The following is a 57,671-nucleotide window of genomic DNA, read 5'->3' on the forward strand; positions in this document are numbered from 1 at the left end:
CTTCCGGAAAGCTTGCAGCATCTGGTTTTTTGCGACCGTCGCAGAAGCCCGTAAGGCACTCCGCTGCGGTTCGACGTATTTAGGAGAGCGAATGTTATAGGTCAAGTGGCTATTTTGACCTGCGATTAAATTCGCTCCCGCATCAGCCACAGCGCCATCGTCTGCCCGTTAACCGTCGGCGCTGCCGGCCCGCGGTTTGCAGCGGCACTTGGACGGGACCGGCCTTGGGGACCCGTGCGCTATCCGGGGGCCGGACAGCCTTCCCGATTTATCCCTTCGTCATCTGGCGCACCGCGTGATCGGCGGCGCGGGCGGTCAGCGCCACGAAGGTCAGCGACGGGTTCACGCAGGAGATCGACGCCATCTGCGCACCGTCGGTAACGTAGAGATTCGAGGCTGCGTGAGCCTGGCTCCATTCGTTGAGCACCGAGGTGCGCGGGTCGCGGCCCATGCGGGCGCCGCCCATCTCGTGGATCGCGTCGCCCGGGACGTGCTCGCTTTCGCTACTTTTGACGTTGGTCAGCCCTGCCCCTTTCAGCATCGCCTCGCCCTGCGTTCGCGCGTCGGCCATCATCTTGAGCTCGTTGTCGCGGAAGCGGACGTCAAAGCGGACCAACGGGACGCCGAACCGGTCCACCTTGCTCGCGTGCAGCGACACGCGGTTGTCCGCATAAGGCAGGCATTCGCCGAACGCGCCCATGTGGAATTTCCACGGCGCATATTGGCGCATGCCGTGTTTCATCGACGCGCCGAACCCGACCGGTGCCGCCGGATCGCGGCGCGCGCTGCCCTGATAGCCATAGCCGCGCTTGAAGCCGACACCCTCGTCGCCACCGATATTGCGGAAGCGCGGGATGTAGACGCCGCCCGGACGTCGACCATATTCGATCAACGAATCCATGCCGGGAATGTCACCCTCGATCCCGACGCGGAAGATGTGGTCCATGACATAGCGGCCGAGCGTACCGCTGGCGTCGAAATAGCTGCGATCGCTGCCGGGTGCGCGCGAGTTCAGCATGATCTGGGTCGACGCGATCGCCGACGCGCAGAGGAAGACGAGATCGGCATTGACCGTTTCCGCCTGGCCGGTCTTGCTATCGATATAGCGGACGCCAGTGACCTTTTTCCGCGCCGCGTCGTACACCAGGTTGGTGACGACCGAGTCCGACTTGAGCGTCAGGCGACCAGTCGCGCGCGCCGCGGGCAAGGTCACCGCCTGCGTCGAGAAATAGGCGCCGAACGAGCAGCCGTTGCTGCACTGGTTACGGAACTGGCATTTCGTGCGGTTCTGGTCGGGCTTGTCCTCGGTCATGTTCGACAGCCGGGTGTGGATCAGTTTGCGACCCGGGAATTTGGTTTCGAGGTTCTGCTTCAGCCATTTCTCGGCGACGTTCATCGGCATCGGCGGCTGGAATTCGCTGTCGGGCAGATAGGGCAGGTTCTCGCGCGAGCCGGACACGCCGATGTATTTCTCGACATAGCTGTACCACGGCGCGACGTCGTCGTAGCGGATCGGCCAATCCCCATCGATGCCGTCGCGCTTGTTCGCCTCGAAATCCTCCGGGCTCCAGCGAAAGCACCAGCGGCCCCAGATGATCGACTTGCCGCCCACCGCCGCGGGTCGGATCCAGTAGAATTTGCTGCCTTCGTCATACGCGTACGGGTTCAGCCGGTCGTCATTGTAGAATTCCTGGTTGCCGGGTGACACATAGCCGTGCGTGGCGATGAAATAGTCGCTGTCGATCAGCGGCTTGGGCATGATGTTGCGCGCCGGGATCTCATAGGCGGGCTTGCCGTCATAAGTGTAGCCCTCGCCGTGCTCGACCATCTTGCCGCGGTCGAGCATCAGGACTCGCAGGCCCTTCTCGGTCAATTCCTTGGCGGCAAAGCCACCGCTCACACCAGACCCTATGACGATCGCGTCGAACCTGTTGGTCTCGGCCATGATCTTCGTCTCCTAATGCTCAGTTAGATATGCGCCCGGTTAGAAACGCCCGGTCAAAAACGCAGGGCGCGCAGCGTCCGGAAACTCGTGGTGATGTCGGGCAGATAGGGCGCGGGGGCCTGATCGTTCTCGACGTAGAAATGCCGGACGCCGGCGCTGCCCTTCAGCTTGAACAGCGCGGCGAAATCGACCGTGCCCGCGCCGACCGCAGCCATGCTGCGATCGGGCCGCATGTCCTTGACGTGGTACGCATAGATTCGCTGCGACAGCCGTTCGATCAGCGTCGTCAGGTTCTCGCCGGCATGCAACGCCCAGTAGAGATCGAGCTCGAGCTTCACGAGCGCGGGGTCGGTCTCCTTCAGCAGCCGCTCGTACAGGCTGACGCCACCCGGCTTGATCGTGAACTCGAAATCGTGATTGTGATACGCGAAGCCCAGCCCGGCCTTCGTCAGATCGGTCGCGAACCGGTTGAAGTTCGGCAGTGCCGCGGTCCAGCCCGCTTCGTTGCGATGCTCGTCGGTCATGTACGGCAGCACGACGGTGGTCGCGCCGAGCGTCTTGGCCATCGTCACCGACTGGTCGAACCGTTGGAGCAGCGCGTCATAGCCGATATGCACCGACGGCGCGGTCAGGCCGAGCTTGTCCATCGTCCGGCGCAGCATCGCGTGGTCCATGCCGTCATAGCCGCCACCACCGAACTCGACCTCGCGGTAGCCGATCTTCGCGACCTGCCCGAGCGTGCCGACTGGGTCCTTCGAGAAAATGTCACGGATCGTATAGAGTTGCAGGCCGATCGCCTTCAACTGTGCCGCGGAGGCGGTCGGCACGAATGCGAGCGCGGCGACCGCGCCGGAGCCGGCAAGCAGGTTTCTACGGCTGAGGATCATGCGGAATACACCTTGTTGACCTGAGAATAGGGGAATGCGCCATTATACTCGCCCGGCACCGGTAGATATTCGCGCTCCTGCGTCATGCCGATTTCCGACGTGTAGTAACCGGTGACGACGAGCTGTCGGAACGCCTCGAAGAAGACGCCGCCGGACGGGATCTGGTCGTTCATCGCCAGCGTGAGCAGCGCGTCTTGCTGCGCCGCGGTCGCCTTAGCGGCGGGGACCTTGTAGTCCTTGAGGCTGCGCGCCTCGATCGCGTCGAGCCCGGCAAGGATCGGGACGCGGTCGACGGGTGCGGCCCAGTCGGCGAGCAGCTTTTCGATATAGGCCGGCACGCCCGCGGCGATCGCACCGGGCGTATCGGTGGTCGGCAGCACGCGTTCGCTGAGCGCGGTCATCAGTGCGCGCTGGGGGGCGGTGAAGACCGCGACGCTGGGCGGGCCTTCGCTGATGACAGGGATGCCGGCGGCGGCGCCCGGTGTTGCCGCGATCCCGGCGGCGCGTGCGATCGGCGCATACAAAGCCGTGCCGAACATGGCGACGACGCCGGCGAGTGCCGTTCTGCGGTCGATCATTTACCGTCCTTTCCAAGGTCCTGCGCGATCGCCTCTTGGGTCAGCGGACGGACCCAGATGTTGCGGAACGACACCGGTGAATCGTGATCCTGGAGCTGGATCGGTGCGGCATCGGCATGCGCAGTGTAACTGGCCACCTTGCGCCAGATGGTGGTGCCGAGCATCGTCTGATGGTTCTGGACGAGCACGCCGTTGAGCAGCGCGGTAACGTACGCCGGGCGGAGCAGGCTGCCGTCGGCGGCGAAGCGGGGGCGTTCGAACACGATGTCGTAGGTCTGCCATTCGCCGGGACGGCGCGCGGCGTTCACCAGTGGCGGCTTCCAGCCATAGACCGCGCCGACGGTGCCATCGGCGTAGGTCGGATTCTGCGAGCCATCGAGAATCTGCAGTTCGTAGCGCTGCATGAACCAGATGCCGCTGTTGCCGCGATCCTGCGATGTCTTGGTCGGCGGGTTGGGCGAGCGGAATTCGAGGTGCATCTGCACGTCGCCGAAGCTCTGTTTCGAGACGAGGTTGTTCTCGCCGCCGCTTGCCGCGCGCGAGGGAATCGTCAGGATGCCGTTGTCGATCGGCCACGCGATGCGATCTGGCTTCCACGCATCAAGCGAGCGCCCGTCGAACAACACGACCGCGTCGGCGGGCGGACCGCCAGGGACTGCGGCTGGTGCGACAACGATCGGCGCGGGGCGGTCGGCATCATGGACGTGCCACTGGCCGCCCGGCAGCATCGGCGTGTCCTTGAAGCCGGGCTTGTCCTGCGCCGCAACCGGCCCCGCCAGCGCCACGACGACGCTCGCCATCAACACCGTCTTCATCCCCATCCCCTTCATGCTGCGTCGATCTCGCGGTAGGCGGCGATCAGGCGATCCTCGCCTGCGCGGCCTGCGATCGAATTGCCGTGTTCCATGCCGATCACGCCGGTGTAGCGTTGCGCCTTCAGCCACTTCACGATCGACTTGAAGTTGATCTCGCCGGTCGAGGGTTCGTTGCGGCCCGGATTGTCGCCGAACTGGATATAGCCGATCTCGTTCCAGCAGGTGTCTAGCGTCGGGATCAGGTTCCCCGACTGAATCTGCTCGTGATACAGGTCGGCGAGGATCTTAACCGCCGGGCTGTTGGCGCCGCGCGCGACCGCATAGCCCTGCGAAATCGACTGCATATAGACGCCGGGATGGTTGGTCCGCGTGTTGAGCGGCTCCATCACCATCGCTGCACCCGATGGCGCGACGATGTCGCCGGCGCGGCGCATCACGTCGATCACGCGCGCAGTCTGGATATCCACCGGAACCTTCGGGTCCATGAAGCCGGTGACGACGGTCATCCGCTTCGCGTTCAGGCGCTTGGCGACGTCGAGTGAGGCGCGGATATCGGCGAGGAACGCCTCGCGCTCGGCACCGTCAATCGCCCCGAGCAACGGCCTGGACTTCGACCATTTCGGCATACTGGCGACGAACACGCCCATCGTCATGCCGCGCTGCGCGAGCGCCTTGGCCATCTGCTCCTGCTCGGCCACCGACCGCGTCGCCGCCTCGTTGTCCTCCCAGGCGGTGAAGCCCTGATCGGCGGCGTAGGCGATCTGTTCGATTCGCCCGCCGCGGCTGGCGAAGCTGCCCTCGTGCGGCGCGTAGCCGAGCGAGAAGCGCGCGGCGTTCGAGCTGCGGCATTGCCCCCCGGCCATGCCCGGCACCAGCGACGCGGCGGCACCGGCCGCGAGCCCGGCCCCGAGCAGGTTTCGGCGGGAGAGCGTCATGCGACCATTACCGTCATTTCGAGCCCTCGGCCTTGAGATAGGCGATGATCGTCTCGCGCTTGGCGGCATCGGGCGTCGCGATCGGCATGCGCGTGCCCGGCACCTTCTTCTGCGGTGCGGCGAGATAGTCGTTGAGCGTCTTCTCGTCCCAGCGCAGCTTCGATGCCTTCATCGCCGGCGAGTAGTTGAAGCCGGGCGTCGCGGCGGCGGCACGGCCGACCACGCCGTACAGGTTGGGGCCGATGCCGTTCTTGCCGCCCTTCACGACGGTGTGGCAGGCGCGGCACGCGGCGAAGGCCGGCGGTGCAGCCGCGGTGGATTGCGCGGTGGTCGGCGCTGAGACCGTGACTGCCGCAACTGCCGCGATGCTTCCCGCGACCAGAGCCATGAGCAGCTTCATTCATTCTCTCCCGGATTTACTGAAGTCCATTTGTGGTCCGCGCCGGCGTTGGCGATCACCGCCTCGATGAAGCGCATCGTGCGCAGGCCATCGGTCACGCCCGGAAACCAGCGGCCGTCTTGATCGCCGCGGATCGCCGAGGCGAACGCGCGGTAAAGATTGCCGAAAGCCTCGATATAGCCCTCGGGATGACCGGCAGGTGTACGCACCAGCGAGGTGGTCGCGTCGAGCATCCCGGGGCCGCCGGTTCGAACGATCTCGGCGGGACGGCCGAGCCAGCGAAGCGTCAGCGTGTTGGGTTCCATCTGCGACCAGTCCAGGCCGCCGCGCTCGCCGTGGATGCGCAGCCGAAGCCCGTTCTCCTCGCCCGCCGCGACCTGCGTCGCCTTGAGCACGCCGCGGGCACCGCCCTCGAACCGGAGCAGCGCGCTGACATCGTCGTCGAGCCGACGACCGTCGACATGTGTCGTCAGGTCTGCGGAAACCGAGTATACCGACAGGCCGGAGACATGCTCGGCGAGCTGGAACGCATGCGTGCCGATGTCGCCGAGACAGCCACCGAGCCCGGCGCGGGCGGGATCGGTGCGCCATTCGGCCTGCTTGTTGCCGTCGGTGTCGATCGGTTGGCTGAGCCAGCCTTGCAGATATTCGACCTGGACCAGACGGATCGCGCCGAAATCGCCGCGCTCGACCCGCGCGCGTGCCTCTTCGACCATCGGATAGCCGCTGTACGTGAAAGCCAGCGCGAAGTGGCGGCCGCTAGCCCTGGCGGCTGCGGCGATCGCCTCCGCCTCGACGACGCTCATCGCCATCGGCTTTTCGCAGAACACGTGGAAGCCGGCGTTCAGCGCGGCGATCGCCATCGGGGCGTGGAGATGGTTCGGCGTTACGACCGCGAGCGCGTCGATACGCTGGTCCGCCGGTAGGTTTCGCTCGTTTCCGATCATCGCGTCGAGCGACGGATAGACGCGCTGTGGGTTCAGTCCGAGCACGTCGCCGGTGCGCGTGTTGCGCCCGGCGTCGGTGCTGAACGCACCCGCGACCAGATCCCAGTCGCCGTCGAGCGCCGCCGCCATCCGGTGGACCGCGCCGATAAAGGCCCCCTCCCCGCCGCCGACCATGCCGAGACGGAGGCGGCTCATGCCTGCTCCTCCGACAACCCGAGCAGCTTGCGGATTGCGGCGCGATCGATGCCGCTGGCGGCGAAGTCGTCGAACGGGCGCTCGGTCAGCCGAATTATGTGGTCGCGGATGAACGGTGCGCCTTCGCGCGCGCCGTCGTCGGAGCGTTTCAGCGCGCACTCCCATTCGAGCACCGCCCAACCGTCATAGCCGTATTGCGCCATTTTGCTGAAGATGCCGGAGAAATCGACCTGCCCATCGCCGAGCGAGCGGAACCGGCCGGCGCGGTCGACCCAGTTCTCGTAACCGCCGTACACGCCGGTTCGGCCGGTCGGGTTGAACTCGGCGTCCTTGACATGGAAGCACGAGATCCGGTCGTGATAGCGATCGATGAAGTCGAGATAGTCGAGCTGCTGCAACACGAAATGCGACGGATCGAACAGCAGGCGCGCGCGCGGATGGTTGTCGACCGCGGCGAGGAAACGTTCCCAGGTCGCGCCGTCATGGATGTCTTCGCCGGGATGGACCTCGAACGCGCAATCGACGCCGGCGCCCTCGAACACGTCGAGGATCGGGGTCCAGCGGCGGGCGAGTTCGGCAAAGGCCTCCTCGATCAACCCGGCGGGGCGTTGCGGCCAGGGGTAGACGTACGGCCATGCCAGCGCGCCCGAGAAAGTGGCGTGCGCGGACAGGCCGAGATTGGCGCTGGCGCGGGCGGCGAGCTTGACCTGTTCGACCGCCCAAAGCTGGCGCTCGGCGGGCTTGCCATGGACTTCGGGGGGCGCGAAGCCGTCGAACAGCGTGTCATATGCCGGGTGGACGGCGACGAGCTGGCCTTGCAGATGCGTCGACAGCTCGGTGACTTCGATGCCGTGGTTCGCCAGCCGGCCGCGAAGATCGTCGCAATAGGTTTTGCTCTCGGCGGCGAGCTTCAGGTCGATCAACTGCGCGTTGCAGGGGATCTGGACGCCGACATAGCCGAGCCCCGCCGCCCATTCGGTCAGCGCATCGAGCGTATCGAACGGAGCCTCGTCGCCGAGGAACTGGGCGAGGAATATCCCGGGGCCCTTCATGCCGGTCATGCTGCACTCTTTCTGGTGTCGTCGCGGAAGGTGAACTGGAACAGCAGCGCGATCACGGCCGCGGCGATCGCGGGATACCACCACATATGCTGCCAGTCGGCGATGGTCGGCGATGCGGGCAGCTGCGCATACAGAAGCGCGCCGATCTGCGATCCGAGCAGCATGCCCACGCCGTAGGTGAACAGCGTCAGCATGCCCTGGGCCTGCGCGTTGACGCCCTTGGGCGTGGCGATCGTGCCGGTGTAGATCGCGCCGGCGACGAAGAAGAAATCATAGCACACGCCGTGCAGCGCGACGCTGAGATACACCGCCCAGATCGACGAACCGCCATCGCCGATCGCGAACAAGGCGTAGCGCAACGCCCATGCGGCCATGCCGACCAGCAGCAGCGGCTTCACCCCGAAACGGCGGTACAGCCACGGCATCGAGAACATGAAGACCAGTTCGGACATCTGGCCGATCGCGAGCGTGCCGCCGACGTTGCTGATGCCGGTCGCGCCGACATAGGGCGAGGCATAGGCGTAATACATCGCCAGCGGGATCGAGATCAGCGTCGCGCAGGTCATGAAGATCAGGAACGAGCGCTGCTTGAGCATCCCGAACGCCTCGACGCAGAACACTTGGCGCAGGACGCTCTCGTCGCGCGGCGCGTCCGCCGTGACGTTCGGCAGCGTGAAGCTGTAGAGGCCGAGCGCGATCGACACGACCGCCGCAACGCGAAAAATCTCCGGACTCGCGGACAGGCCCGCCCAGCCGATGATCAGCCCCGCCGTGATCCAGCCGAGCGTACCGAACGCGCGGACGAACGGGAATTTGTCGGTCCGCTCGCCGAAGCTCTTCAGCGCGATGGTGTTCGCGAGGCCGACCGTCGGCATGTACAGGATCATGTAGCAGAGCAGCAGCCAGACGAAGGTCCCGCCATTCTCCGGTGTCACCAGCGACGGCAGCACAAACAACAGCACGCCGCCGACAAGATGCAGGATCACCATCAGCATCCGCGGGCTAACATAACGCGCCGCAGCCATGCCGAGCAGGAACGAGCCCACGATCGACGCGATCGGCCCGACCGAGAACGCGTTGCCGATGAGGTTGCCGATGCCGACGGTCTGCATGACGAGGCCGAGGGTTACGGTCCAGGCGCCCCATACGAAGAATTGCATGAACATCATGGCGCTGAGGCGGCCGGTGAGCAGGGAGCCGGTCAATACGGGACTCGTCGAGAGATCGCCGGTCGTGGCTGGGGATCCAGTATCTGCAAGCGCCATTCGCCACCTCTCCGATCGCAGTTTTCCTGCTTGTCGATCACAAAGCTACGGAGCTGTGAAACGAATGTAAAGGATTACATTGGATCGCTATCGACACTGCCGCCGAGCCGATCCATGACGAGGTCATGCCGACGATCATCGAAGTGGCCGCACTCGCGGGCGTCTCCACCGCCACCGTTTCGCGCGTGTTGAGCCGCCCGGAGCAGGTGTCCGAAGACACGCGGCGGCGTGTGCTCGAGGTCGTCCGCACGTCGGGGTACGCGCCCAACGTCGCCGCACGGAGCCTGCGCACGCTGCGCGCTGCCAAGATCCTGCTGACCGTCCCCGACATCTCGAACGCGTTCTTCGCCAGCGTCATCCGCGGTGCCGAAGAAGCCGCACGGGATGCAGGGTATTCGGTCGTCGTCGGCGACACGCGCCACGATCCCGAGGTCGAGGATCAATATGCGGAGATGCTCTCGCGTCGCGAGGTCGACGGGCTGATCTTCCTCGGCCATCGCCTGCCCGCCAGCCTCCAGCCGCTGCTGTCGCGCAAAGGCGCCGCCGCGCCGATCGTCAACGGCTGCGAATACAGCGCCGATCTGGGCGTCCCCAGCGTGCACATCGACAACGCCGCCGCGAGTGCCGAGGCGGTCGAGCACCTCGTCAGCCTCGGCCACCGCGAGATCGGCATCGTCACCGGCCCGCAAGCCAGCCCGATCAGCCGCGATCGCCTCGCCGGCGCGATTGACGCGGCGGACCGCGCGGGTCTCCGCGAAAGCCTGCACATTCGGGTAGGCGATTATGCCGCAGGATCGGCGTTCGTGCATGTTCGCAGCCTGCTGGCGGACGGCGTCACCGCGATATTCTGCTTCAGCGACGAGATGGCGATGGGTGCGCTCAGCGCGATCCGCGACGCCGGACTGTCGTGCCCGGAGGACGTCTCCGTGGCCGGTTTCGACGACCTGCCGCTGGCGCGCTATTTCCAGCCGCCGCTGACGACGATCGCCCAGCCCAAGGGGATGATCGGCCGCCGCGCCGTCGAGCTGCTGGTCAGCATCCTGCGCGGCGGCAGCCCCGTTCGACAGGTCACGCTGCGCCACGAACTCGTGGTACGACACAGTACCGCGATCCCCGGCGCCACGCACGGCGCGCACCCGCGGCAACCCGAGCCGAACCCGGCGAGAGGATTTCCATGATCAAGACCTTCGCGCTACCGATCGTCTTCGTGCTGCCCGCGATCGCCGCGGCACAGAGCCCCAAGGATCAGCCGCCGGTCACGGCCGGCGCACCGATCGTCGCCCGCCAGCGGCTCGCCTTGACCGACCTGCCGCCAGCGACAGGCAAACCGGTCATGCTGTTCGATGGCCGAAGCTTGAAGGACTGGCGCCCCTGGCTTGGCTACGTCGACCCCGCGGTGACCTATCGCGGCGATCCCGAAAATAAGCCGATCGGTATTGCTCGCGGCGGCGGTGGTGAAGACTTCGCCGTCCGTCAGGTCGATGGCGGTCCGGCGATCTGGATCAAGGGGCAAACCTGGGGCAGCCTCGTCCACCGCGCGGACCTCGCCAACTATCACCTTCGCCTCCAGTATAAATGGGGTGCGAAGACATGGGCGCCGCGAGATCGGCAGCCGCCGAACAACGGCCTGCTCTACCATACGCACGGCCTGCCGGGGGAGGTCTTCGGGACGTGGCAGCCGTCGATGGAATTCGAGATCATGAAGGGCTCGACCGGAATGGCAGTGGTCGTCGGCGGCAAGGTTCGCGCGCGGACGACCGTGGTCGACGATCCCTCGCTGATCGCGCCCCAGCTACGGTTCCGCGTCGGCGGCCGACCGATCGACATGGTCAACGGAACGCCGACCTGGAACGTCGAGGCCGCGACCGACGCCGAACGGCCGATCGGGGAGTGGAACACACTCGATCTCTATGTGCTGGGTAACCGCGCCGTGCATGTCGTGAACGGCATACCGGTGGCGGAGATCACGGATATCGCGACGATCGCGCCGGACGGAACCCGCCAGCCGCTGACGCACGGACGGATCCAGCTGCAATCGGAAGGCGCCGAGACCTGGTTTCGCAACATCACCGTCGAGCCGATCCGCAGGCTACCCAAGATCGTCGTCGTGAAAGGTGCCGCAGTGGCGAACGCCCCGTCCGGATCACCGAAATCCTAGCCGAGACGAGGCGACCATGTCCGGCACGGCGTTCGCCCCGATCGTGCCGGACATGAGCACAGGCAGCGTAGCATCCCGCGCCAGAGCGGGACTGGGCACGATCCGACCGTCACGAACCTGACGATAGGACTTAGCCGGCCCGTGCCGCCAGCACGATCCCGGACACGCCATCGAACTTCGCCCGCTCTCAGTCCGGTTCAGGCCATGACCTTGTCGAGCGCGACGCAGAACGCCTTCATCTCCGTCGCCGAGCCGACCGTCACGCGCGACACCGTAGGCCAGATCGCCCACGACCGCCCGATCTCGACGCTCTGCGCACGGAACGCCGCCTGCACGTCCTTTGCCGGGCGCGTCTTCCAGTCGATCATGATCATGTTCGCACTGGTCGGCTTGACGACGATGTTGCGCGCGCGGAGGTGATCGAGCGCGATGCCCCGCGCCTGGACCATCTCGGCGCGGCGCGCGGCGATCAGCGGCGCCGCGGTCAGGCTTGCCGTGGCGCACGCCAGCGACGGCAGCGGCAACGCACCCGACTGCATGCCGCCGTCGTAACGGATCATCTTCGCCAGGATATCCGGCCGCGCCATCGTGAAGCCCATCCGCATGCCGGCCATCCCGAAGATCTTCGAGAAGGTCCGCAGCACGATCACGTCGCGCCCTGCCGTCACCAGCGGCGATGCCACCGGCACGCCCGCGAAGTGCGTATAGGCCTCGTCCACCAGCACGATCGAGCCGGCGGGTTTGTTCGCGATCAGCCATTCGATGTCGGCGATCGGCGTGATCGTCCCGGTCGGGTTGTTGGGCGTGCAGATGTAGTACAGCCCCGCGTTCGGATCCGCCGCGAGCATCGCGCGGACGTCATGCGCATACTCGGCGGTCAGCGGCACGCGCTTGACCGGCGCACCGAGCCAGTCCGCGGTTCGCCCGGCAAGCTCGAACGTGGGGTCGGCGGTCACCAGACCCCGTTGCGGCGAACAGAAGCTGACGATCGCGCGCGACAGCGGATCGCTCGAGCCCGGCCACGGCGCGATGTGATCGTACGGCACCCCCTCCACCGCCATCACCGCCTTGAGGAAATCGTTGCGCTCGTCCTGCGGCGCGTACCGATTGCTGTTGGCGATGATCTTCTGCGCGGCGCGCTGGCCCGGCAGCAGCGGCCCGGTCCAGCATTCGTTCGCGCCGATCCGCACCTTCGCGGTGGGTGCCGGATCGGGCACGCCTCCCGACGCCCAGGCCGGGCGACCGAGCGACGCCGCCACCGCCCCTGCGCCGAAGATCCCCGCGACCCGCGCGAGTTGCCGCCGCGAATAGCCCCGGTCGAGCAGGTCGTCGCGGGCATCTTCGGGAAGATAAGTCTGTTCGGTCATGGCAAAATCCTCGCTGGAGACAGAGATCAAAGGTCGACCGACAGGCTGAGCTGTACGGTGCGCGGGCTAAGGGGGCGGAACAGACCGTCGCCGGTAATCGCGGGCGAGATGAACGAGAGTACGTCCTTGTCGAACAGATTGTCGACGTTGACGCGGATCTTCGCGTTCTTGATCGGGCCGAGCGAAAACCCGTCGCCGATATCGGCATAGGCGGAGAACACGGTGAACCCGGGCACCGACGATCCTGCGCTGTTGTCGAACGTCGAGAAGCGCTTGCTCGTGTATTTCGCGGTGAGATTGGCGACCAGCCACGGCGACGGCTCGACGGTGACGCCACCCGACACGATCCACTTCGCGCTGTCGGGCAGGAACTTGCCTGCGGTCCGATAGGTCAGCGTCGGGTTGGCGACGATATCATCCTGGAACTGCGCATGGTTGTACGTCACGTTCGCGTTGAAATAGGCGAACCCGCGCAGTGCGGTCGGCTTGAAGTTCGCGAGCAGCTCGGCGCCATACGCCTCCACGCCACCGACATTCTGGTAGAAGGTCTCGGTAACGTTGCTCGTGCCCGGCAGAATCGAGGTGATCGACTGGATGCGATTGTCGAACTTGGTGTAATATCCTGTCAGCGACGCGAAGAACTGCGACTGCGTGGTCCGCACGCCCAGTTCGACATTCTTCGAGCGCTCTGGTGCCGGTGCCGCGACCAGCGCCGCCGAACTCGCGTACGACACCGAGAAGACGTCATCCATCCCCTTGGGCAGCGCCATGTTCTCCGCATAGGACGCGAACAGCTGCGAGCGACCGTCGGGAAGCTTGAACAGGATGCCCGCGGTCGGCAGGAAATAATCCGAATAGTGCGCGCGGTTGTACTGCGGACCCCAGCCGGCGACCGCAACGCCGTTCACGACCCGCGCGTAATCGTTGAAGTCGCGGTAGCCGCGGTGCTGGTAATCGAGATCGAGCATCTTGTTGCCCAGATCGAGGCTGAAGCTGTCGGTCAGCGCGATCCGGTCGCGGACATAGAGCTGCGTCGTCTGCCGCTCGGTGCGGTAGTCGCGGCGCAGATACACCGGCTCGCTGTAGATCGGATCGGCGGCGGGCGACCCGCCGACCGTGTTGTAGCGCAGCTGCGTGCGGTGATATTTGTCCTGTTCCGCCCAGATCCCGGCGTCGAGCGCGTGGCGGCCGACATCGGCGTGGAGCGACTGGACGATGCCGATCCGGTCTCCGCCAACTCCCGACACGCCGAACTGCGTGCCGCGGGGTGCGGTAAGCGCAAGGCCGACCGCCGATTGCTGGCGATACCGGGTGAGCGAGTTGGCGTAGCTGTCGGGCGACACGCCGTAGCCGGTCTTGTCCTCCCAGTAGAGCGTCGTCTCGGCATAGACATTATCCGCGATACCGGCGTGGAAGGTCGCGCCGTACAGCTTGTCCTTCCGCACGTTGATCGCGAGGTTCGAGACATAGGTGTAGTTGGCGTTCGAATATTGCGGGCCGCCGGCGACGGGCGCGTAGACCGGCACCGTCCCCAGATAGCCGCGGTACCGCCCGACATTGCCGCCGAGATCGGGCGTCGTGGAATTGTATTCCGCGCGGGTCAGCGACGGGGAATCGTAATCGAAGAAGTCGTTGGCGACGAACTTGAACCGCGCCCAGCTCGTACCGCCGAGGTCGACGTGCGCCATCGCCTCCCAATGCTCGCGGTCGACCGATCCTGCACCGCGCCATAGATCGGTATCGAGCTTGGTGCGGCTGACATAGGCTTTCAGCGGCCCGACCCGCCCGGTGCTGACGCGCACGAACGTCCGCTTCATGTCGAAATCGCCGAAGCTCTGCGACGCGAACACGCCGAGATCCTCCTGCGGTTCGATCGAGCGATACGACACGATCGGGCCGAGCGAGGAATAGCTCGGCATCGTCACCCCGCCGGCGCCCGGCGAGGCCTCGACCATGCCGAGATTCTCGTTGTCGACGTAGCGGAAGATCGGGCTGCCGCCGAATGCGTCGCTGCGCCCGGTCGGGATGCCGTCGACGATGAAGCCGATCTGGTCGAGGTTGAACGCGCGCACCTGGACGCTGTTGCCGAACTCGTAGAGGCCGAGCGCGCCATCGGTCTGGACGTTGAACCCGGGCAGCGACTCGAGCATCTTGAGGCCGGAGATGCCAGATGGCGCGGACAGCAGCGCCTCCCGCGTGACCGCGACCGTGCTGGTGATCCGGTCCTGCCCGACCGCTTCGTCCGCCTGCGAGATACGACGGCCGCTGACGACGATGTCGGCGGTCGTCTCTTCCGTCACCTGCGGCTCGGCGGTCACCTGGGCGCGCGCGGTCATTGGGGCGACGGCCATCAGAAGAACGAGGGCGGTACCGACGGAATAACGGGCTTTGGTCAATGCGAAAGGCTCCCTTCTGGGTCGGCGAACCGACCGTTGAGTGCCTTCAGACCGACCGGCCACCGTCTAACGGCGTCCCGGTCCCCTCCCCCTTGTTCAATCCGCGGCGGCCTTTCTGCGGCTCGCCGGGCTTGCCATCACGACGTCACAGGTATCGCCGGCTTCACGCCCGGTTCGGCCAGCCGCTGCGCCGCGTCGAGCACGCGCAGCGCGTTGCCGCCCCACACTTTCGCCACGTCCGCCGCGCCGAAACCGCGGGCTAGCAATGCCGCGGTGATCTTCGGATAGTCGGCAACATCGTCGAACCCCTCGACTCCGCCGCCGCCATCGAAGTCGCCGCTCATCCCGACATGGTCGATCCCGGCCACCTCGATCGCGTGGAGCAGGTGCTTCATCACGTCGTCGAAATGCGCCTTCGGCACCGGCCATTTCGCGTCGATCGCCTTGCGCCCCGCGACCAGTTTCTGGCGATCCGCGTCGGTCATCTTCTCGAAGTCGATGCCGGTCATCAGCGACTTCATCGCCGCATCGCGCTCCGGGATCTTGGGTTGCGGCACCATGTAGCCGTTGAACGCATTGACCTGCACCACGCCGCCCTTCGATGCGAGCAGCCGGAGGTCCGCGTCGGTCACGTTGCGCGGATGGTCGAAAATCGCGCGCGCGCCCGAATGCGACAGGATGATCGGCGCCTTCGACAGCGCGATCATCTGGCGCAGCGACAGGTCCGAGCTGTGCGATGCGTCGATCACGATCCCCAGCCGGTTCGCCTCCGCGACGAACGCGCGCCCCTTCTCGCTCAGCCCGTTCCATTCGGGCGTGTCGGTCGCGCTGTCGGCAAGGTCGTTGTTCTTGAAATGCGCCGGGCTCATCATCGTCACGCCGAGCCGCTGGAACGTCCGCATGAGGCTCAGGCCCGCCTCGAACGGATATCCGTTCTCCATGCTCATGAACACGAACCGCTTGCCGCCCGCGACCGCCGCGCGCGCCTCGGCCGAGGTCGTCACCAGCCGGAACACAGTCGGATGCGCGGCGACCATCTCGCGGATCTGCACCGCGCGAACGAGACCTGCATCGCGCGCGGCCCGGTCGCCGTCGGGCGTACGCGGCCCCTGACCGATATAGATCGCGAAGAACCCGCCATCGACGCCGCCCTCCACCATCCGCGGATAGTCGACCTGGTCGCCCGTCACCGCGACGTCGTGGCGATCCATGATGCTCCACCCCGCGCGGCCGAGATTGGCGGGCGTATCGAAATGCGTATCGAGCACGATCGCGCGCTCATGCACCGCGCGAGCCGTCTTGGGATCGGGCGCCGCGCCGACGATCAGTGGCGCGGCAAGGAGAACGGCGACGATCTTGCGCATCATTTCACCCGATCGAACCATTCGAGGAACGCCTTCGACTTGCCGTCCGGTGCCTTGCCGATGCCCCAGCGTACCAACGACTTGCCGTCCTTGGCAAACCGCCAATATTGCCCGACGATGACGTCGCCGTCCTTCTGTTCGAGCACCTGCAACGTGTCCGCATCGAGTGGCCTGATACGGATCTCGTTGAAGCGCGGATTGTCCATCGGGCTGACGCTGTCGTCGAGCGTCGCGACGAAATCGTTGATGTACGGCGGCACCCCGGGACGCGTCGTGTTGACCGCGTGATAGACCAGCTTGTTCGGTTCGAACTTCATCTCGATCGTCAGCTTGAAGCCCTTGGGAAACTTGCCGTCGCTCCAGTAGCTCTTTGCCTCGTTCGACACCCACGTCCCGCTATGCGTGTCCTTCGCCATCGCCGGGGTCGCCGTCATCGCAGCCAACACTGCCGCCATCCAGAATTTCGTCATCCGTCGTCTCCCCGAATTTAGAATTTGGTCGTCTCTTCGACATGCTTCTCGACTTCGCCGCGCGTCGTCCAAAGTGTCCGGAACGTCTTGTTCGCGAGGTACGAGAGCTGGTCGGACTCGTGCTTCGATCCGGGCTGGCTCGAATTGCCGTAGCTCATCAACCCGACCGCCTTCATCGGCGTCCCGAACTCGACCATCGACACGAACGTCTCCCCGTGGAGCGGCGTGCGCTGGCCGTTCTTCATTGGCCCCCACGTCATCGTCCGGAACACGCCGGTATTCCCGAACCCGCCATTCCCCGGCAGGTCGACCGCTCCCAGATGGAAGCGCGAGACCTCGCCGAACGGCCGATCGACCGCGCCGTACAGCGTCCGCGTCTTGGCCACCGCCGCCTTCAGCATCGCCAGCGCCGCCGCCGGATCTTTCAATCCCGTCGGCGTCTGCAGCGGCCGCTCCGCCGACCACGTCTCGCGGTAGTTCTTGAGCGTCGTGAAGTTGATCGGCGAGAACAGCAGCGCCCAGGTCTCGAACAACAGCGCACCTCGCGCGTCCGGCTCGAACCGGTGATCCCACCCCTTCAGCAACGCCGCCGCGCTCTTCAGTTCGGGATCGTCGCTCGCCTCCGCCAGCGGCACCAGTTCGGGCAGCAACCGGTCCGCCATCAGCGACCGCGTCGTGACCTTCTTCGCCACGAAATCGTCGAAGCTGATCTTCGGCCCCTCGGCGAGCAGCTTGACCGACATCTGCGCACGCTGGCTCATCGGCCCGCGCACCGCGACATAGGCCGGGAACTTCGCCGGATCGAGCACCTGCGGCCATGTCGACACCCAGGGCGGATCGTTCGCATTCTGGACGAAGCCGAACGCCGGATCGAGCACCTTGGGCAAATCGTCATAGCCGTGCACGTCGGTCCACAGGGTCTTCGACGTATTGCCAGCCACCGGCCGCGACCATGTCCTGAAATCGCCGTCCGGATGCTTCGGCAGGATACCGTTGTCGAGATACAGGATGTGCCCCGCACGGTCGCCATAGACGATGTTGAACATCGGCACCTGTACGCGCCGCACCGCCGTCTGAAACTGCGCCCAGTCGCGCGCGCGGCCCATCTCGTAATATTGCGAGAGCACGCCCGGCCGGTCGAGCCCCGCCACCTTCAGCGCGATCGTGCGCCCGTCTGGGGTCGCGAACACCGGACCCTGCACGCTCGATCGCTGCTCGAACGCGACCGTCTTCAGCGTACCGTCGGGCTGGCGCACCTTGAAGCTCTTGCCCACCGTCTTGAACGGCAGCGTCTTGCCATCGAAACTATACCCGCCGTCCGCCAGCTTCAGATTGTACGCGGTAAAGCCGAGGATCGTGTTGACCGTGTTGGTGAACCCCAACTGGTCGTTGAACCCGAACCGCAGGATCGGCAGCCCGACCTGCGTCGCGCCGTACAGCGACAGCCCCGGCCCGTTCAGATGCGCCTCGTAATAGGTGAGCAGGCTCGGCGACCACGGCAGATGCGGGTTGGCGAGCAACAGGGTCTTGCCGCTCGCCGAGCGCGACGGCGCGACCGCCCAGGCGTTCGACCCGCCGGCCTCGTTCGCCTCCGGGTTCGCCAGCACCTTCTGTTCCGACGCGATATAGACGTAGTTCATCAGGCGGTGCGCATGCGCCATGACGTCGACGCCGCGGATCGGCAGCACCTGCAGCACGGTCGGATCGAGCGTCTCGCGGTGCGCCTCGGCATAGGCGTTGATGCCCGCAGCGAACGCATCGAGGTCGGCGCGGAACTGCGGCGTCTGTTGCGCATACCAGCGCGCCGATCGCTCGGGCACGTCGTTGGCGATCAGCCATTTGTCCGACGCCGCGTATTTGTCGCCCCAATATTCCGCCGCCCGCGCGCGCGCCTCGCCGTACAGATGGAGCAGAAGATTGCCGTGGCTCTGCGCCTGCGCATAGCCAAAGCCGTGGAAGATCCCCGCCTCGGTCTTCGCATAGACATGCGGCACGCCGAAGCTGTCCCACAGGATCTCGCCGCCTTTCGCGACAGGCGTCTTCGAGGTCGCGGCGGGTGCCACCAGGCCAGCCGCGATCACGGCACTCACGATCACAAGGTTGCGCATGCTCATCCTCAGAACTCGACCGACACGCGGCCGTAATAGAAGCCGCCGGTGAACCCGTAGGCGCCGCCGGTGGAATAGAAGCCCGCACCGGTGTTGACGTTGGTCGCGGTGTCGTTGCGGTCGGGATAGGTGTTGAACAGGTTGTTCGCGCCGACCGCGAGGTTCAGCTGCTTGGTCGCCTGCCACGCGAATTCGAGATCGGTGATCCACTTCGCGCCGAACGACCGATCGCTGACGACCGCGTTGCCGTATGCCTTGAACCCGCCGTAGCGGACGACGCGCGTGCTCAGCGAGAAGTCGCCCGCGGTCGCGACGTTGCCGATGAACAGCTTGGTCCGCGGCAGGTTGACCGTCAGGTTGCTCCGCGACAGCCGGTCGAACAGCACGTAATCCGCGCCGAGCGACGCCAGCGCCGCCGGGTTGTCCTTCACCCCGGTGATGATCGTCTTGTTGTAGTTGTAGCCGAGGTTCCACGAGAGGTTCGCCACGTCGAACAGCGGGTGACGATAGGTCGCGACGACGTCGATGCCGCGCGTCCGGGTGTCGATCGCGTTGGTGTAATATTGCGCGCTGATATCGGGCGACTGGCCGTTCGCGATCAGGATCGCCGACACCGCCGAGCCGGTCAGCGTGCTGGTGATCGCGATCCGATCCTTCACCTTGATCTGATAGCCGTCGATCGTCACCGTCAGCCGCTCAAGCGGTTGCAGGACGATCCCGCCGCTGAAGTTGGTCGATTTCTCGGGCGTCAGCGGCTCGGCCCCCAGCGCGACCGCGGCAGGCGATCCGACCGGCAGCGTCTTGATCTGCAACAGGTTGAGCACCGGCGGATTGCCCAGATTGCGGAACTGCCCCGTCGTCGACGCATAGATCTGCTGCGCGAGCGCGGGCGCGCGGAACCCCGTGCTGACCGCCCCGCGCAACGCCGCCCACGGCGTGATCGCATAGCGGGCATTCAGCTTGGCGATCAGCGTATCGCCGCTCTCGTCGTCATAATGCTCGTAGCGCACCGCGCCACCGATCGTGATGTCGCGCGTCGGATCATAGGCGACGTCGAGATAACCGGCGAAATTGTTGCGCTTGATGAAGCCGGCGTCGTCGGGCGTGAACCCGGCGGCACCCGACGCGCCGGGCGATGGTCGGCCGAGGCTGCTGGTGTACGTTCCCGCCGCATAGCTCGCGGGTTCGCCCTGCTTGATCTGATAGCTCTCGATCCGGTGCTGGATACCGGTCGAAACCTGGAGGTTGCCGCCGCCGACCTTGTAGCCGCGCGTCAGGTCGAGCGAATTGACCGCCTCCTTCGACACCAGCGTACCGACGTAGAATTCGGTCTGGCTGGTCGGTCCGAGCGAGGCGTTGATCGTGTTGTCGGCATTCTGCCGCGAACGGTTCTTGCCGAGCGTGCTGCTGAAATCCCAGTGCCAGCCGGCGACGACGCCCTTCGCGCCGACCGCGAACTCGTAATCCTCTTCGGCGATCACGACGCGGGGATAGAAGCCGTTGGGATACACGCCCGGCAGCGAGTTGGCGTTGGTCGCCGGGCGGTACGTGTAGTTCAGGTCCGACTTGCGCTGGCCGTACGTGCCGAAGCTGTAGAGCGTGACGTCGCCTAGGTCATAGCCCGCATTGTAGCTGCCGTTGATGCTCTCCTGCGGCATCGCGCCGTAATTGGAGGTGACCTGACGATCGATCGTCGCCTCGCGCGGATCGAGCTGCCCGGCGACCAGCGGATAGAGGCGGATCGTCGACGCGATCGGCTCGGCGCGGTTGGAGGCGAGCTGTTTCTTGGCGCCGACCGCGACGTTGAGGAAACCGTCCTCGCCCAGCTTCGTGCCGATATCGAACTCGGCGCGATAGAGTTCGCCGTCGCTGCGGTCCATGTTCTGGCCTGCACTGGCGGTCGCGAAGCCGCCGCTCGACGACTTCTTCAGGATGATGTTGATGACGCCGGCGATCGCATCCGACCCGTATTGCGCCGCCGCACCGTCGCGCAGCACTTCGATATGATCGACCGCGGCGGTCGGTATCATGTCGAGATCCGCCGGTACCGAGCCGTTGTAATAGGTCGACACCGCGTTGATCAGCGACGTCTTGTGGCGCCGCTTGCCGTTGACCAGGATCAGCGTCTGGTCCGGGTTCAGCCCGCGCAGGCCGCCGGTCGAGATCACCGTGGACGTGCCGCCACCCGCGCGCGACGGCAGGTTGAACGACGGGATCAGCGTGTTGAGCGCGGCGAGCACGCCCGACCGCCCTGTGCGTTGCAGATCCGCGCCGCCGATGACGTCGATCGGCGTCGGGCTGTCCGCGACCGTCCGCGGCTGGCCGCGCGATCCGGTGACGACGATATCGCTGCCGGCATCCTCCTGCACCTGGGTCTCAGGGGGCGTGGGCGGCGGCGGCGCGGCATCGCGGCGCTGCACGACCTGCCCCGCCATTGGCCGCGTCATCGTCGCCGCCAGCGCGACCGGCCGCAGTGCAGCCGTGTCGGCGCGCAACGCGACATAGCCGTCCTTGATGACGACGATCTTCAGCGAGGTGCCACGGATCAGCCGCGTCAGCGCATCGCGTGGCGACATCGCGCCGCTGACGCCCTGCGATCGCAGTCCGACGACCTGTTCATAGGGGTAGAGCAGACGCAGCCCGGATTGCTGCGAGAATTGCGCGAGCGCGGCCTGCACTGGCTGCTCGGCGATCCTGAAGCTGACCTCTTGCGGCTTGGCGATCGCGGCGGTCGGCAGACCGACGACGACGGCACACCCGGCCAGGCTGCGTGCGACAATAGAGAAGGCTGGCATGTGGCGAAGATCCCCCGATCCGTAGCGTCCTGCCCCTTCGAACGAGTTGCCGATAAAAACCCGCCACCCGTCGTTCACGAAATTTTCAGGCTGTCTCGCCGCCTTTCACGCGCTTCCACGCACTGGACAGGATCGCGGCGGCGTGGTTTGTTACGAATCGAAGACGCTTTTAGGAGAGGCAACTCGAACGCCCGGGAGTGCGTCGTGGCTGCCGATATCGATCGATATACCTGGTTCAAGACCGTCGTGCTGCCGCACGAACCGGCGCTGCTCGCACGGTTGCGCCGGATCGTCCGCAACCGCGACGACGTCGAGGATCTTGCCGCCGAGACGATGGCGCGCGCCTATGCCTGCGTCGATTTTACGCGGATCGATCGCGGCCGCGCCTTCCTGTTCCAGATCGCGCGCAATCTGATCATCGACATCGCGCGGCGCGACAAGATCGTCTCGTTCGACGTCGTCGCCGATCTCGACCTTCTTTATGTCGACAACAGCGTCGAGGCCGGGCTTCATGCGCGCGATGAACTCCGCCGGCTGAAGGTGATCGTCGACACGCTGCCCCCGCAATGCCGCCGCGTGTTCCTTTTGCGGCGCGTGCACGATCGTTCGATGACAGAGATAGCGGAAGAATTGGGTCTGTCCGTTTCTACAGTCGAAAAGCACCTGACCAAGGCGATCACCCGCATTATGCAGGCGATCAGGGACCGCGAGGAAGTTGCCGTTGAACGATACGACCGCGCAATCGAAGAGGTCCGAGATCGACGTGGAGGCGGCGCGACTGGTCGCTAGCCTCTCCTCGACCCCGGATCCCGCGCGCGAACGGATCGCGATGGACTGGGCGGGCCAGAGCCCTCTCCACGCGATCGCCCTCGCCCGGGCGGAGAGCGCGTGGGAGACGGCAGGTCGGCTGCGCGCGGCCGCCCCACAAGGCGACACCGCGCGCGAAAATTCGCACCCGACCGGCCACTGGATCGCCAGGCCGACGCATCGACGTACGTTGCTCGCCGGCCTGCTCGCCGCGAGTGCGGTGGGCGGTATCGCGACGACGCTCGCACTCGGATCGCGCGACGAACGCTACACCGCCGATATCGGTACGCGCCGATCGGTATCGCTCACCGACGGCAGCCGGATCGACCTGAACACCGGCTCGGTCATCGCGGTCGCCTTCGAAGCAAGCCGCCGCGTCGTCCGCCTGTTGCAGGGCGAGGCGATGTTCGATGTCGCGCATGACGCGGAACGCCCCTTCTACGTGCAGGTCGGCGGCAGCCTGCTCCGCGTGCTAGGCACCGCGTTCAACGTACGGATCCGCGCCGAACTGGTCGAGTTGACCGTCTCCCGCGGTGCCGTCGGCGTCAGCGACGGCGCGAAGATGCTGCGCACGGTGGCTGCGGGCTACGGCGCGGCCATCCGCGGCGGCGTCGCGGAGACGAACCATCTCGGAGACGCGGTCGTCCGGCAGCGTACCGCATGGCAGGAGGGCGTGATCGAACTCGACGGCGATACGCTCGAACAGGCGGTCGCCGAATTCAACCGCTACCGCCACGCCCCCATCGTGCTGGGCGACAATCGCCTCGCCGCGTTGCGGATCGGCGGCCGGTTCGGAACATCGGACTCGGCGCAGTTCATCGCTGCCGTTCAGCAGATCCTGCCGGTTCGCATGGTCGCAAATGTCGATGGATCGATCTTGCTGACGCCTTTGCCGACGCAGTAGGCTCGGTCCTGCCCTTACCCCATCATACGCCCGCGCAGGTTGAACAGGATCACCAGCGTTCCCGACACCATCAGCGTGATGATCAGCGCGGAGAAGAGGATCAGTTGCAGGTCGTGCCGCGATGACCGCTTGAGGCTGATGTGGAGGAAACAGCGGAACTGCACCGCCATCTGGACGAGCCCCAGCGCCAGCACGGTGCCGAAGATCGCGCGTGCGCCGAACGACGGCCAACGGACCACCGCGAAGGCGGCCACGGTCAGCACGAGCGACAGGCCGTAGCCGGCTGCATAGGTGCGCAGTTCGCGAGTGCGGTCGCTCATCCGATGTTCCCTTGCAGATAGACGACCGAAAAGATCGCGATCCAGACGATGTCGAGCAGGTGCCAGAACAGCCCCAGCCGCAACAGGTTGATCCTCACTCGCGCATCGAGGCCGTACGCGCAGACCTGGGCGACCATCACGACCAGCCAGAAGCACGCGACCGCGACGTGCAGGCCGTGCAGCCCGACCAGCGCGAAGAACGACGACAGGAAGCCGCTGCGCATCGGATAGGCGCCGTGCGCGAACATCGTCGCGAAGTCGTCCGCTTCCAGTGCGAGGAAGACGAGCCCCAGGCCGAGCGTCGCCGCCAGCCAGCCGAACAGCACGCGGCGTGGTTCGTCGTATTTCATGGCGATCGTCGCGCGGCCGAACGTCGCGCTGCTCGTCAGCAACAACAGCGTCTCGACGAAAGCGGGCAGCAGCTTGAACTCGGAGGCGGGCGTCGGGCCGCCGACGGTGCTGGCGATCATCGTGCCGTAGGTGGCGAACAGCAGCGCAAAGATCACCGCGTCGCTCATCAGGAATATCCAGAAGCCGAAGATCGCGTTCTCCGCCTGGTCCTGCGTCAGCGCGCCGGTGTCGCCTAGGTTGAGGCCGGCATGCGCCAGTTCGGGTTCGCTCACGCCACGATCTCCGCAAGGCCACGATTGACCGCGTCGGTCTCCAGCTGGCGCGGAATCGCGGGCGTCGCCCGGACGCGCGCGAGCCAGGCCTCGTGCTCGCGCGCGACCTCCGCAGCGGGGATGGTGCGATGCTGGTCGCGACCGAAGCTGCGCAGCACGACCGCCGCGACGATCACCTGCAGCGCGACGATGGTCAGCCCCCAGATCTCCCAGATCAGGCCGAACGCGGCGACCGCGGCGGTGAGACCGATCACAACGCTGGTCGCGCTGCCCTTCGGCACGACGATGTCTTCGTAAGACGCTGGTGAGGCGTACGGGTCCGGTTGGCCCTCGTCATGCTTGTGATCGTAAAACGGGTTGCGCCCGTCGATCAGCGGCAGGACCGCAAAATTGTATTCGGGCGGCGGGGCGCTGACCGACCATTCGAGCCCGCGTCCGTCCCACGGGTCGCCTGCCTCGACCTGCGTCTTGGCACGGTCGCGGATGCTCACCCACAGCTGGATGCCGAGCGATGTCAGTGCCGCCAGCAGGACGAACGCGCCGACGCCGGCGACGTACAGCCAGGGCCGGAACGACGGTTCGAAGATCGCCTGCGTCCGCCGCGCCATCCCGCTCGCGCCGAGCACGTAGAGCGGGAAGAAGGCGAGGTAGAAGCCGACCACCCAGCAGGTGAACGCGATCCGCCCCCAGCGCTCGTCGAGGCGGAACCCGAACGCCTTGGGGAACCAGTAATGATAGCCTGCCAGCATCCCGTAGAGCAGCCCCGGGATCAGCATGTTGTGGAAATGCGCGACCAGGAACAGCGTGTTGTGGACGAGGTAATCGAGCGGCGGCATCGCCAGGATGATGCCGGTGAAGCCGCCCAGCACGAACGTCATCATGAACGCGAGCGCATAGAGCATCGGCACGGTGAAGCGCACCTCGCCGCGAAACATCGTCCAGATCCAGTCGTAGATCTTGACGCCGGTCGGCACGCCGATCGTCATCGTCGCGATCCCGAACGCCGCGTTGACGTTGGCCGACTGCCCCATCGTGAAGAAATGATGGACCCACACGGTGAAGCTCAGCACCGCGATCGCCATCGTCGCGATCACCAGCGAGGTGTAGCCGTACAGATCCTTGGTCGAGAAGGTCGACACAACCTCCGAATACACCCCGAACGCGGGCAGGATCAGGATGTAGACCTCGGGATGACCGAACAGCCAGAACATGTTGGCATAGTTCATCATGTTGCCACCGAGGTCGTTGGTGAAGAAATGGAACCCCAGATAGCGGTCGAGCGCGAGCAGCAGCGTCGCGACGGTCAACGGCGGCATCGCGAAGATCATCAGGATCGACGTGCACAGGCTGGTCCACGAAAACATCTGCATCCGCATGAACCGCATGCCGGGCGCGCGCAGCTTGTAGACGGTGCAGGCGATGTTGATCCCCGCCATCGTCGAGCCGATCGAGCCCAGGGTCACAGCCCAGATCCAATAGTCCACACCGACGCCGGGGCTGAACGCGCGCTCGGTATAGGGTGGGTAGCCGCTCCATCCGCCGGTCGAGAACTCGCCGACCACAAGGCTTGCCATCATCAGGCCGGCAGCACCGATCGTCAGCCACAACGCGATCGAATTGGCCCAGGGAAACGCCATGTCGCGCGCGCCGATCTGGAGCGGCAGGACGTAGTTGATCATCCCCGTCAGGAGCGGCATCGCCATAAAGAAGATCATGATCGAGCCGTGCGTCGAGAACAGCTGGCCGAAATGATCGGGCGACAGGAAGCCGGGGTTCTCGATCGCGACCGCCTGCTGCATCCGCATCAGCACCGCCTCGACCAGCGCGCGCGACAGCATCACGAACGCGACGACGATGTACATGATGCCGATCTTCTTGTGGTCGAGGCTGGTCAGCCACTCGGTCCACAGATAGCGCCACTTGCCATAGCGCGTCAGCAGCGCGGCGACGACGACCGCGCCGACCACCACCAGCGCGCCCGCGAACGCGCCGATGATCTCGCTGATCGTCGGGTTCTCCCAAGCGCGCACGAACGGCAGGTCCTGCCAACCGAACCGGCCGAGCACCGCCGGCCAGAGGGGAACGGAAACGGTCATCGAGCGGCCTTCTGGGGAGAATGGGTCATGCCGCCGGTCGCGGCGACGACGTGCTCGAACAGGTTCGGCGTGACATGCGCGAACTCGACGGGGTGCGTGATGATCGACCGCGCGGACAGCCGCCGCCACGTCTGGGCATCGAGCGTGCGTTTGCCGCTTCGTGCAGCCGCCGCCCAGCGGTCATAGTCGGCTGGCAACACCGCAACGACATCGAACTTCTGCTGCTGGAAGCCGGCGCCGTTATACTGCGTGTTCTCGCCGCGGAACCGTCCCGGCCGGTGCGCCTGAATGTTCAATTCGGTCGTCATCCCGCCCATCGCGTAGATCTGCCCGGCGAGTTGCGGGATCAGCATCGACTGCATTACCGTGCCGCTGGTCAGTCGGATGTGCACCGGGCGTCCGGCGGGAATGGTGAGCCGATCGACCGACGCAACGCCGAGATCGGGATAGACGAACACCCATTTCCAATCGAGCGCGATCGCCTGCACCTCGACCGGCGCCGCGCCCGGCAACCGTCGATACGGATCGTCGATCTGCGTCCAGTGCCACAGCAGCACGGCAAGGCCGATGACGATCCCGGCAGGCGGAATCCAGATGAGGCCCTCGACCCACCACGAGAAATTCCACTTCGGGCGGTATGCGTCGCTGCGGTTGGAGAGCCGGTAATGCCACGCGAACAGCGGCGTCAGCAGCAGCACCGGCCCCGCAACGAATAGCAGCACGATCGACACGGTGACGAACAGGTCGCGCTCGTGCCCGGCGACCGGCCCCTGCGGATTGAGGAACCCGTGCGACAACGCGGTGCATCCGCCTAGACAGGCCAGCAGAGCCACGAGTGGCGCCAATCGCGATAATGTTCGCGTGAATCGTATCACATAGCCCCCCTGCCGAACCGCCCCCTGTTAGTAGCAGCGGCTGCACCAGCGTCCTTAACTTACAGAACGTCATCCGGTGCGAACGACAGTAGCTGATGATCCAGGCGCTCAGCCAGTTAAGAAACTGTCACGATCACGCGATGGCTGCCCCCCCCTGCGCTATCTTCAGGCGCGCACCGCGGCGTCCGGGTTTGCGCGCGAGCAACGGCCCAAGCGCCGCTCGGCAAGCCCCACGCTCTACCAAGGGGAACACATCGAAACAGCACCCGCCCGCATACCAGGCGGCAGCGAGCGGTCGCCTCCGCCTGTTCGTCGGCTGCGAACTCGCGCTCGTTGCCGATCGCAGCGCCGCCAAGGCCGAATTCAGGTTGTGGGCGATAGCGCTGCTGCGTCGTGCGTTAAGCCTTCCGATCAGTCGAGCGCGGGAAGCGAACGCGGCTCATGCATCGGGCAGCCGTTCAGTTCGCTGCGCAGATCCTGGATCACCGGATAGACCGCGCGGCGGGCGCGCATGACCGAGCCGAGCGGCCGATGCGCCTCGACGCCGTGCCAGGGCCGGAATGCGGTCTGTTCGTTGAGCACGGTGACGCGCTCTTCCGACCAGCTCTTCTGCGGCTTCACCGTGATGGTCGCGACCGGGATGTACGGATTGCCCTGCTCGGGCCACGGCGTCGCTGCGTCCTCGATCGGGTTTTCCTCGAGGTCACGGCAGAGTTGCGCGCGGAGAGTCCATGCGCCACCCTCGTTCGCGAAGATCTCCATGAGCTCTTCGCGGATCGAGTCAGGGCTTTTGCTCTCGTCGAGCTTCTGGTCGGTCAGCGCGCGGAAATTGGGCGATTCCGGCACGATGTCGAACTTGGCGATATAGTCGCCGAAGCGGAGCGGCGCCTGCGTGCCATAGCGGTCGCCGATCGGGTTGGTGTCCGGATAGCCACCGAAGCCCTTCAGCAGCGCGCTCTCGCCGCCGACCGCTTCCAACGCCTGCTCGATCGGGCGCAACACCTTCGACAGCGCCGCCTTGGCCCATTCCGCACGATTGGTCGTCGCGGCGAGCAGCTTGGTGTTGCGCAGAAATCCGACCGGCGTCGGGTTCGAGAAGGCGACCCCGGAGGCCATCAGGAAATCCTGCGTCACTTCTTCCTCGGCGCCCGGCAGCCGCTCGCCGTCGACGCCGATCACCTTGATCGAGAAGCCACGCGGCAGCGACACGCTGTCGCGGATCGGATCGCCGGGGATCGCCGACATGCGGACCACGACCGGATAGCGGCGGCCGCGCTCGAAGATGCCCTGCGCCTGCTCGTCGGCGAGGTCGTCGTGCACCACCATCTCGCCTTCGAGCAAGGCGTGGCTCTTGGCGTGGACGCCGCGCTGCGCATGACCGAGGTCCTCATGCGTCTTTTCGACGATGTAGCGGAACGTCTCGTTCAGACCGTCGATCGTTTTCTGCTCGTCGGGACCGATCGTCTCGACGTCGGGGCTGTAGCGGATCGGGTTTTTCAGCATTGGACGTCCTTGCAATGGAGCGCCGGCGACCAAAACGCCGGTGACAAATATACGACGGGGCGGCGGATCGGCCGCCCCGTCGGGCCGATCAGCGGCGGGGCGAACCGGCAAACGCTGCCTTCAGGCGTGCGACCGCCAGATCGTTGGCGTCCTTGGCACCGTGCACGACCTTGGCCATGCCGAAGAACTCGTGCGTAACGCCCGGATACGTCTTCTGCTCGACCTTGACGCCCGCGGTCCGCATCGCAGCGGCCAACGTCTCGCCGTCCGAGCGCAGCGGATCGATCTGCGCGTTGATGATCGTCGTCGGCGGCAGGCCGCGCAGATTGGCGGCGACCAAGTTCAAGCGCGGGTCCTGCGCATCGGCGGCGCTGGTCTGGTAGTAGTAGCCGAACCACTTCAGCATCGCCGCATTCAACGGCTTCGCATTCGCCGAGTCCTTGCGTGACGGGATCGTCATGCTGCTGTTGGCGATCGGATAGACCGAGACGATGTACCGCGGCAGCGTCAGGCGATTGTCGCGTGCGTAGATCGCGGTCGCGACCGCGAGGTTGCCGCCCGCGCTTTCACCCGCCACCGCGATCTTCGCAGGGTCGCCGCCCCAGCTCGCCGCGTTCTGCAACGTCCAGCGATAGGCCGCTGCGGCGTCGTCATGCTGCGCCGGGAACTTGAACTCCGGCGCGTGGCGATACTCGACCGACACGACGATCGCGTTGAGCGCCTTGGCCATCGCACGCGGCGCCGAATCGTACGTGTTCACGTCCGCGATCACCCAGCCGCCACCGTGATAATAGACGACGACCGGCATCGGCTTGCCATTCGCGGGCGCTGCCGCTGGCTTGTAGATGCGCGCGAACTGCTGCGCGTCGGCGCCATACGGCACGTCCTGCGTCGTGACCGAAGCGTCGGGTGCGGTCGACATGCCCTGCTGGGCCATCGCCGCCTTGGCACCGTCGGCCGCCGAAGGTTGCATCCGCGCCTGCGCCGGGGTCAGCGTCTCGATCGGCTTGCCGCCGAGACCGGCAAGCGCGTCGAGCACCTTCTGCATGTCGGGTGCCGCCTTGGGAGGCTGCGTCGCGCTTGCCGGCGGGGCAGCGGGCGGCGGGGCGCTCGGCGAACGGGCCGATTGGGCGAGAACGCCGGCCGACGCCGTGAGCAGCGCTGCTGCGAAAAGGCTGCGGGCGACGGGGCGCTTCGAGATGGAAACCATATAGTCCTCCTGTTTGTCCGAGCATGAACAAAGCAGGATGAGCAACGTTGCTGTACGGAACCGTGCAAAGTCCGGCGGTTAGAGGGGAAACGTGGATGTCGACGATCGTATCTTTTACAGGCGGAGCGGCCGTCGCCCCGCGCGATCGCGATGTCGGCATGGTAGCCGGCGCCCTCGACGGCAGGGTCGGCAATCGGCTGCTGGCGAGCCTTTCCCCGGAGGATTTCGGCCTGCTGGCGCCTCATCTGGAGCCGGTCTCGTTCGCGGTCGGCGACTTCATCACCCGAGCCGGGGATTCGATCGACAGCGTCTGCTTTCTGGAACAGGGCATCGCCGGCGTGCTGGACGCGCTCGATGACGACCGCCGCTACGCCGTCGGGCTGGTCGGCGCCGAGGGTTTCATCGGCTGGCCGCTGGTGATGGGCGACGATCGCTCCCCCTACGACGTCACCATGCGGGCCGAGCGTGGCGAAGCACTGCGCATTCCCGCCAAGGCGTTGATGGCCGCGGTCGACCAGAGCCCGACGTTGCGCATGACGCTGCTGCGGTTCGCGCATGTCTTCATGCTGCAGATGGGGCGGACCGTCGTATCGTCGCTGGCGCATTCGATCGAGCGTCGGATGGCGCGGTGGATCCTGTTGTATCACGACCGTGTGCAGGCGGACGAGATCTGCATGACGCACGAGGAGTTCCGGCTGATGCTCGGCGTCCGCCGCAGCAGCGTCACCGACGCGCTGCATCGCCTTGAGGAAGATCGAGCGATCCGCGCGATCCGTGCAAGGGTTCTGGTCAATGATCGCACCAAGCTGATGGCGCTTGCCGGTGATACCTACGGCCAGCCGGAGGAAGAATATGCACGCCTGCTGGGAATAGATCCGAAACGCTGAGTAGAACCAGGTTCCCCTGACAGGCGGTGTATTTTCGAACGTACCGACGAGAAGCCCGGGCATCCGCCGATCGGCGTGGTCAACGATTATGCTGTCGGCTGGCTCGCCACGGCCGGGGTGCTACAGGCGCTGAAGCGCGGGCGGCAGAGGCGGCGGCTACGAGGTAATCGTCTCGTTGCAACGCGTGGGCTGGTGACTGATGTCGCTCGGATCTTCGACAAATCATGTGCGCAGGCAATGGCCGGGTCCTCGGACGATCACACCCATCTCCTGTGCGGCAGGCGTCGCAGCCAGCAGGACTGCCAGCGTCAGCATCGCGGTCAGGCGTGCGATCATAATTTCGTGCCGATGCCAACGAGGAGGCCGCGCCCTTCGCCCGGCGTGATCTGCGCGCGCGAGACCGCCGATTCGACATAATAGGTGTCGAACAAGTTGCGGCCGCTGACCGTCAGCCGGAGCTTGTCCGAGACCCGGTACCACAGGCTCGCATCGACCCGCGTGTAGCCGCCGAGCGAAAAGCTGTTCTCGAGGTCGCCCTTGCGATTGCTCGCCGCGAACACGCCGCCGCCTAGCCCGACGCCCTTGAAAGCGCCGCTCTCCGACTCGATCGTCAGCCAGAGGCTGCCGCTCCATGTCGGCACGCTGATCAGGCGGTTGCTGGTCGCGTAATCGGTTGATCGGCGCACTTCCGCATCGATATACGCACCGCTTGCGATCAGCTTGACGCCGGGGACGATCGCGCCGGTCGCATCGAACTCGACCCCACGCGAGCGTTGCACGCCCGCGTCGATGTTGAAGCCGATATTCACCGCATCGGTCTGCGCGACATGGCTGCGGGTCAGCTGGTACACCGCCGCAGTGGTCGCCAGCTTGCCACCGAACAATTCCGCCTTGATGCCCGCCTCATATTGCACGCCGCGCTCGGGCTCGATCGGTATCCCGGTAAAGGTCGGTGCCGCCTGCGCCTGGAAAGACCGCGTGTAGTCGGCGAACACCGCCAGATCGCCGATCGGCTTCCACACCAACCCGACGCGTGGCGACCAGGCGGTATCGTTCGTGCGGATCACCGAGGCGCCGGCATCCGACTGCTTCGCCTTGTCGAACCGGATGCCGGCCAGCAGATCGAGATGCTCGCCGAGGTCGACCTGGTCCTGCAGATACGACGACCAGGAGGTCGCGTCGACCTGGCGATCGGCAGCCTTGACGAACGCACCGGGCGTCGCACCGTAGACCGGCGTGTCGATGTTGATCGCCGCCAGCGTGCCGCGGAAGAACGTGCGGAAGCGATAGCCATCGACGCGCTCGCCGCCGAACACGACCGTATGGCCGATGCCGCCGGTCGCGAACTTGGCGATCAAGTCCGCCTGGAAATCGTAATTGTAGTTCTTCTCATGCTGTTCGACCGCCGCGCGCGTCACCGTACGGGCACCGGTGCGCGCATTGACCGCGACGGTCGTGCCGTAATTGATCCCCAGCAGGTCGAGCGCACCGTTGTCGTAATGGCCGATCTGTCGGACCGTGAGCCAGTCGGTCAGGTCGTGTTCGATCCGGTAGTTGAATTCGTAGCGGCTGGACGCGGTGACCGCGAACCGCTCACCGAGATACCGGTCGCGCGCTAGATCGACGACATAGCCACCATTGCCGTCGGGCGTCGCGACGATGCCGCGATCGGTCTGGTTCTCCTGATGCGTATACGTCAGGCTGGCGATCGCGCGGGTTCGCGACCCTGGGGTCCACAGCAGCGAGCCCGACAGGAACTGGCGGCGATACGGCACGAAGACATCGCGAAACGTGTCGCCGGTCTGCGCCGCGCCGATGATACGGTAGGCCAGAGTATGCGCCGCATCGATCGGCCCGGTGATGTCCGCCTCGCCGCGGACGAACTGGTTCAGCCCGACCTGCATGCTCGCCTGCATCCCAGGGGTAAAGCGTGGCTGCTTGGTGACGATGTTGATCAGGCCACCCGGATCGCCGCGCCCGTACAGCACCGACGCCGGCCCCTTGAGCACCTCGATCCGCTCGACATTGGCAAGGTCGCGGTAGCTGTCGTTGGTCTCGATCGCAGGACTCAGCACGACGCTGTCGATCGCGTAATAGGAGGAGCGGAACCCGCGAATGGTAAAGCTTTCGGAGCGATTGCCGGCGTTGGTCCCGGCCTGCACGCCGCTGACGTTGCGCAATACGCTGGTGAGATCGACCAGTTGCTGGTCGTCGATCACGTCGCGCGTGACGACTTGGATCGATTGCGGAATGTCGATCAGCGCGGTGCCGGTGCGCGTTGCCGTGGTGATCTTGTCGACCCCGTATCCATCCGCGCGGTCGCCGAGCACTAGAATCTCGGACCCGGTCGTGTCGACGACCGGACGCTGTTGCGCGTGCACGGCGCACGGTGCCAGCATGGCGACTGCACTGCAGACACCCGTCATCGCTCTGATCGTCACGTCGTCATCCCCGAAGATAGCTAACCGTTGCCACGCCGCGGCCCCGATCGTTCGGGCATTGCGGTCTGGCGATGCCTCTCCGGCGTGGGCCGCCCACTATCGCGAACGAAACGCAATATCAAGGCGGGCAAGTAGGTAGCCGGTGCCGAAGCAGCAGTTCGTCGCGCAACTGACTCGGATAGATATCGGCGGCCAGTCGCACGCCGGCCGGCCAGGTGCGCGCAACGATGCAGGCCTCGTGCGGCACTCCTTCGGCGATCGGTATGAACCGCTGGAGCGGGATGCTGGCACCGTCGTCTGCGATCCATTGCGGGATCATCTCGAAGCCAACGACTTCGTGCGTCGATAGCCGGACAGTCGGCAGGAACGCCGGTTCGATCGCACCCAAGCCCACCGCCCTGCGCAACGCGTCTTCCATCGCCGCGCTCGCGAACCTGCGCATCCATGCCCTCCTCGCAGAACCGCATCGCCGAGCGGCGCTCGCGCTTTGCCCGGTACAGTGCGCCATCGGCCTTACGCAGTGCCTCGTCAGAGGTGATCGCGTCGGCAGGGAGCCGCCTATACCGATCCCCGCGCCGATCCGATGCGACGTGCCGCCGAGTTCGATTGGCTGGTCTGGTAACGGCCGCACCGGCGCAAAGCACTGACCCGGAACCGGCGGCACGTCGCCCTGAACCAATGCAGCAGCCAGCGGAGAATGGATGTGGCCGTTGCAGCGTCTCGGCTGAGCTATCGTTCTTATAGAATGTTACAGAACAGCCACGAGTTAGACCAAGATCGATCGTAATCGTTGCTATGCCTGAAAGCGTTCCTTTCCGCCGACTACTGTGCGTGTGACCTTCGACGTGTTCATTCGTTCCGCGGGCGTTGCCAGAAGGTTCGTATCGAGCATTGTCAGATCGGCCAGATAGCCCGGCGCGATGCGACCGAGCTTGCCGTCCTGAAACCCTGCATAGGCGTTGTTGACGGTGTACGCGGTCAGCGCCTGGGCGACCGTCGTCTTCTGGTCGGGAAGCCAGCCTGCCGGGTTCTTGCCGTCGATCGTCTCGCGCGTCACGGCCGCGTAGATACCCTCGACCGCGTCGAGCGGCCCGACCGGCCAGTCCGATCCGAACGTGACGGTCGCCCCGCTGTCCATCAGCGAGCGGAACGCGTAGGTACCACGCAGCCGCGCTTGGCCGATACGCTCGACCGCCCAACGTCCGTCGTCGATCGCATGGAACGGCTGAACCGACGCGATCACCTGTTGTCTGGCAAAGCGCGCGATCGCCGCCTGAGACAGATGCTGCGCGTGCTCGATCCGGAAGCGGCGATCGCGCACGCCGTTCTCGCGGACGATCTCGGCATACAGGTCGAGGACGTCGTCGTTGGCGAGGTCGCCGATCGCGTGCGTAGTCACGTGCAACCCGGCCTCGTCCGCGCCGCCGATATACGCCTTGAGGTCGGCCAGGCTGGTGACGCGGACGCCGTGCTGGTCGTGCGCATCAGTATAGCTATCGCGGAATACCGCGGTGCGCGAGCCGAGCGAGCCATCCGCCAGCGCCTTGACCGCCCCCCAGCGGACCCAGTCGTCGCCGCGCCCCTCGGCCTTGACGATCGCGGCCATCTTTTCCCAGTCGCGGATCGGCACGAAGCAGTAGAAGCGCAGGTCGGTCTCGCCCTTGGCGCGAAGCTGGCGTGCGGTTTCGTACGTGGTCCAGTCGAACGGTTCGGGGGTGTGGACCTGGGTGAAGCCGCGGCTGAGCGCGTGGGTGATGCCGCCGCGCATGATCGCCTGCCATTCGGTCGGCGTCGGCACCGGGAACACCCGCTCGGCGAGCGTCTTGGCATTGTCCTTGAGGATGCCGGTCGGCTCGCCCTTCGCGTCGCGGACGATGACCCCGCCCGCGACGTCGGGCGTATCGCGCGTGATCCCCGCGATCTTCAGCGCCGCGCTATTGAGCAAATACATGTGCAGGTCGGTGCGCGGGATCGCGACCGGCGTGTCCCCGGTCGCCGCATCGATCCACGCGCGCGTCGGCAACTGGCCGCCCAGGCGTTGCTCGTCCCAGCTGCCACCGAGGATCCACTTGCCCGGCCGCGCTCTCGCCGCCGCGCCGAGCCGCGCGGCGAAGTCGGGGATCGTGGTGGCGGACAGCAGATCCGGCTGCATCAACGCGGCCGAGCCGATCATGAAATGCGTGTGGTTATCGATGAACCCGGGCGTTACGAAGGCCCCCTCGAGGTCGACGATCCTAGTCCTGCGACCGATCGCCGCCTTTACCGCCCCCGCCCCGATCGCGACGATCCGGTCGCCGACGAGGCCGATCGCGTCGGTATGCGGATGCCGCTGGTCGCCGGTCCAGGCATTCGCATTGACATAGGCGACGTCCAGCACGCGCTCGATCGCGAGCGCCCGCCCCACGGACGCCCATGCCAATCCGCCTGCCAACACCATCCGCCGGTCGATCATCGTCGTGCTCCCACCCATCGCGCGATCGTGTCAGATGCCGGCCCAGCCCGAACCCGCCAATTTTCCGAACCTGACGGAGCCAACACTGGCCCTCCCGGATTTTACGTGTTGGCGCTTGCGGCGAGGATGCGCCGCGCGACAGTGGCGGCACAAGGGGAGATCATGACGAACCACCGCCCTGCCACCGCGTCGGCGCCCGCATGACCGGGATTTTCGAGACGTTCGACACCAGCGACGTGCGCGACCTGATAGCGGGCTATCCGCTCGCATGGGTGACGGCACCGGGACACGCCCCGCCCAGCCTTCTCCCGCTGCTCGGCGAATATGATGCGGAGGGACGGCTCACGCACCTCCTCGGCCACATGGGGCGGCGCAATCCGCTGCATGCGCAGCTTGTCGCGGCGTCGTCCGCGACGATCCTCGTCAACGGACCGCACGGCTATGTCTCGCCCGCGCATGCCGACCGCCGCGACTGGGGACCGACCTGGAACTACGCGCAGCTCGTCATCGAAGCGCAGGTCGTCTTCCTGCCCGACGAGACGGATCACGCGCTGGGCGCGCTGACGTTTGCGATGGAGGGGGAGCGCTGGACGCCGCGCGAACTCGGATCGCGCTACGACGGCATGGCTGCGGCGATCATCGCCTTTCGCACCGAGGTCACCAGCCTGTCCGGTCGCTTCAAGCTTGGCCAGGACGAGGCACCCGACACGTTCGCGGCGATCGTCGAACGTCATCCCGACAAAGCCCTCGTCTCCTGGATGCAAAGGTTCGCACGGAAGCGGGAATAGAACGTGGCTTGCCGTCGAGGCTTGGCCCCCTATGCTGACCGCTCCAAGATCGGGAGAGCGGGCCAATGTTGAGACCCTGGAAGATCACGCTGGGCCGGATCGATCCGGCATTGCGGACGCCGCTCTATCTCCAGATCGTCCACGCGATCATCCACGAGATCGAACGCGGCCGCCTGCCCCCCGGCGCCTTCCTGCCGAGCAGCCGCGAACTCGCGACGATCCTCGGCGTCAACCGCAAGACCGTCGTTCTCGCCTATGAGGACCTCATATCCCAAGGCTGGCTGCTGTCGGAAGGCACGCGCGGCACCGTGGTTGCGGCGCTGTCGACCGAAATGCGCAAGCCGCCGCCGCGACCCTTGATGCCAAGCGCCACCACCGCACCCGAATACCGCTTCCGCGCGCCGCCGGAGCGGTCACTCGCGCTCTCGCCGGGCAAGGGCGTCAAGCTTGACGAGGGTGCGCCGGATGGTCGCCTGTTTCCCGCCGACATCCTCTCGCGTGCGTATCGGACCGCCGTGCAGCGCGCGAGCCGCGACAACCGGCTGCAATATCGTGACCCGCGCGGTTCGCCCCGGCTACGCGAGGCGGTCGCGACGATGCTGCGGGGAGAGCGCGGGCTGGCGGTGACCGCCAACGATATCTGCATCACGCGCGGTAGCCAGAACGGCATCTACCTCGCCGCGCGAACGCTGTTGCAACCGGGCGATACCGTGCTCGTCGAGGCGCTGACCTACGAACCAGCGGTCGCCGCCTTCACCGATCTCGGCGCCAACGTCGCCTCGGTCGGGCTCGACGAGAACGGCGCGGATGTCGAGGCGATCGAGCGCGCCTGCCGCAAGCACCGCGTCCGCGCGATCTTCCTCACCCCGCATCACCAGTTCCCGACCACCGTCGCGCTACGCCCCGAACGCCGGCTGCGCGTGCTCGAACTCGCGCGGCAATTCGGCTTCGCGGTGATCGAGGACGATTACGACCACGAGTTCCATTTCGAGTCGCAGCCGCTGCTGCCGATGGCGAGCTATGCGCCCGGCCGCGTGATCTATGTCGGTTCGCTGTCGAAGCTGCTGCTGCCGGCGTTGCGGGTCGGCTATATCGCCGCGCCCAGCGCGTTCATCGAAGCGGTCGCGCACGGCGTGTCGCTGACCGACGGCATGGGCAACACGCTGACCGAGGACGCGGCGGCCGACCTAATCGTCGAAGGCGAACTCCGCCGGCATGCCCGCCGCGTGACGCAGGTCTATGCGAAGCGGCGCACCGCGTTCGACCAGGCGCTCGCGGCGACGTTCGGTGGCGCGATCGACTACCGTGTTCCCGACGGCGGCCTCGCCTTCTGGCTGCGGTTCGCCGATCCTGCGTTGCTCGACCGGATCGAGGCTGGAGCGCCTGCGTACGGGCTGAGCCTTGCAACGTCGGCGTCGTTCGCGACCACCGAAGAGGCGCCACGCGGACTGCGGCTCGGCTTCGCCAGCCTGAACGAAGCCGAAGCGGTCCGGGCGCTGACGTCGCTGGCGGCGGCAGGCGGCATTCCCGTCGCCGGGTCCAGCGTTGGCAAGGGAGACACCTTGGTCCCGTCGGCATCATAGGACTGGATGTTTGTAAGGTTCCAGTTTGGGCTGACCCTATGCCCTCAAGATCAGAGCCGCGACGGTCGAAAAGACCGCAGATGGCCGCAGGACGGTTCGGGCAATTTGATGCGGGCGGTACCAGAGGTGCCGGTCGCCGAGCATTGGGGGCGAGCTAATGACATACCGGTTTCTCACTACGACGGCGTTGGTTAGCGCAGCAGCGCTCGGGCTGACCGCGACACCTGCATCCGCACAGGTCGCCAGCGTCACCGCGCCCGGCAACGCGTCGCCGGACAACCCGGTCGCGTCCGAGCCGGTCACGAACAGCTCAGACGACATCGTCGTGACCGCGACCAAGCGCAACGAATCGCTGCGCAACGTCGCGATGCCGATCAGCGCGGTGACCGGCGACCAGCTTGCCAAGGCCAACGCCAACAGCCTGTCCGACTACATCGCGCGGCTGCCGGGCGTCGTCTTCAACGACTACCAGCCGGGCATCTCGGAAGTCGTGATCCGCGGGATCGCCGCGACCACTTACCACGAGCAGGGTCAGACCACGGTCGGCTATTATCTCAACGAGATTCCGCTGGTCGAGCCGGGCTTCCCGATCGGCATCCCCGACGTCGACACCTTCGATCTCGACCGCGTCGAGGTGTTGCGCGGGCCGCAGGGGACGCTGTTCGGTTCGTCGACGCTCGGCGGCCTCGTCAACTACGTCGTCAAGACCGCCGATCCGGGCAAGATCGACGCCGCCGCACAGGGCCTGATCGGTTCGACCAAGAACGCGAACGGCGACCTGAATTACGCCGGCAAGGTCATGTTCAACCTGCCGATCATCAAGGACAAGCTGGCCGTGCGCGTGATGGCGCTGCAACGCTATGATGCGGGCTATCTCGACAACACCGGCACCAACAACCAGGGCAGCAACGATTTCCGCACCCGAGGCGCGCGCGGATCGATCGTCTTCACGCCGGCCGAGGGGACCAAGATCACGTATCTGGCGACCTATCAGCAGAGCAAGCTGTCCGACCAGACCTACCTCACCTCGCTGGATTCGCTGACGCGGGTATCGGCGCGCGAGGAGCCGCAGAAGACGAGCTTCTTCCTCAACTCCCTGCGCCTCGACCAGGATCTCGGGTTCGCGAACTTCACCGTGTTCGGCTCGGTCGACAAGAAGACGAACAAGACCGTGCTGTCCTACCCCTATGCCTATGTCACCGGCGTCACGGCGGGCGACGCGGCAGCCTATTCGCTCGGCGACGCGACCGCCAACATCAAGCAGGTCGAGGCCCGCCTCGCATCCGCAGGCAATGGCCCGGTCCGCTGGCTGATCGGTGCAAGCTATCTGCGTGCGAAGAAGTTCAGCTACGACCAGATCTTCCAGCAGGGTGCCGGCGCCTTCATCAATGCCAACCCGGCGCTGTTCGGCGGCTTCAGCGGGACGCAGTTGACGCCCAACGACCGCCTCTACGGCTATGCCTCCGATACGCTCAACACCGATCTCGGCATCTTCGGCGAGCTGTCGTGGCGGCCGGTCGAGCAGTTCGAGATCTCGGTCGGCGGCCGCTATTACGACACGCGCGCCAAGGCGACCGTCACCAACCAGGCGGGCGCGCTCGGCGGCTATCCCGGCGGCTATACGCCGGTCGGCTCGAGCGGCAGCGTCGACCGCAAGGAGGACGGCTTCACGCCAAAGGCGACGATCTCGTTCCGCCCGGTCCCCGGCTTCCTCGCCTACGCGACCTATTCGAAAGGCTTCCGCGTCGGTGGGATCAACCCCAACGCAGGGCTGCTCGCGGCAATCCCGTCCGCCTATGACAGCGACACGGTCGACAATTACGAAGCCGGCGTGAAGTTCGGCCTGTTCGACAACCGTATCCTGCTCGACGCCACGGTGTTCACGATCGACTGGAAGAACATCCAGGCTCGGCTGTTCGGGCCGGGGCCAGCCTATTATTCCTACGTCACCAACGCCGGCAGCGCGAACATCGGCGGCGTCGAGTTCTCGGGCACCGTCAAGCTGACCAAGGCGCTGACATTCAGCTCGAACGTCACCTATCAGGATGCGCAACTCACCAGCCTGTTGCCGGACAGCTTTGCGGTCGGCGGCGGCTATGCCTCGGGCACGACGTTGCCGGGGTCGTCGAAATGGGCGGTCGCGAACAACCTCGTGCTCGACCTGCCCGACATCAAACTGGCACCGACGTTCGAGATCGCGCATCGCTACATCTCGTCCGCGCCCGTCGCGTTCGGCAACACCAACACGCGGGGGAATTTCAATCAGTTCGATGCGCGCGCCTCCGTCACGGTGATGGAGCGCGTCCGGCTGCTCGGGTTCGTCAACAACGTGCTCGACAAGCGCGGCGTCCTCAATGCGCCGTTCACCGATCAGGTCGCGCCGGCCTACTCGATCACCCGGCCGCGCACCTACGGCCTCCGCGTCGACATCGGGTTCTGAGGGTGCGGTATCGCAAGACCTGGACGCTTCCGGCGCTGGCACTGGTGCTGGCCGGCGCGGCGCCACTACCCCAGACCGCGACACCTGTTGCCGCCGACAAGGGCGGGCCGATCGCGCCCGCCGACATCATGCGGCTCCACGACATGCGCGATGTCGAGATGTCACCCGACGGCAGGACCATCCTGTTCACCGTCCAGCCGCAGATGGCGACCTTCGGCCCCGATCAGCGGACGATCTGGTCGGTGCCCACCGACGGCAGCGCGCCCGCACGGCGGTTCGTCACCAGTGCCGGCGCGGACGATACGCCGCGCTGGTCGCCCGACGGACGATCGATCGCGTTCCTCTCGAACCGCAAGAATCCGCTGACTGGTGGCGCGGACACCGGGTTCGAGTTCAAACCGGATATCTCGGCCGGTCCCGGCGCGCCGGTCGATGCGACCCCGCCGACCGCACCGGTGGCATCCGGCGAACCATCCCGCCAGCTCTGGGTGATCGCGCGCGATGGCGGCGAAGCGACCCCGCTCACCGCGCTGCCCGGTGACATTGCGGACTTCGCCTGGTCGCCCGACGGGACCAGGATCGCCTTCCTCAGCGCCGATCCCGATACTCCTGCCGAGAAGGCCGAGCGCGCGGCCAAGCGCGACTGGGTCGAGATGGACAAGACGCGCCACGTGACGCGGCTCTGGATCCTCGATCTGGCTGCCCACGCGGCACGGCGTGTTTCTCCGGCGAACGTCAGCGTCAGCAACATGGCGTGGTCGCCGGACGGCAAGCGCATGGCGGTGCGCGTGACCGACACGACCGCGATCAACGACTATTTCTACCATTCCCGGATCGCGCTGTTCGATCCGATCAGCGGCGCGGTCGGCAAGACCCTTATCGAACACGCCGCCGAAGGTCCGCTCTGGTCTCCCGACGGCACCGCGATCCTCGGTTCCGAAATCCGCACGCCGGGTTTCATCGGCATCGGCGCGCGCGTGTACGACCTCACCACCGACACGCTGTCGGCGCTCGCGGACGATCACCCCGGCTTGTTGACGCAAGTCCGATGGTCGGCGGACAGCCGTTCGATCGTCGCGCTGTCGTTCGAACAGACCCGATCGAAGCTGGTCCGAGTCGCGCGCGCGACTGGGCGCGTCACGCCGCTGGCCCAGTTGGACGGCGAAGCCTCGGACGTCACTGCAAGCCGCGACGGACGCCATCTCGCAATCTCGCTGTCGAGCCCCGACCGACCCGCAGACGTCTGGACGCTCGACGGCGCGCGCCTCCGCCCGATCACGACGATCAACCCGCAGGTCGCAACCTGGAAGCTCGGCCAGGTCCGCCAGATATCCTGGACCAACAGCCGCGACGGACAGGCGATCCACGGCGTCCTCGTCACGCCGCCGGGTTACGTCCCCGGCACGCCGATCAAGACCGTCGTCCAGGGGCATGGCGGCCCCGAATGGGCATGGTGGTCGGGCTGGCTCGGCAGCTGGCACGAGTGGGCGCAGATGCTCGCCACGCACGGCTATGCGGTGCTGCTGCCCAACCCGCGCGGCTCGGACGGCCAGGGTACGGCGTTCGCGCGTGCGGTCGGCAACGACTGGGGCGGGATGGATTATCAGGACGTGCTCGACGGCGTCGACATGCTCGTCGCACAGAAGATCGCCGATCCCGCGCGGCTCGGTATCGGCGGCTGGAGCTATGGCGGGTTCCTGTCGGCCTGGGCGGTTACGCACGGCGACCGTTTCAAGGCGGCGGTGGTCGGCGCCGGTCCCACCGACATGACCGCGATGGCGCGGATCACCGACACGCCCGACTTCACCACCGGCTATTTCGGCGAGCCGTCTGCGCATCTTGCCGATCTCGACCGCGTGTCGTCGATACGGTTGCTCGACAAGGTCCATACGCCCGTACTAGTCCTGCACGGCGAACAGGACACGCGCGTGCCCGTCACACTCGGCCTCGAATTCTACCGCGGCCTGAAGCTGCTGAGGAAGCCCGCCGAGATGGTCCGCTATCCGCGCGAACCGCACTGGTTCCACGAACCCGAGCATCAGGCCGACATTCAGCGCCGCGTCCTGGCCTGGTTCGACGCGCATCTGTAAGACAGGCTCCATGGACGACCGGCTCGACCCCGATATCCGCATCTTCACCGACATCCTGCGCGAGGACTGGAGCCGGCATCCACCGCTCGACACGGTTTCGACGGTAGAGGCACGTCGGATCGCCGAGCTGGTGCGTGCACGCTGGGCGGCTGGCGGACCGGCCATGAGCGAGACGCGCAACGTCGAGATCGGCACTGCTGCGGGCGCGCTTCGCGTGCGGATCTACCGTCCCGACGGCGTTGCTACGGAAGATGCGCCTGCGCTACTCTACGTCCACGGCGGCGGTTTCGTCTTCTTCAGCCTCGATACGCACGACCGGCTGATGCGCGAATACGCCGATGCCGGTCGCTTCGTCGTGGTCGCCATCGACTATCCGTTGTCGCCTGAGGCGAAGTATCCGGTCGCACTCGACCAGATCGTCGCGCTGGTCGACTGGCTGGGCGAGCACGGCACCGAGCTCGGCATCGACGCGACGCGCGTGGCGATCGGCGGGGACTCGGCAGGCGCGAACCTTGCCTTGGCGACGTGCTTGAGACTCCGAGATGGCGGCAGAAACTCCGCAATACGTGGCATACTCTCGAACTATGGCGCGTTTTCGGGCGATGTGTCCGATGCGGCGGAGGCGGCGTATGGCGGTCCCGACGCGCTCCTGACCCAGGCCGACATGCGCTATTTTTTCGACCAGTATCTCGTATCGGGCGATCAACGCGGCGATGCCTATGCCTGCCCGCTTTCGGCAAGCGACGTGGCTGGTCTACCGCCGGTGTTGCTCATCGTCCCCGAGCTCGACGTCCTTGCCGAACAAAGCTTTGCGCTTGAAGCGCGGCTACGGGCCGCCGGTTGTGCTATGGCAAGCAACGTTTATCGGGGGGCAACTCACAGCTTTCTCGAAGCGATGTCGATTGCCCCTCTCGCTCAGCAAGCCATCCGCGACGGCGCGTCATGGGTCCGCGACCAACTGGCTTCGCCTGTGATGAAGTAACGACGGCCCACAAACGGACTCTCAGCAGCTACCGGACGCTTACCGAAACGGGACGTCCATTCGTCTTAATTGGCGGACGACGTGGGCGGGCAAACGACCTGACAAAACCCGTGCGCCTGTCCGTCAGCCTCAGTCGCTTCATCGAGCAATTGCGAAAATCGCGGTAATCGTGCGGCTCGCAGAGATTCCACGCGGGTTCCGAGCGGCGAAGTGAAATTTGGAATGCCCGTATGGCCTCTCATCCGCTGGGCTCAGATCGGCACGTCCTGTCGATCGACGCTGGTGAAGCCGTAGGTCCTGTACCGGCTTTCCACCTTGCGACCGGAGATCGTGATGTCGGTATAGCCCTCCGGCGTGCCGAGGAACGATCCGCGCCAGTCCGCGCCGGCGACGGCACCGGTCGTGATGAAGGATATCCCATTGAGCTCGATCCGCTCATAGACGTGGCTGTGCGCCTGGAGCACGGCCAGCACATCATAGTCGCGAAGGATGCGCAGCACTTCCCGGCAGTTGACGACGAACGTCCAGTTGTGCGGGGTGTCGAGCCAGGATTCGGGCTCGTAGCAGCGCATCGCGGTGACGAGCGGGATGTGCGTCACCACGACCATCCGCGTGCCCTTGGGTTGCGCGGCGAGATCGGCGCGCAACCATGCCAGTTGCGCGGGATCGACGCGGCCTTCGTAATTGCGGTCGGCGGTCAGGCCGATCGAGTCCAGCACGACGAAATGCACGCCCTTGTGGTCGAAGGCGTAATAGCGCGGCCCGAACCGATCGATGTAGAATTGCTTGCCGTAATCGGGCGACGACGGATCGATGCCGCTCTTGGGGAAGACGCCCAGGCAATCGTGGTTGCCGATGACGTGATGGATCGGCTTGCGCAGATGTGCGCGTTCGGTGCGCTGATAGAGATCCATCAGCAGCGTCGCACGCTCCCGCCCCGTCTCGAGCGCGTCCTCGACATGGTCGCCGCCTAGGATCACGAAATCGACGGGCGATGCGGAGATCTGTTCGAAGCACTGCGCGCAGGCGCGATCTGCGCCCAGTTCCGGCCGGATGTGACAATCGCCCACGAACGCGAAGCTGAAGCTTTCGCCGCCACGTACCGGCTCGGTCGCCGCAGCCCGAGCTGCCAAGGGAACGAGCGGCGCGCCAAGCGCGAGCTTCAGGAGATTGCGGCGTTCCATGGGGCACCTGTCGACAGGAGGAAGAGGGGGCATTCCTGATACGCGGCAACGCTCAAAAGTGGACGCGAACGGTGCCGAACACCTGGCGCGGTGCGGCGGTTTGCAGCGTCGTGTACGTGCCGTTCGGATCGGACGTGACGAAACCGGCGGTCCCGGTCGAGGCGATGTATTTCTTGTCGAATACGTTCGTCAGGTTGAACTGAACGTCGAACATGCGGCTGAACCGATAGCCTGCCGACAGGTTGACGTTGACCGCGCCGGGCAGCTTCGCGTCATTGAGATAGCTGTAATAGCGGGCGCTGCGATAATGCGCGTTGACCCCGCCCCAGATCGTGCCGTCGTCGTAGTTGAGTTCGGCAGTGCCGACGTTCCTGGGCGACGCCACTACCTGCTTGCCCTTGGTGGCGACGAGCGCGCCGCCAAGCGGCTGGACATCGTCGTCATAGGTCGCGTCGTTATAGGCATAGCTGCCGTAGAGCGACCAGCCGCGCGCGAACTTCCAGCTGGCGGCCGCTTCGGCGCCCCTCGACGAGACGCCGCCGACGTTCTGGAGCACGTTCTGGTTGCCGACGATGGTCGCGCTGATCGACGAGGCGAGCAGGCGGTTGGAGAACTTCACGTAATAGCCGGTCAGTGAGAGCTGAAGATTACGATCGTGGAAGCGATAACCGGCCTCGAACGTGTTGGTCATCTCGGGTTTCAGGCCGCTGCGGATGAAATCGAACCCGGCCTGCGAACTGCTCGAGAACGGGCCGCTGGAGGTGGACGCGACGAACGCTGCCATGTTGCGGGTATAGTCCGCGAACACCTCGTTGTTCTCGTCCAGCGTGTAGAACGCGCCGACGGTCGGCAGGAACCAGTTCTTCGCCTGGATCGAGCCGTCGATCGGCTTGGTGCTGACCACGCTGTGCGCGCGGTTGGTCGAGACCACGCCCTTCACGCCCGCGTTCAGCCGCAGCGCGTCGGTCGCCTGCCACGTGTCGTTGATGTCGAGCTGGACGGTGTTCGTGACGTATTCATTGTAGAAATTGGTCTTGAACGGGTTGGTGTAGAATTGCTGGAACTCGCTCGGCGCGACGCCCTTTTGCAGGCCGTAGAGATACGAACCCTGATCGAAGGCATTGCGCTCGTACCAGATTCCCCCTTCGATCTTGTGATCGCCGGCGTCGAACTTGAGGCGAGAGATCACGCCCTTCCGGTTGATGGCGTAGCGGAGCGCGGACACCGAGACGGGCGAGCCGCCAAACGCGGCGGGCGTCGGGTCGTACGGGCTCGCATAGGTGCCGATACCCTTGTCGAGATGGATGTAGCCGGTCGTGAAACCGCTCAGCCGAGCCCCGAGCGCATAGTCGAGCTTCTCGTACGCCAGCAGATCGCGCCGTACGCCGCCGCCCTGATAGATCGTGTCGTCGGCGGCCGCGAACGGTGCCGGCGGGGTGCCGCCGTTCTGGACGATCGTCGCGAGTTGCTCGGCCAGCGCGAAATCGCGAATGTTGTCGAACTTGTAGCCATAGGCCTTGAGGCGGGCGAGCGAGACGTCGTTGTAATCGTCCTCGCGCCGATCGATCAGGTTGAGGAACGTGGTCGACTTGACCGCGTCGCCGAGCGGCTGGACGTATTTCGCGTTGAACTGGTCCTGCACCTGCTTGCCCCAGCCACGCCATTTGCCCTGACGGTCATGCGCGTAGGACACCGCCAGCCGCCCGCCCCACGGCAGCTCGCCGCTGTTGACGCGAGCGAACGAACGCCACGAATTGGCGCTGCCGTAGCTTTGCTCGAGATCGATGCCGAGTTTGTCGGTGGGGTCGATCGAGGTGAAATCGACGGTGCCGCCGATGTTGCTGGTCGAGGCCGTGCCAAGCGCGCCGCTCCCCTGCGAGAGCGTCGCAGCGCCGTTGTTCTCGCTGAGCAGCGCCCGGTTGATCGAAAGGCCGTTGTTGTTGCGGTACTGCATGTTGCCGAGCGGCACGCCGTCGAGCGTGAAGCCCATCTGGTCGGTGAGGAAACCGCGGATCGAGAGCTGAGTCGCCGCCTCATACGTGCCGTGCGCGTCGGACGAGTCGAAGTTCACGCCGGGCAACCGGCCGAGCGAGCGCAACGGCGACGAGCCGCCGGTCAGCTTCGCCATCGCCTTGGCCGACACCGTCTGCACCTGGCGGGACTGGCCTTGGCCGAGCACGACAATATCCTGCCCGGGCGTACTGGCGGTCGCAGCGTCGGTGGAGTCCTGTGGCGGTTCGGCCGGGGTCACCTTGAGCGATATCATCGAGGGGGTTTCCTCGGCGATCATCAGCCCCTGCCCCGCGATCAGACGGCGGAGCGCCTCGCCGCGCGTGAACCGACCGCGCAGCGCTGTCGAACGACGATTGGCGACGGCGTCGTAGGGAAAGCTGACATGCACACCCGCCTGCCGCGCGAACGCGTTGAGCGCGGTCGCGGTGTCGGACGCCTTGATGTCGAACGCGACGCTTGCCGCCTTCGCCTGCGCACTGGCAGCAGCGGGAATCGCCACCACCGCCATGATGGCCGTCGTCGTCAGAAACTTGAACATGAAATCCCCGCATCGCACCGTGTGTCGGAGCAGGGATGGATGAGCGCGGACAAACCGCCATCGACCGCGAAAATAAACTTTACGCGCGAGTCAGGACTATTCCTCCGGATGGGCCCGCGGTCGCGCGGATTCCGAACGAGCTGCGCAGCGCGCGCAGGAATTCCGCCGGCCTGGTGGTCGCGAAACTGCCGCCCACCCGGAGCCGCGACAGCGCGGGGTCGCCGATCACGATCTTGTTCGGCAGATACCGATTCATCTCCGCGACCGCATAGTCGAGGCTTTCGCCGTTGAGCACCAGCGTGTCGTGCTGCCACGCGGTGACCCCGCTGATATCGTCACGCGCTCGAATACTGGCCTGCCCCGCCGTGACGAGCGCGACCTCGCCCGAAGCGATGCGCATCGTCGATCCATCGGCGATGCCACCCGTCAGCACCGCCAGCTCGCACCCCGGACCGCGCAGCCGGACGTTGTACGCCCCGGGATCGAGCTGGAACTGCCCGCCCGGCGTCAGCAACTGCAGGCGCTGGTCGGCCGCTAGCCGCAGCGCGATCTCGCCGCGATCGAGCCAGAGCCGCGCAGGCGCACCCGTCCGCCAGTAGACGCGACTATCGGTATTCAGATCGAGCGAGATGCCGGGCGTCACCGCGACCGCCATCCGCTGACCGACCCGGGTCTCCGCCATATCGCGCGCCGCAGCGCGGTAGGCGATGCCCCCGCCGACCGCCGCGACACCGACGATCGAGCCTGCAGCACGCAGGAGCTGGCGCCGGTTCGGCCACGCGACGATTTTCGACGCAGGCTGCGCTTCAGACGAAGCCCTCGTCTCGCCCCGTGAGCCACGCAGGCCATCCAGATCGCGCCACGTCCCGGCCACCTCGGCAAAAGCCACGGCATGGCGAATATCGGCGTCGCGCCATGCCTCGAATGCCGCGACATCCGCCGATCCCGCGTCGAGCGCGGCCAGCCAGCCGGCAGCCTCGTCGGTCAGGTCGGCATGACGCTGCGGGATGTCGGAATGGCCGGGCACGCTTCCTCCGCCTGCGCTTCGCTATCGCGCCGGGCTCTCGTGATGAGCGCCAGCCCCTTAGCGATATGCTTTTCCACGGTCGAGACCGATATGCAAAGCGCTTCGGCGATGTCACCCGGCGGCATCCCCTCGACCTTCCGCATGCGCAGGACGCGCGAACATTGCGCGGGCAGCGTGTCGATCAGGTCGAGCAGGCGTTGCAACTCGGATCGCCCCGACGCCACCGCAAACGCATCGGGCGCCGGGTCCGCGACACCCAGGAGATCGAGCGAGGCGAACGCATCGATCCGCACCACGTTCGCCCGTCGCAATCGTTCGAGCGCCAGATTGTGCACGATCGTCAAAACGAAGCCGCGCGGCGTGACGATCGTACGATAATCCGGCGTCTTCAGGACCCGAGCATAGGCGTCCTGGACCAGATCCTCGGCGTTGTCGCGGCCGCACAGATACGCCGCTTTCGCGCGATAGGCCGGCGCATGCGGTAGCACCTCTGCGAGAAACCACCGATCGATGCCACGCAGCCAGCTCAACACATGCTCCAGAAGCTATGCTGGGCCGCTTAGACCGGTATTCTTACACGACGGGGACAGCGTCCTTGGGGCAATCCGACAAATCTGCGCGGCCTTAACAACGTCCGCCATTCTTCATGTCGGCGGTAAAGGTGAAGTAGGCCGGCTGAAGCTCGGCCGCATCCGACGCGATCGTCTGACCGGGCGCCAATCGTCCGGCGCTAACCCCAGAACGTCTTGCGATCCTGGAGGTCGTCGTACGCCTCGGCTGCGGCGTCGATGATCTTCGATTTCTTGCGGTGTGCCAACAGGCTCCTGGCACCGGGTTCGTCCCACAGGCCCAGCCGGTCCAGAACCGTCGGCGCCGTCGCCATATCGTTTAGCGCGCCGAGCTGATCCTGCAGCTTTTCCAGCGACTTCAAGAACTTCCCATAGCGCCGCGCACGCTTCGTGCCCGGGAACAGGGAGCCGAAAAACTCCGCCCCGTAGCGGAGCCGTTTGGCAGCCTTGCGGACTTCATGCCTTTCCTCGTCCGCCTGCGTGGGGAGCGATCGACCACGCTTGCCGACGCGCCGACGCAGCTTGTGCAGCGTCTCCGCCGCGAACTGCCTTGCCGGCGCGTCCAGAGCATCGCGCATCGACGGCGCGGTGCGCCATGCCCCGCATACCAGCCACTCCGTCAGATCGAGCAACAGGGCACGAACCCGGTCTGAGCTCAGCGCGGTGTCGACCGCGGCATAGGCGGCATCGCGCGCCCGGATGAGATCCTGGAACAGTGCGACGCCAGGCTTCGCTTTCGCCAGCAACACGTCCAGGTCTCGCGCTTCGCCCAACACCGAGCCCAGCCATCGCAACTCGCTGCGGAAATGCGGTACCTCGTCGCCGTCGAGCAAGGGCTTGAAGATCGAAAAGGCGGATCGCAGCCGACGCAACGCCACGCGCGCCTGATGCAGTGCCTCGGCGTCGGCCTGGTCGAGCAGGATAGTCTCGTTCAGGCGGTATTGGCGTATGCATGAGCCGGCGACTGCCTCGAAAGCGTCCGCCGCGGATGCGGTCCGGCTGAGCGCGACCCGCTCCGTCTTGCATGCCCTGGATATGGGACGAAGCAGGGCGTAGCCGCGCTCCGACTTGGTCACGATGCCCAGGCGGACCGGAGAATGTGCCGCTATCGTCTTGGCCAGTGCAAACAAGGTGGCGGGCTCTCCCCGCTTCAACTCCAGCTCGAGCTCGCAGACTGGCGACTGACGGTCACCCGCGGCGACGTACCCACGATCCAACACTAGTTCGATCGACGCCTCGTCGTAGTCGACCATCCACATCAGGCGCTCGACCGCGACCGTGAAGATCGGAGCGACGGTGCCGGCATCGTCGCCTAGCAGCGCCGGAATAGGGGTCCGATCGTCGACGACCGGTATCATGCCGGACACCTCCATTTCCCATTCGGACCGCGCGAAGAGGCCCGCCGCCTTCGCATCCGCGACCTTGATCGTCTGTGTCAGCATGTCGCCGGATCGGCGGATGCGCAACGAGACGCCAGCTTTCGAAAGCGCCAGATCGGGCGTGTCGAAATAGACGGCGTGCATTTGCCGCGTACTCGCCGGGCGATCGACCAGGTCGGACCCCGCAAAGGCATTGGCCGACGCGGCATCCAATACCAGCTTCAGTTCGACTTCCTGTGCCACCGGATACCTTCCCGCAAAATCGCAACGCCTCGTACACGGAGCAACCTGCGATAGGTTTCGCTGGTTCCCGGATAGTCGCAAGCTCGGAAAGTCCCAGCCACTCTCAGTGGCCCGAAAAGTTGGAGAACACGTTCATGACGATGACGCCGGCGACGATCAGGCCCATTCCGGTCACAGCAGCGGCATCGAGCTTCTGACCCTGGAACGCCCATGCAGCGGCCGAGATCAGGACAATGCCGGCGCCTGACCAAATCGCGTATGCAATGCCTGTCGGGATCGTACGCAGGGTCAGCGACAGGAAGTAGAAGGCAATGCCGTACCCGATGACGGTAACGACCGTCCAAGGCAGGCGGGTGAAACCATTCGACTGCTTCATGGCGGTCGTGGCACAAACCTCGGAGACAATCGCGATTGCTAGCATGAGATAGTTCATGCACGCCTGCTAGCACACTCAATGCGGTCAGATTTGCGCCGTTTACTGCCCTTGAGGCGGCGCTGGCACACGTCCGCCGCAGCCTCTCACCGACCGTTAGCGACTCCACGACGGCAGCCACTCGTTCATTCGGGTTCGTGGAGACCCCAAGGTCGGTCCAACACCTTGCTCCACGACGAAACTCTCGTAAGCTCTGGCCTTTCGCATCGTCGTTGGCCCCTGCAGATCGCAGGCGCCGAACGGCCTGGCGACAGAGACAAAGGAATTCGAATGCGCGTCGGTGCCTGTCTGATCGCCCTGCTCCTCACCACCGCCGCCGCCGCTCAGACGCCCGGCGGCAGCGCCTATCATCGCGCGCCCGATGCTATCGCCAAGGCGCTGGAGACGCCGCCCACCCCCTTCGTCACCGTCAGCCCCGATCACCGGACGCTCGCGATCCTGAGGCGTGAGAACCTGCCGTCGATCGCCAATCTGTCGAAGCCGATCCTGCGGCTGGGCGGCTACCGCATCGATCCCGCCACCAACGGCCAGGCCGAGGTCCGCGTGCAATGGCTGAACGCGCTCAGCTTCAAGGACGTCGGCTCGGGCCGGACCGTCGCGGTCAAGCTGCCCGCCGGCTTGCGCTTCGCCGCGCCCAATTGGTCGCCCGACGGCACCCGCCTCGCCTTCTACGCGCAAGAGGCCGATGGCCTGTCGCTATGGATCGCCGAGCGCGACGGCAGCGCCCGCGCCGTCGCCAAAGGGCTGAACGGCACGTTCGGCACGCCCTTCGCCTGGATGCCGGACAGCAAGACGCTGGTCGCCAATACCGTGCCCGCCGGTCGCGGCGCGGCGCCCGTCGCAAGCAGCACTCCCACCGGCCCGGTAATTCAGGAAAGCGCCGGCCGCACCTCGGCGGCGCGGACCTATGAGGATCTGCTCGGCGATGCGCATGACGAGGCGCTGTTCGATCATTACTTCACCGGGCAACTGGTCCGGATCGATCTCGCGGGGGCGGCACAGCCGATCGGAACGCCGGGTCTGATCACCGAGTTCAGCGTCTCCCCGGACGGTCGCTACCTGCTGACCGAGCGGCTCAAGCGGCCGTATTCCTATCTGCTGCCCGCCAGATTCTTCCCGACCGAGATCGCCGTGTCGACGATCGGCGGCCAACCGGTGAAGACACTGGTCGATCGCCCGCTCGCCGACGATCTGCCGGTCGATTTCGACGCCACCGTCAAGGGGCCGCGCGAGGCGATGTGGCGGTCCGACGCACCGGCGACGCTGGTCTGGGCCGAGGCACTCGACGGCGGCAATCCGCGCGCCAAGATCGCGTTCCACGACAAGGTGATGATGCAGCCCGCGCCGTTCGATGCCGCGCCGGTCGAACTGGCGCAGACCCCGGCCCGTTATGCGGAGACACTATGGGGCGACGACGGTTTCGCCGTGGTCGTCGACCGCGAGTGGCGCACACGCACCGAGCATCGCCTGGCCGTCGCGCCATCGCGACCGGGCCAGACGCGGACGATATCGACGCTCAACTATCAGGATCAATACGGTGATCCCGGCGAACCGATGGTCGAAGACAATGCCGCCGGCAAACCGGTGATGCGCTTCACGCCCGCGCATGACGGCGTGTACGTCACCGGCGACGGCGCGACCAAAGCGGGCGCGTTCCCCTTCCTCGCGACGATGCCGCTGGCCGGGGGCGAACACACGCGACTGTGGACCGCCAAGGCGCCCTATTACGAAACGGTCGTCGCCTTGCTCGACGAGCGCGGACAGCGCATCCTGACGCGGCGCGAAAGCGCGAAGCTAGCGCCCAACTACATGATCCGCAGCGTGAAGGGCGGCGGCGCAAAGGCCGTCACCGCCTTCGCCGATCCCGCCCCGGTCTTTGCCGGCGTCACGCAGCGCACAATCACCTATCCGCGCGCCGACGGACTGCCGCTGTCGGGCTCGCTGTATCTGCCCGCCGGCTATGACGCGAAACGCGACGGGCCGCTGCCGACGTTGCTGTGGGCGTATCCGGCGGAGTTCACCGACGCGAAGGTCGCCGGCCAGACGGTCGATCAGGGCAACCGGTTCGTCCGCCCGCGCGGCATCAGCCACCTGTTCCTGCTGACTCAGGGCTATGCGATCCTCGACAATCCCTCGATGCCGATCATCGGCGAGGGCGGCGTGGAGGCCAACGACACCTACGTCAAACAGTTGCAGCAGGATGCGCAGGCTGCGGTCGACGCGGTGGTCAAACTCGGTGTCGGCGACCGGACCCGCATGGCGGTCGGCGGGCACAGCTACGGCGCGTTCATGACCGCCAACCTGCTCGCGCATACCGATCTGTTCCGCGCCGGCATCGCACGATCGGGCGCCTACAACCGCACGCTGACGCCGTTCGGCTTCCAGGCCGAGCAGCGCACCTATTGGCAGGCGACGCCGACCTATACGGAAATGAGCCCGTTCACCTACGCCGACCGGATCAAGGCGCCGATCCTGCTGATCCATGGCGGCGCGGACGACAATAGCGGCACCTTCCCGATCCAGTCCGAGCGGATGTACGCGGCGCTGAAGGGCAACGGCGCGACGGTACGCTACGTCGTCCTGCCCAACGAGCCGCACGGCTATCGCGCGCTGGAATCGACCGAGGAGACGTTGTGGCAGATGACCGACTGGCTCGACCGCTACGTCAAGCCGAAGCAGACCGGATCGACGGTGGCGGCGGCCGCCGCGAAAAAGTGATCGATGTACCGGTGACGGTCCGGAAATAGGGTGAGCGTTGTGATCGGCGAAGCCCGTTCCTTGGCCCATCGTATATAGCCTCTGTGACTGGTATCGGCGATGCCAGTCACAGAGGTTGCTTTGAGCGTGCCGGCAGGCATGGTCACTGGTGAATTGCTGTCCTAGATGACGGCCCCATGATCGATAAGCAGACTTCCACCTCCATGCGCGCTGGCGAATTCGTCGCGTTCGTCGCCGCGCTGATGGCGGTCAACGCGTTGGGCGTGGACCTGATGCTCCCTGCGCTCGCCGACATCGGCCATCAACTTGCCATCACGACGGCGAACCACCGGCAGTGGATCATCACGGTCTACATGCTGGGCTTCGGTGCCGGACAGCTCGTCTACGGCCCGCTTGCCGACAGATATGGCCGCAGACCCATCCTGCTCATCACCCTTGCCGGCTTCGTGGCGGCCAGCATCTTCGCCGCAGGTTCGCAGACGTTCTCCGCGCTTCTCGGCGCGCGCGTGCTCCAGGGCCTCATGTCCGCATCGACGCGGGTACTCGCGGTCGCGATCGTGCGGGACCGGTATTCGGGCCGCCAGATGGCGCGCACGCTCTCCGTCGCCCAGATGATCTTCTTCCTGGTGCCGATCATGGCGCCGAGCCTCGGCCAGGTCCTGCTCGCGTTCGGACCCTGGCGCTTCATCTTCTATGCGCTGGCGACCTTTGCGGCGGTCGTCCTCGCCTGGTCCACGCTCCGGCTGCGTGAATCGCTGCCGGTGGAACGCCGTTCCCCCCTATCGCGGGCAGCTCTCGGCCGCGCCTATCGATTGACGCTAACGAACCGGTTCTCCGCAGGCTATGCCGTGGCGGCGTCGATGACGTTCGGCGGCATCATCGCCTTCGTCTCCTCCGCCCAGCAGATCTTCGTCGACGAGTTCGATGCCGGCGAACGCTTCACGATCCTGTTCGCCATCTGCGCCTTCTCGATGGCCTGCGCATCCTTTGCCAACAGCCGCCTCGTCGAGCGGCTTGGCACCCGCCTCATCTCGCAGTCCGCGTTGCTCGCCCTGATCGCCTTGTCGCTGCTCCACCTCGTGGTGATCGGCGTCGGACGGGAGTCGCTGGGGACGTACATGTTGTTCCAGGCACTCAGCATGACGTGCATAGGACTGTGCGGGTCGAACTTCGGTGCCATGGCGATGGAGCCCGTAGGACACATCGCCGGTACCGCATCCTCGATACAGGGCTTCATCACCAGCGTCGGGGCGGTGATCGTCGGCTCCATCATAGGGCAGGCCTATGACGGCACGACCTATCCGCTGGCGATCGGATACCTGGCGATCGGCGTCGCGGTTCTGGGCGTCGTGTACTTCACGGAAGGGCGAAGGCTGTTCCAGGCTCGACATGCTGGTGACACGCACGAGCCAGGGGACGGCTGACCCAAACCTGACATTCGCATCGAGTGGAGCGCCATCTCGCCAGAACACCAGGTCGGTACCGTCCCACCATTGTCAGCGGGGGTACGGCGACGCGGTGCATGGTCTCGCCGAGACTAACGGAAAGAAAGTCAGATTGGCCGAGCGGTGACGAACGGATCGCTGCACGTCATCCGGCCGGGTGCGTCGATCCGCCCCGCTACCCGGCGCAGATAGTTTGGGACCGTCCCGGCAACGACCGTGATGTCGTACCAGCCATAGCTGTTGCTCAGCGGCCAGCTGTTCTGCGCTTCGGCCAGCGGCGTCACCGCGGTTTTCGCGCCCACGCGTTCGGCATGCGCGACCAGCTTGTGGGTGCGGTGCCCGTTGGGAAGGGTCAACGTCATCGCGGTGTTGGTCGCGCGCCAGACGAGGTCGGATAACGGCACCGGGTCGTCACGATGTCCCATGAAATGACGGTGGAAGCCGTTCGGGCCGAGCACCCAGAGGTCGTAGCGCCCCTCGCCGTCGAACGCCCAGCGCCCGTCCAGTGCACGTCCGGGTTCGACCGTGAAACGGCGTGGCGCCTGGGTCAGGTCGGTCCGGTCGTAGACGTGGAAGACCGCAGCCTGCGCGCCATCGACGGCGAACCGAAGCTGGATCGCGCCATCACCGACCGCCTCGCTGACGGTCAAGGCATAGGGCAGCGGGCGAGCGCGGCGAATGCCGGGTTCCTGCCAGGGCAATGCTACCCCGAGCGGCGCTTGGGGGCTTATCTGCCTGGGGATCGCCGCCGCGCGCACCGCATCGACGCGCGGATCGGGCATGGCGGCAAACGGGGCGGGATCCGCAGCGGTGAAGTCGAACGCCGAGGTCAGGTCGCCGCATACCGCTCGGCGCCACGGTGCGATATTGGGCTCGTGGAAGTCGAACCGGCGTTCGAGGAAGCGGATCACCGAGGTGTGATCGAACACCTGCGAATTGACCCACCCGCCCCGGCTCCACGGCGAGACGACGTACATCGGCACGCGCGGGCCTAGCCCATAAGCCCGGCCGCGATAGGCGGGGAGATCGAGCGCTGCATCGCCCTTGCTCGGGTGGCGGTGATAGCTGCCCTCGAGATCGACCGTCGATCCGCCGAGGACCGTGCCGTCGTCGGCATGCGAGGGTGGCGCCGGCGGCGGGACGTGATCGAAGAAGCCGTCATTCTCGTCGAACATCACGAGCAACACGGTCCGCGCCCAGACCTTGGGGTCGGCGGTCAGCGCGTCGAGCACTTCGGCGGTGTAAGCGGCGCCTTGCGCAGGGCTCGACGGGCCTGGATGCTCGGAGCCTTTAGCGGTCGCGATGACGTAGGAGACTTGCGGCAGTCGCCCGGCGAGCACGTCGGCGCGCAAGACGTCCAGTCCGCGCGTCGTCAGCGCGCGGTCTCGTAATACGGCGTCGCCGTCACCCTGGTGCGCGTCGCGAAACGTAGCGAAACCGACCAGCGGGTTGTCGGTGAAATTGTCTGCCATGTCCTGGTAGATGCGCCAGTCGACGCCCTTCGCCTGCAACCGCTCGACCACCGTCGTCCAGCGATACGGCTCGGCAGCGCCGCCGTCCGCGGGGAAACTGTCGTGCGAATTGCCGATCGCCGGACCGCCCAGCGTGCCGCCGGGATCGTTGGTCCCGCTCCACAGGAACAGGCGGTTTGTGTTCGTCCCGGTCTGGACCGAGCAGTGATACGCGTCACAGACCGTGAATGCCTCGGCGAGCGCGAACTGGAACGGGATGTCCTCGCGCCGGTAATGGCCCATCGCGCGCTGGCTCTTCGCCTCGGGCCAGTGCGCCATCCGCCCCTCATCCCAGCCGCGCTGCGCGTCGGGCCAGCTGTGCGGCGTGCCCTCCATCCGCATCAGGTCGAAATTCATGCGCGTGGCGAGGTGGAACGGCAAAACAGTGCGCGCACCGCCGGGTGCGGTCCGGTCACGCTGATACCAGACCGGGTCAGGCTTCGTCGCACCCGACCCCGACGGGACCGGGATCGGCAACCGGTCCGCAAAGCCCCGGACGCCGCGCAGCGACCCGAAGTAATGATCGAAGCCGCGATTCTCCTGCATCAGGATCACGACATGGTCGACATCCATGATCGAACCCGTCTTCACGTCCGGCGCAATCGCCGCCGCCCGCGCGATCGCTGCGGGAAACGCAGACAATGCCGCACCGGCAAGGCTGGCCCCGAGCAGCGTACGGCGAGAGACATCGGTCATCGGGGCAATCCACAGGAGAAGAGCATGATCCGCAAACGTCGGCGGACCATGCCCGTTTCAGATCAGAAGTCGAGCGACAGCGACGCGGTCACGGTCCGCGGGGTACCGAGGAAAGCCGAGCCGCCATCGGCACTCGACAGATAGCGTTCATCGGTCAGGTTGGTCGCCTGCACCGTGAACGACACGCCCTTAAGCTGCTCGCTCACCGCCTCCAGGTCGGCACCGACA

Annotated in this window: 44 protein-coding genes (1 of these 44 running past the window's edge); 12 read left to right on the forward strand and 32 right to left on the reverse strand. The window is 65.9% G+C overall.

What is annotated here, in order from left to right; all coding sequences use genetic code 11:
* Positions 1–268 precede the first annotated feature (268 nt).
* The 9 genes from IFT67_RS18385 to IFT67_RS18425 are packed head-to-tail and all read right to left on the reverse strand — an operon-like array spanning position 269 to position 8,968.
* Positions 269–1,945, reverse strand: a complete 1,677-nt coding sequence (locus IFT67_RS18385; protein WP_192239550.1) for a GMC family oxidoreductase — start codon at positions 1,943–1,945, stop codon at positions 269–271.
* 53 nt (positions 1,946–1,998) lie between these two features.
* The gene (locus IFT67_RS18390; protein ID WP_192239551.1) at positions 1,999–2,832 is read right to left on the reverse strand and encodes a sugar phosphate isomerase/epimerase family protein; all 834 of its coding nucleotides are present in this window, start codon (positions 2,830–2,832) and stop codon (positions 1,999–2,001) included.
* Positions 2,829–3,410 carry a gluconate 2-dehydrogenase subunit 3 family protein gene (locus IFT67_RS18395; protein ID WP_192239552.1) on the reverse strand — a complete coding sequence of 194 codons (582 nt, stop codon included), beginning with the start codon at positions 3,408–3,410 and terminating at the stop codon, positions 2,829–2,831. The genes IFT67_RS18390 and IFT67_RS18395 overlap by 4 nt, the downstream gene beginning before the upstream one ends.
* Complete coding sequence (locus IFT67_RS18400) at positions 3,407–4,225, reverse strand: 3-keto-disaccharide hydrolase (protein WP_244647527.1); 819 nt, start codon at positions 4,223–4,225, stop codon at positions 3,407–3,409. The genes IFT67_RS18395 and IFT67_RS18400 overlap by 4 nt, the downstream gene beginning before the upstream one ends.
* An 11-nt stretch (positions 4,226–4,236) precedes the next feature.
* A complete protein-coding gene (locus IFT67_RS18405; protein ID WP_192239553.1) occupies positions 4,237–5,160 on the reverse strand; it encodes a hydroxypyruvate isomerase family protein in 924 nt (307 codons plus the stop codon).
* 13 nt (positions 5,161–5,173) lie between these two features.
* Positions 5,174–5,560, reverse strand: coding sequence for a c-type cytochrome (locus tag IFT67_RS18410; RefSeq protein WP_192239554.1), 387 nt, complete (start codon positions 5,558–5,560; stop codon positions 5,174–5,176).
* Positions 5,557–6,702 (reverse strand): Gfo/Idh/MocA family protein, encoded by a 1,146-nt coding sequence (locus IFT67_RS18415; RefSeq protein ID WP_197983159.1) that lies wholly within the window; start codon positions 6,700–6,702, stop codon positions 5,557–5,559. Before IFT67_RS18415 ends, IFT67_RS18410 begins: the two co-directional genes overlap by 4 nt.
* Positions 6,699–7,763 carry a sugar phosphate isomerase/epimerase family protein gene (locus IFT67_RS18420; protein WP_192239555.1) on the reverse strand — a complete coding sequence of 355 codons (1,065 nt, stop codon included), beginning with the start codon at positions 7,761–7,763 and terminating at the stop codon, positions 6,699–6,701. Before IFT67_RS18420 ends, IFT67_RS18415 begins: the two co-directional genes overlap by 4 nt.
* Positions 7,760–8,968 carry an MFS transporter gene (locus tag IFT67_RS18425; protein ID WP_244647528.1) on the reverse strand — a complete coding sequence of 403 codons (1,209 nt, stop codon included), beginning with the start codon at positions 8,966–8,968 and terminating at the stop codon, positions 7,760–7,762. Before IFT67_RS18425 ends, IFT67_RS18420 begins: the two co-directional genes overlap by 4 nt.
* A 185-nt stretch (positions 8,969–9,153) precedes the next feature.
* Between IFT67_RS18425 and IFT67_RS18430 the strand changes: the two genes are divergently transcribed.
* Both IFT67_RS18430 and IFT67_RS18435 read left to right on the forward strand, forming a co-directional pair.
* Positions 9,154–10,206, forward strand: a complete 1,053-nt coding sequence (locus IFT67_RS18430; RefSeq protein WP_192239557.1) for a LacI family DNA-binding transcriptional regulator — start codon at positions 9,154–9,156, stop codon at positions 10,204–10,206.
* Entirely contained in the window at positions 10,203–11,186 is a 984-nt protein-coding gene (locus IFT67_RS18435) for a 3-keto-disaccharide hydrolase (RefSeq protein WP_192239558.1), read from the forward strand. The genes IFT67_RS18430 and IFT67_RS18435 overlap by 4 nt, the downstream gene beginning before the upstream one ends.
* 197 nt (positions 11,187–11,383) lie before the next feature.
* Here the strand turns inward: IFT67_RS18435 and IFT67_RS18440 are convergent, their stop codons facing one another.
* From IFT67_RS18440 to IFT67_RS18465, 6 genes are all read right to left on the reverse strand, one after another.
* Positions 11,384–12,553: a pyridoxal phosphate-dependent aminotransferase gene (locus tag IFT67_RS18440; protein ID WP_192239559.1), complete on the reverse strand. Its 1,170-nt coding sequence runs from the start codon at positions 12,551–12,553 to the stop codon at positions 11,384–11,386.
* A gap of 26 nt (positions 12,554–12,579) precedes the next feature.
* A complete protein-coding gene (locus IFT67_RS18445; protein ID WP_192239560.1) occupies positions 12,580–14,904 on the reverse strand; it encodes a TonB-dependent receptor in 2,325 nt (774 codons plus the stop codon).
* Between the two features lie 182 nt (positions 14,905–15,086).
* The gene (locus tag IFT67_RS18450; RefSeq protein ID WP_192239561.1) at positions 15,087–16,316 is read right to left on the reverse strand and encodes a dipeptidase; all 1,230 of its coding nucleotides are present in this window, start codon (positions 16,314–16,316) and stop codon (positions 15,087–15,089) included.
* A complete protein-coding gene (locus IFT67_RS18455) occupies positions 16,313–16,783 on the reverse strand; it encodes a hypothetical protein (protein WP_192239562.1) in 471 nt (156 codons plus the stop codon). Before IFT67_RS18455 ends, IFT67_RS18450 begins: the two co-directional genes overlap by 4 nt.
* Positions 16,784–16,800: 17 nt before the next feature.
* A complete protein-coding gene (locus IFT67_RS18460; RefSeq protein ID WP_192239563.1) occupies positions 16,801–18,891 on the reverse strand; it encodes a penicillin acylase family protein in 2,091 nt (696 codons plus the stop codon).
* An 8-nt stretch (positions 18,892–18,899) separates the two neighbouring features.
* Positions 18,900–21,686, reverse strand: coding sequence for a TonB-dependent receptor (locus tag IFT67_RS18465; protein WP_192239564.1), 2,787 nt, complete (start codon positions 21,684–21,686; stop codon positions 18,900–18,902).
* 204 nt (positions 21,687–21,890) lie between these two features.
* Here IFT67_RS18465 and IFT67_RS18470 point away from each other — a divergent pair, with 204 nt between their 5' ends.
* Both IFT67_RS18470 and IFT67_RS18475 read left to right on the forward strand, forming a co-directional pair.
* A complete protein-coding gene (locus tag IFT67_RS18470; RefSeq protein WP_192239565.1) occupies positions 21,891–22,475 on the forward strand; it encodes a sigma-70 family RNA polymerase sigma factor in 585 nt (194 codons plus the stop codon).
* The gene (locus IFT67_RS18475) at positions 22,408–23,397 is read left to right on the forward strand and encodes a FecR family protein (RefSeq protein WP_192239566.1); all 990 of its coding nucleotides are present in this window, start codon (positions 22,408–22,410) and stop codon (positions 23,395–23,397) included. Before IFT67_RS18470 ends, IFT67_RS18475 begins: the two co-directional genes overlap by 68 nt.
* A gap of 14 nt (positions 23,398–23,411) precedes the next feature.
* Here IFT67_RS18475 and IFT67_RS18480 read toward each other — a convergent pair whose 3' ends face one another.
* The 6 genes from IFT67_RS18480 to IFT67_RS18505 all read right to left on the reverse strand — a co-directional run bounded on the left by IFT67_RS18480 (position 23,412) and on the right by IFT67_RS18505 (position 30,024).
* Positions 23,412–23,717 carry a cytochrome o ubiquinol oxidase subunit IV gene (locus tag IFT67_RS18480; protein ID WP_192239567.1) on the reverse strand — a complete coding sequence of 102 codons (306 nt, stop codon included), beginning with the start codon at positions 23,715–23,717 and terminating at the stop codon, positions 23,412–23,414.
* The gene (locus IFT67_RS18485; protein WP_192239568.1) at positions 23,714–24,340 is read right to left on the reverse strand and encodes a cytochrome c oxidase subunit 3; all 627 of its coding nucleotides are present in this window, start codon (positions 24,338–24,340) and stop codon (positions 23,714–23,716) included. The genes IFT67_RS18480 and IFT67_RS18485 overlap by 4 nt, the downstream gene beginning before the upstream one ends.
* Complete coding sequence (locus IFT67_RS18490; protein ID WP_192239569.1) at positions 24,337–26,436, reverse strand: cbb3-type cytochrome c oxidase subunit I; 2,100 nt, start codon at positions 26,434–26,436, stop codon at positions 24,337–24,339. Before IFT67_RS18490 ends, IFT67_RS18485 begins: the two co-directional genes overlap by 4 nt.
* Positions 26,433–27,269, reverse strand: coding sequence for a cytochrome ubiquinol oxidase subunit II family protein (locus IFT67_RS18495; protein ID WP_192239570.1), 837 nt, complete (start codon positions 27,267–27,269; stop codon positions 26,433–26,435). The genes IFT67_RS18490 and IFT67_RS18495 overlap by 4 nt, the downstream gene beginning before the upstream one ends.
* Before the next feature lie 453 nt (positions 27,270–27,722).
* Positions 27,723–28,814: a catalase family protein gene (locus IFT67_RS18500; protein WP_244647529.1), complete on the reverse strand. Its 1,092-nt coding sequence runs from the start codon at positions 28,812–28,814 to the stop codon at positions 27,723–27,725.
* Positions 28,815–28,902: 88 nt separating this feature from the next.
* Positions 28,903–30,024 (reverse strand): alpha/beta hydrolase, encoded by a 1,122-nt coding sequence (locus IFT67_RS18505; protein ID WP_192239571.1) that lies wholly within the window; start codon positions 30,022–30,024, stop codon positions 28,903–28,905.
* A 158-nt stretch (positions 30,025–30,182) separates the two neighbouring features.
* Here IFT67_RS18505 and IFT67_RS18510 point away from each other — a divergent pair, with 158 nt between their 5' ends.
* Positions 30,183–30,911, forward strand: a complete 729-nt coding sequence (locus IFT67_RS18510; protein WP_192239572.1) for a Crp/Fnr family transcriptional regulator — start codon at positions 30,183–30,185, stop codon at positions 30,909–30,911.
* A gap of 332 nt (positions 30,912–31,243) precedes the next feature.
* On the opposite strand, the gene IFT67_RS18515 is transcribed toward IFT67_RS18510, so the two are convergent.
* The 3 genes from IFT67_RS18515 to IFT67_RS18525 all read right to left on the reverse strand — a co-directional run bounded on the left by IFT67_RS18515 (position 31,244) and on the right by IFT67_RS18525 (position 35,804).
* The gene (locus tag IFT67_RS18515) at positions 31,244–33,352 is read right to left on the reverse strand and encodes a TonB-dependent siderophore receptor (protein WP_192239573.1); all 2,109 of its coding nucleotides are present in this window, start codon (positions 33,350–33,352) and stop codon (positions 31,244–31,246) included.
* Positions 33,353–33,470: 118 nt separating this feature from the next.
* Entirely contained in the window at positions 33,471–33,794 is a 324-nt protein-coding gene (locus IFT67_RS18520) for an EAL domain-containing protein (RefSeq protein WP_192239574.1), read from the reverse strand.
* 351 nt (positions 33,795–34,145) lie between these two features.
* Positions 34,146–35,804: an amidohydrolase gene (locus IFT67_RS18525; RefSeq protein ID WP_192239575.1), complete on the reverse strand. Its 1,659-nt coding sequence runs from the start codon at positions 35,802–35,804 to the stop codon at positions 34,146–34,148.
* Positions 35,805–36,004: 200 nt separating this feature from the next.
* Between IFT67_RS18525 and IFT67_RS18530 the strand changes: the two genes are divergently transcribed.
* The 5 genes from IFT67_RS18530 (at position 36,005) to IFT67_RS18550 (ending at position 43,687) form a co-directional block, all read left to right on the forward strand.
* On the forward strand, positions 36,005–36,592 hold the full coding sequence (locus IFT67_RS18530) for an FMN-binding negative transcriptional regulator (protein ID WP_192239576.1): 588 nt from the start codon (positions 36,005–36,007) through the stop codon (positions 36,590–36,592).
* A gap of 65 nt (positions 36,593–36,657) precedes the next feature.
* Positions 36,658–38,175, forward strand: coding sequence for a MocR-like pyridoxine biosynthesis transcription factor PdxR (gene pdxR, locus IFT67_RS18535; protein WP_192239577.1), 1,518 nt, complete (start codon positions 36,658–36,660; stop codon positions 38,173–38,175).
* Positions 38,176–38,332: 157 nt separating this feature from the next.
* On the forward strand, positions 38,333–40,615 hold the full coding sequence (locus IFT67_RS18540) for a TonB-dependent receptor (protein ID WP_192239578.1): 2,283 nt from the start codon (positions 38,333–38,335) through the stop codon (positions 40,613–40,615).
* Between the two features lie 2 nt (positions 40,616–40,617).
* The gene (locus tag IFT67_RS20955) at positions 40,618–42,705 is read left to right on the forward strand and encodes an alpha/beta fold hydrolase (RefSeq protein WP_192239579.1); all 2,088 of its coding nucleotides are present in this window, start codon (positions 40,618–40,620) and stop codon (positions 42,703–42,705) included.
* Positions 42,706–42,715: 10 nt separating this feature from the next.
* Complete coding sequence (locus tag IFT67_RS18550; protein WP_192239580.1) at positions 42,716–43,687, forward strand: alpha/beta hydrolase fold domain-containing protein; 972 nt, start codon at positions 42,716–42,718, stop codon at positions 43,685–43,687.
* A 251-nt stretch (positions 43,688–43,938) separates the two neighbouring features.
* Here the strand turns inward: IFT67_RS18550 and IFT67_RS18555 are convergent, their stop codons facing one another.
* From IFT67_RS18555 to IFT67_RS18580, 6 genes are all read right to left on the reverse strand, one after another.
* Positions 43,939–44,871 (reverse strand): metallophosphoesterase family protein, encoded by a 933-nt coding sequence (locus tag IFT67_RS18555; protein ID WP_192239581.1) that lies wholly within the window; start codon positions 44,869–44,871, stop codon positions 43,939–43,941.
* 52 nt (positions 44,872–44,923) lie between these two features.
* Positions 44,924–47,422: a TonB-dependent receptor gene (locus tag IFT67_RS18560; protein WP_192239582.1), complete on the reverse strand. Its 2,499-nt coding sequence runs from the start codon at positions 47,420–47,422 to the stop codon at positions 44,924–44,926.
* A gap of 79 nt (positions 47,423–47,501) precedes the next feature.
* The gene (locus IFT67_RS18565) at positions 47,502–48,449 is read right to left on the reverse strand and encodes a FecR domain-containing protein (protein WP_192239583.1); all 948 of its coding nucleotides are present in this window, start codon (positions 48,447–48,449) and stop codon (positions 47,502–47,504) included.
* Positions 48,407–48,979, reverse strand: a complete 573-nt coding sequence (locus IFT67_RS18570) for an RNA polymerase sigma factor (RefSeq protein ID WP_192239584.1) — start codon at positions 48,977–48,979, stop codon at positions 48,407–48,409. Before IFT67_RS18570 ends, IFT67_RS18565 begins: the two co-directional genes overlap by 43 nt.
* Before the next feature lie 200 nt (positions 48,980–49,179).
* Positions 49,180–50,640, reverse strand: a complete 1,461-nt coding sequence (locus IFT67_RS18575; RefSeq protein ID WP_192239585.1) for a CHAD domain-containing protein — start codon at positions 50,638–50,640, stop codon at positions 49,180–49,182.
* Positions 50,641–50,743: 103 nt separating this feature from the next.
* A complete protein-coding gene (locus IFT67_RS18580; RefSeq protein WP_192239586.1) occupies positions 50,744–51,073 on the reverse strand; it encodes a DMT family transporter in 330 nt (109 codons plus the stop codon).
* A 270-nt stretch (positions 51,074–51,343) separates the two neighbouring features.
* Here IFT67_RS18580 and IFT67_RS18585 point away from each other — a divergent pair, with 270 nt between their 5' ends.
* Complete coding sequence (locus IFT67_RS18585) at positions 51,344–53,791, forward strand: S9 family peptidase (protein ID WP_192239587.1); 2,448 nt, start codon at positions 51,344–51,346, stop codon at positions 53,789–53,791.
* A gap of 203 nt (positions 53,792–53,994) precedes the next feature.
* Positions 53,995–55,215, forward strand: a complete 1,221-nt coding sequence (locus tag IFT67_RS18590) for a multidrug effflux MFS transporter (RefSeq protein WP_192239621.1) — start codon at positions 53,995–53,997, stop codon at positions 55,213–55,215.
* 128 nt (positions 55,216–55,343) lie between these two features.
* On the opposite strand, the gene IFT67_RS18595 is transcribed toward IFT67_RS18590, so the two are convergent.
* Both IFT67_RS18595 and IFT67_RS18600 read right to left on the reverse strand, forming a co-directional pair.
* Positions 55,344–57,443, reverse strand: a complete 2,100-nt coding sequence (locus IFT67_RS18595) for a phosphocholine-specific phospholipase C (RefSeq protein ID WP_192239588.1) — start codon at positions 57,441–57,443, stop codon at positions 55,344–55,346.
* 62 nt (positions 57,444–57,505) lie between these two features.
* Positions 57,506–57,671: the 3' portion of a TonB-dependent receptor domain-containing protein gene (locus tag IFT67_RS18600; RefSeq protein WP_192239589.1), read on the reverse strand. The gene runs 2,198 nt beyond the window's last position; 166 of the gene's 2,364 nt are visible here — the last part of the coding sequence; the start codon falls outside the window, past its right edge; its stop codon occupies positions 57,506–57,508.

This window comes from Sphingomonas sp. CFBP 13728 (assembly GCF_014841895.1).
Taxonomy (GTDB): domain Bacteria; phylum Pseudomonadota; class Alphaproteobacteria; order Sphingomonadales; family Sphingomonadaceae; genus Sphingomonas.

Bases quoted from the DNA above. Each gene is read 5' to 3' on its own strand.
- IFT67_RS18430 (WP_192239557.1), top strand. From the start codon at position 9,154: ATGCCGACGATCATCGAAGTGGCCGCACTCGCGGGCGTCTCCACCGCC.
- IFT67_RS18540 (WP_192239578.1), top strand. From the start codon at position 38,333: ATGACATACCGGTTTCTCACTACGACGGCGTTGGTTAGCGCAGCAGCG.
- IFT67_RS18585 (WP_192239587.1), top strand. From the start codon at position 51,344: ATGCGCGTCGGTGCCTGTCTGATCGCCCTGCTCCTCACCACCGCCGCC.
- IFT67_RS18580 (WP_192239586.1), bottom strand. From the start codon at position 51,073: ATGAACTATCTCATGCTAGCAATCGCGATTGTCTCCGAGGTTTGTGCC.
- IFT67_RS18590 (WP_192239621.1), top strand. From the start codon at position 53,995: ATGCGCGCTGGCGAATTCGTCGCGTTCGTCGCCGCGCTGATGGCGGTC.
- IFT67_RS18415 (WP_197983159.1), bottom strand. From the start codon at position 6,702: ATGAGCCGCCTCCGTCTCGGCATGGTCGGCGGCGGGGAGGGGGCCTTT.
- IFT67_RS18405 (WP_192239553.1), bottom strand. From the start codon at position 5,160: ATGACGCTCTCCCGCCGAAACCTGCTCGGGGCCGGGCTCGCGGCCGGT.
- IFT67_RS18445 (WP_192239560.1), bottom strand. From the start codon at position 14,904: ATGGCCGTCGCCCCAATGACCGCGCGCGCCCAGGTGACCGCCGAGCCG.
- IFT67_RS18510 (WP_192239572.1), top strand. From the start codon at position 30,183: ATGGTAGCCGGCGCCCTCGACGGCAGGGTCGGCAATCGGCTGCTGGCG.
- IFT67_RS18500 (WP_244647529.1), bottom strand. From the start codon at position 28,814: ATGCTGAAAAACCCGATCCGCTACAGCCCCGACGTCGAGACGATCGGT.
- IFT67_RS18385 (WP_192239550.1), bottom strand. From the start codon at position 1,945: ATGGCCGAGACCAACAGGTTCGACGCGATCGTCATAGGGTCTGGTGTG.
- IFT67_RS18490 (WP_192239569.1), bottom strand. From the start codon at position 26,436: ATGACCGTTTCCGTTCCCCTCTGGCCGGCGGTGCTCGGCCGGTTCGGT.
- IFT67_RS18400 (WP_244647527.1), bottom strand. From the start codon at position 4,225: ATGAAGACGGTGTTGATGGCGAGCGTCGTCGTGGCGCTGGCGGGGCCG.
- IFT67_RS18395 (WP_192239552.1), bottom strand. From the start codon at position 3,410: ATGATCGACCGCAGAACGGCACTCGCCGGCGTCGTCGCCATGTTCGGC.
- IFT67_RS18555 (WP_192239581.1), bottom strand. From the start codon at position 44,871: ATGGAACGCCGCAATCTCCTGAAGCTCGCGCTTGGCGCGCCGCTCGTT.
- IFT67_RS18455 (WP_192239562.1), bottom strand. From the start codon at position 16,783: ATGACGAAATTCTGGATGGCGGCAGTGTTGGCTGCGATGACGGCGACC.
- IFT67_RS18390 (WP_192239551.1), bottom strand. From the start codon at position 2,832: ATGATCCTCAGCCGTAGAAACCTGCTTGCCGGCTCCGGCGCGGTCGCC.
- IFT67_RS18505 (WP_192239571.1), bottom strand. From the start codon at position 30,024: ATGGTTTCCATCTCGAAGCGCCCCGTCGCCCGCAGCCTTTTCGCAGCA.
- IFT67_RS18530 (WP_192239576.1), top strand. From the start codon at position 36,005: ATGACCGGGATTTTCGAGACGTTCGACACCAGCGACGTGCGCGACCTG.
- IFT67_RS18550 (WP_192239580.1), top strand. From the start codon at position 42,716: ATGGACGACCGGCTCGACCCCGATATCCGCATCTTCACCGACATCCTG.
- IFT67_RS18465 (WP_192239564.1), bottom strand. From the start codon at position 21,686: ATGCCAGCCTTCTCTATTGTCGCACGCAGCCTGGCCGGGTGTGCCGTC.
- IFT67_RS18525 (WP_192239575.1), bottom strand. From the start codon at position 35,804: ATGATCGACCGGCGGATGGTGTTGGCAGGCGGATTGGCATGGGCGTCC.
- IFT67_RS18420 (WP_192239555.1), bottom strand. From the start codon at position 7,763: ATGACCGGCATGAAGGGCCCCGGGATATTCCTCGCCCAGTTCCTCGGC.
- pdxR (WP_192239577.1), top strand. From the start codon at position 36,658: ATGTTGAGACCCTGGAAGATCACGCTGGGCCGGATCGATCCGGCATTG.
- IFT67_RS18435 (WP_192239558.1), top strand. From the start codon at position 10,203: ATGATCAAGACCTTCGCGCTACCGATCGTCTTCGTGCTGCCCGCGATC.
- IFT67_RS18595 (WP_192239588.1), bottom strand. From the start codon at position 57,443: ATGACCGATGTCTCTCGCCGTACGCTGCTCGGGGCCAGCCTTGCCGGT.
- IFT67_RS18450 (WP_192239561.1), bottom strand. From the start codon at position 16,316: ATGATGCGCAAGATCGTCGCCGTTCTCCTTGCCGCGCCACTGATCGTC.
- IFT67_RS18520 (WP_192239574.1), bottom strand. From the start codon at position 33,794: ATGCGCAGGTTCGCGAGCGCGGCGATGGAAGACGCGTTGCGCAGGGCG.
- IFT67_RS18480 (WP_192239567.1), bottom strand. From the start codon at position 23,717: ATGAGCGACCGCACTCGCGAACTGCGCACCTATGCAGCCGGCTACGGC.
- IFT67_RS18440 (WP_192239559.1), bottom strand. From the start codon at position 12,553: ATGACCGAACAGACTTATCTTCCCGAAGATGCCCGCGACGACCTGCTC.
- IFT67_RS18460 (WP_192239563.1), bottom strand. From the start codon at position 18,891: ATGCGCAACCTTGTGATCGTGAGTGCCGTGATCGCGGCTGGCCTGGTG.
- IFT67_RS18410 (WP_192239554.1), bottom strand. From the start codon at position 5,560: ATGAAGCTGCTCATGGCTCTGGTCGCGGGAAGCATCGCGGCAGTTGCG.
- IFT67_RS18560 (WP_192239582.1), bottom strand. From the start codon at position 47,422: ATGTTCAAGTTTCTGACGACGACGGCCATCATGGCGGTGGTGGCGATT.